Genomic DNA, 55,624 nt, shown 5'->3' with positions numbered 1-55,624 from the left:
CCTCCTTGGCGGCTTGGGTGCCTGTGTTCATGGCCACGGCCACGTCGGCCTGGGCCAGGGCGGGGGCGTCGTTGGTGCCGTCGCCCGTCATGGCCACCAGTTGGCCATTGGCCTGGTAGCTGCGGATGAGCTGCAGCTTGGCCTCGGGCGTGGCCTCGGCCAGAAAGTCGTCCACTCCCGCCTCGGCAGCAATCGCGGCGGCTGTCAGGCGGTTGTCGCCCGTCACCATCACGGTCTTGATGCCCATGCGGCGCAGCTCGGCAAAGCGCTCCTTGATGCCGCCCTTGACCACGTCTTTGAGCTCCACCACGCCCAGCACATGGGCGCCATCGGCCACCACCAGCGGCGTGCTGCCACGGCGCGATACATCGTCCACCGCCGTCTGCACGGCGGTGGGGAAGCGCCCGCCCAGGGCCTCCACATGCTTGCGGATGGCATCGGCCGCGCCCTTGCGCAGCAGGCGGGGGCCGGGCAAGTCGACGCCACTCATGCGCGTTTGCGCAGTGAAGGGTACAAACGCGGCCTGCAGACTGGCAAGGTCACGCTCGCGCAAGTTGAACTTCTGCTTGGCCAGCACCACGATGCTGCGGCCTTCGGGGGTTTCGTCGGCCAGCGATGCAAGCTGGGCGGCGTCGGCCAATGCGGCATCGGTCACGCCAGGGGCAGACACGAACTGGCTGGCCTGCCGGTTGCCCAGGGTGATGGTGCCGGTCTTGTCCAGCAGCAGCACGTCCACATCGCCCGCAGCCTCCACCGCGCGGCCCGAGGTGGCGATCACATTGGCCTGCATCATGCGGCTCATGCCCGCCACACCAATGGCGCTGAGCAGGCCCGCGATGGTGGTCGGAATCAGGCACACCAGCAGGGCCACCAGCACGACCAGGCTCACAGGCTCGCCCGCTCCGCTGGCCTGCACGCTGAACAGCGAGAACGGCAGCAGCGTGACCACCACACCCAGGAAGACGATGGTCAGCGCCACCAGCAGGATGGTCAGCGCGATCTCGTTGGGTGTCTTGTGGCGCTTGGCGTTCTCGACCATGGCGATCATGCGGTCCACAAAGGTCTCACCGGGGTTTACGGCCACGCGCACCACGATCCAGTCGGACAGCACGCGGGTGCCGCCCGTCACGGCCGAGAAGTCGCCGCCGGATTCGCGGATCACGGGGGCGGACTCGCCCGTGATGGCGCTCTCGTCCACCGATGCGACGCCGTCGATCACCTCGCCATCGGCAGGGATGATGTCACCGGCTTCCACCAGCACCACGTCGCCCTTGCGCAGGTTGGCGGCCTCCAGCGGCAGCCAGGTCATTTCGGTGCGTGGGGTGGTGCGGTCAAACTGGCCGTCTAGCTTTTTGGCCCAGGTCTGCTTTTTCAGGCCGCGCAGCGAGGCTGCCTGGGCCTTGCTGCGGCCTTCGGCCATGGCCTCGGCAAAGTTGGCGAACAGCACCGTGAACCACAGCCACAGCGCCACGGCTGCGGTGAAGCCCTCGGGCTTGCTGGCCGCTAGTGCGGTGGTGAAGGCGCTGCCTACGTACACCACAAACATCACCGGGTTGCGCCATTGCACGCGCGGGTCCAGCTTCTTGAAAGCCTCCAGCAGCGCAGGGCGTACCAGGGCGGGGTCGAACAGGGTCAATGTTTTGCGAGTCATCACAATCTCCCAGATATTTCTTTCACGGGGTGGAGCGGGCGTCATGGATGGGGTATTCGTTGATCGATAAATCGACCGAGATCGGTGTCAGGCAAGGCGCAAACCACAGCCATAGCACCGCTATGGCGAGGATTTGCAACGCCGCATGGCATCGATATTCGGGTGATTTACTCAACGAATGCCCGAGCCATGACGCCTAAGTGCTCAACCACCGGGCCCAGCGCGAGGGCGGGCACATAGTTCAGCAAGCCCACCAGCAGCACCACGCCCGCCAGCAGCGCCACAAACAGCGGGCCGTGGGTGGGCAAGGTGCCGTCGGTGGCAGTGGCGCGCTTCTTGGCGGCGAGGGACCCGGCCATGGCCAGCACCGGCACGATCACGCCAAAACGCCCCAGCCACATGGCCATGGCCAGCAGCACGTTGTAGAAGGGGGTGTTGGCCGACAGGCCCGCAAAGGCGCTGCCGTTGTTGTTGGCGGCAGAAGACAGCGCATACAGAACCTCGCTGAACCCATGCGCGCCTGGGTTGGCCAGGCCCGCGCGGCCCGCCTCGCTCATCACCGCCACGGCCGTGCCCAGCAGCACCAGCAGGGGCGTGACGAGGATGGCGATGGAGACGAGCTTCATCTCGTGCGTCTCGATCTTCTTGCCCAGGTACTCGGGCGTGCGGCCAATCATCAGCCCGGCAATGAACACGGCCATGATGGCGAACACCAGCATGCCGTACAGGCCCGAGCCCACGCCGCCAAACACCACCTCGCCCATCTGCATCAGCACCATCGGCACCATGCCGCCCAGGGGTGTAAAGCTGTCGTGCATGGCAATCACCGCGCCGCAGCTGGCAGCCGTGGTGATGACGGCGAACAGGGCCGAGGTGGCGATGCCGAAACGCGTTTCCTTGCCTTCCATGTTGCCGCCCGCCTGCAGGACGCTGGCGGCCTGGTCCACGCCCAGTGAGGCCAGCAGCGGGTTGCCCTGCTGCTCGAAGGCCGTAGCCGCCACTACGGCCACTACAAAGAGCAGGCTCATCGTGGCCAGAATCGTCCAGCCCTGGCGCTCATCGCCAACCATGCGGCCAAACACCAGGCACAGCGCGGTGGGGATCAGAAAGATCGCCAGCATCTGCAGCAGGTTGCTGGCGGCCGATGGGTTCTCGAACGGGTGGGCCGAGTTGGCGTTGAAGAAGCCGCCGCCGTTGGTGCCCAGCATCTTGATGGCCAGCTGTGAGGCCACGGGGCCCATGGCCAGCGTCTGGGTGGTTTGTGTGGCCGGTTCCGTCACAGGGGCACCCTGGGCGTCCAGCACCGGCTGGCCTGCGCTATCGAGCTTGGGGGCGTCGTAGTGCACAGGCTCCAGCGTCTGCACTTCGGTGTAAGGCGACAGGTTCTGGATCACGCCCTGGCCCGCAAACACCACGGCCAGCACCAGCGACAGCGGCAGCAGCACCCACAGCGTGGCGCGGGTCAGGTCAGCCCACACGTTGCCGATACTCTGCGCAGAATGCCTCGAAAAGCCACGCACCAGCGCCACCACGACGACAAGACCGGTGGCGGCAGACAGAAAGTTCTGCACCGTTAGCGCCAGCATCTGCGTGAGGTAGCTCATGGTGCTTTCACCGCCATAGCCTTGCCAGTTGGTGTTGGTGACAAAGCTGATGGCGGTGTTGAAGGCCGAGTCCGGCGACACGGCAGCCATGCCCTGCGGATTGAGCGGCAACACCGCCTGCCAGCGCTGCAGCGCATACACGGCCAGCACGCCCAGGCCGTTGAACACCAGCAGGCCCAGTGCGTAGCGCAGCCAGCCGGTCTCTTCGTCGGGCCGCACGCCAGCCAGCTTGAACAGCGGCCCTTCCAGCCGCCGCCCCAGGGCAAAGCGGCCCGCCATCACGGTGTCGATATAGCGCGCCAGCGGCCAAGCCAGCGCCAGCAGCAGTGCCATGAACACCGCCAGTTGCAGCCAGGCACCGGTGCTCATGAAAAGTCCTCCGGCCGCAGCAGCACGGCGATCAGATACACCAAGAGGCCCGCAGCCAGCATGGCCGCCAGAATCATCCAGCCGCTGGTCATGACCGCCCCCCTTGCGCCTGCTGTTGCAGCAGTGCGCAACCCTTGGCCAAGCCACAGGCGGCCAGCCAGAGCAGGCCTGCCGTCGCTAAAAATATCCAGTCCATAGCGTCCTCCTTGAGACATGGACCGATGCTAGGAATGCCCGCATCAAGATGGGCGCAAGAGTGCGGGGTGGAGTATCAAGATCGCATCAAGATGGCGGGCACGAGGGCCGGGCTATCAAACAGGTGTGTGGTAAATTGCTATTTAATTGATAGCTTGTGGCGCTTTATCTTCAAGCTCTAGAGGCTGTTTTTTTGGATTTTTCTTGTACGGTCCACGGACTGGCTGATCGTGGCGCATGCGTTGGGTGTCTCTGCTGCTGCGCGCCTTCCAGGGGACACCCGCTGAGGCTTTCCAGCAAGGGAGCAGGGTCATCGCAGTGCCTGCACGCCAGCCCGGAGCCAAGGCGCTCGCAAGCTGCGATCATCCCCATCCGACCTTTCGCTTCTTTCCCCCATGACCCAGGCCACTTCGCTCCGTCCCAGCGCTTCCAGTCCGATCGATTCGCTGGTCCCTCTGCTTTTTGTAGCGCTCTGGAGCACGGGCTTCATCGGCGCCAAGCTGGGGCTGCCGTATGTGGAGCCACTGACCTTTCTGGCGCTGCGGTTTGCCATTGTCATCGTGCTCATGCTGGCCGTCGTGGCGGTAGCGCGTGCACCTTGGCCGCCGTCGGGCTGGGCCTGGCTGCACATCGGGGTGTCGGGCCTGCTGGTGCACGGCGTGTACCTGGGCGGGGTGTTCATGGCCATCGGGCACGGGTTGCCATCGGGTATCACGGCGCTGGTGGTGGGGTTGCAGCCGCTGCTGACAGCCCTGGTGGCCGGGGCTTTGCTGAACGAGAAGGTACGGCCTGCCCAGTGGGCGGGCTTGGCGCTGGGCTTTACCGGCGTGGCGCTGGTGGTGGCCGGCAAGGTGGCTACCGTGCCCGCGGGCGCTCTGCTGGGCATGCTGTTGCCCGCTGTGGTCGCGCTGCTGGGCATCACGGCCGGCACGCTGTACCAGAAACGGTTTTGCCCCTCGTTCGACTTGCGCACGGGCTCGGTCATCCAGTACCTGCCCTGTGCTATCGCCATGGGCGTGGTCGCTTACGCCACCGAATCCATGGCCATATCGTGGACGGGCGAGTTTGTGTTTGCGCTGGGCTGGCTCGTGCTGGTGCTCTCGCTGGGGGCCGTGAGCCTCCTGAACCTGCTAATCCGCCGGGGCGGCGCAGTGAACGTGGCCAGCCTGTTCTACCTGACCCCGCCCACCACGGCGCTGATCGCCTGGGCGATGTTTGGTGAAACGCTCAGCGGCTGGGCGCTGGCCGGGATGGGGTTGGCGGCTGCGGGTGTGTGGCTGGCGCGGCAGACGAGGTGAGCGTGGTGTTCACCGCAGTGCTGCCACTTGGAAGCACGCCGGGTTGTGCTGCAATTTGAACTGCTATGTGCTGAATTTGCTGCTTTATTTATAGCTTGTTGCGCTTGATGGACGGGCTCAAGGGCCAGTTTTCTATAAAGTTACTCCCCATTGGGCGGCACGGCGTCCTTCAGGTTGCGGGATGCACCGCAACGATGTTCAGCGGCCCCGAGATGGAGAGACCACTGAGACCCAAAGAGGACTCCAGCGCGGACACATGGCCATCCGTTGCCCATACATCCACCAGTGTGTCTTTGGCTCCAAACTGGCAGGCAATGGTGGCGATACGGAACTTTTCCGTGCGGTCGAAGAGAAGTGGTGCAGGCCAGCGGACCCGAAACCAGTGTTTGCACTGGAACTCGATGCGCTTCCAGTCCAATGGGCGCTGGACGCTGTTGATGCAGGCCACCTGCTTGGTCAACAGCGTGGCCTCGGTCGGCTGCAGTGCGGACGCTGCAGCGATCAACAGTGCTTTCTCAAACGGTAGCAGCTGGTTGGTGGGCGTGGGCGCGACGATGGGCCGCAGAGACCCGGTCAGTGCTGCCATGGCAACGGCCTCAGAGCTTGCGCAATCGTTCCAGCGCAGCGCGCAGCGTCTCGTCCTTCTTGGCAAAGCAGAACCGGACCACGCGCTGGTCAAACCCATCGCCATAAAACGCCGACAGCGGAATCGCCGCTACGCCCACTTCGCGGGTGAGCCACTGGCAGAAGTCGGCTTCGTTCAGATCGCTGATCGCCGAAATATCCACGCACTGGAAGTAGCTGCCTGTGCTGGGCAGCAGCTTGAAGCGTGAGCCTGCCAAGCCCTCGCGGAAGAGGTCGCGCTTGGCCTGGTAGAACGCGGGCAGCTGCAGGTAGGGCGTGGGGTCCTGCAGGTAGGCGGCCAGCCCGTGCTGCATGGGCGTGTTGACTGTGAACACGTTGAACTGGTGCACCTTGCGGAATTCGGCCGTCAGCGCTGCGGGGGCCGCCACGGTGCCGACCTTCCAGCCGGTGACGTGGAAGGTCTTGCCAAAGCTCGACACGATGAAGGCGCGTGCCGCCAGGCCCGCAAAGCGCGCTGCGCTCTGGTGCTCGGCGCCGTCGAACACCATGTGCTCGTACACCTCGTCGCTGATGAGCAGGATGTCGGTGGGGGCGAGCAAATCTTCGAGCTGGCGCATTTCCTCGGCCGTCCAGATGGTGGCGCTGGGGTTGTGCGGGCTGTTGATGAGGATGGCGCGGGTGCGCGGTGTGATGGCGGCGCCGATCTTGCCGAAGTCAGGGCGGAAGGTGCCGGGCGTGAGCGGCACGCGCACCGCCTTGCCTCCCGCCAACTCGATGTTGGGCACATAGCTGTCGTAGCAGGGGTCGAGCACGATCACCTCATCACCCGGGTGCACGATGGCCAGGATGGCGGTGATGATGGCCTGCGTGGCGCCAGCGGTGATGGTGATTTCGGTATTGGGGTTGTAGGCACGGCCGTGCAGCGCCTCGATCTTGCGGGCCACGGCCTCGCGCAGCGCGGGGATGCCGGGCATGGGCGGGTACTGGTTGTGCCCGGCCTGCATGGCTGCGGTGACGGCGTTCACCAGCTCGGGTGCGCATTCAAAGTCGGGAAAGCCCTGGCCCAGGTTGACGGCTTTGTGCTCGGTGGCCAGGGCCGACATCACCGTGAAGATGGTGGTGCCGACATGGGGCAGCTTGCTGGGGAATGAAGGGGTGCTCATTGCGTAGTGTCAATCATTGGAAATCGGCGCAGCGGTTATCGACCTGAAGGCCGCGGAGCAGGCCAAGCCAGCGGACGCCGTGGAGCTGGCTTTGCCAGGCCACTGGCGGCGTCCCCCTGAAGGGGGAAGACGCAAAGCGGCTCAGGGGGTGTTTCAAAGTTCGTAGTCGTTGACATGGCCCGTCATCGCGCGGGCGATCAGCTCGCGGCTCAGGCGGTCGCTGAGCAGCTCGGCAAATTTGTAGACAAAGTTGCGCAGGTAGGCTCCGCGCTTGAAGGCCACGCGTGCCACGCTCTGGCCAAACAGGTGGCCCACCGGCCGCACGGCCAGGTCGCCCACCGGGTCGTCACGCATGGCCATCTCGGCCACGATGCCGATGCCCAGGCCCAGGCGCACATAGGTCTTGATCACGTCCGAGTCGATGGCTTCGAGCACGATGCGGGGCGTGAGCTTGCGCGCCGCAAAGGCGTGGTCGATCTTGCCGCGGCCCGTGAAGGAGGGGTGGTAGGTGATCAGGGCTTCATGGGCCAGGTCGTCCAGGCCGATGCGCTCCTTTTGCGCCAGCGGGTGGTCCGTGGGCACCACCAGCACGTGTTGCCATTCGTAGCAGGGCAGGGTGACCAGTTCAGGGTAGTCGGCCAGCGACTCGGTGGCCATGCCGATCTCGGCCACCTCGTCGATGATCATGCGGGCCACTTCGTGGGGCGTGGCCTGGTGCAGGCTCACGTTGACCTTGGGGTAGGCCTCGCGCAGCCGTGCCACGGGTACGGGCAGCACGTAACGGGCCTGGGTGTGGGTGGTGGCGATGCTGAGGGTGCCGCTGTCCTGGGCACTGAACTGTTCGCCGATGCGCTTGAGGTTGCCCACCTCGCGCATGATGACCTCGATGCTTTTGAGCACATGCTGGCCGGGTTCGGTGATGCGCTTGAGCCGTTTGCCGTGGCGGGCAAAGATGTCCACGCCCAGCTCTTCTTCCAGCTCGATGATGGCCTTGGAGACGCCGGGCTGGGAGGTGTGCAGGGCCTTGGCGGCTTCGGTCAGATTGAGGTTACGGCGTGCAGCCTCTTGAACGAAGCGGAATTGGTGCAGGTTCATATCTGATGAAGACTAAAGATTTTCATCATTATGCTGCATTCATCTAAAGAATAGGTGCTGCCACCGTATCAGCTGCTTTGCAGAACCCGCGTGGAGTGGTCGGTTGGGCTGGGTTGCTTGTTCAGGTGGCCGGGGCTTCACAGGCAATGTGTGCCATCAGAGCGGTCATGCGGGCGTCTTCCCCGATGGCTTGTTGCACATGAAAGGTGATACTGGGGTGTTGGGCGCGGAGCTCGCTTACCAATAGAGGCAGGTCCTCGCGGGCATGCTTGCCGGTGCCTAAAAACATGGGCACGACGGTGATGGCCGCCGCACCCTGGGCCACCAGGGTTTGCACGACCTGGGCGATGTTGGGCTCGCAAAGCTCCAAGTAGGCGCACGCCACAGGGCGGTGGGGCTGTTCGGCCTGGATGTGGGTGGCAACGGCCTCCAGAGGGGCGCGCCACAGAGGATCGCGAGAGCCGTGTGAGAAAAGCACGACGGCGGATGAGGAGTTTGTCATGGCAGCAGAAAAGATAAACCGCGTTAGCGCCTGAGCACCAGCCACCCAAAAGCGGCCAGAGAGAGCAATGAGTAAATGAGGCCGGGCGCTGCCGCAGTGAGCCAGGGCGACCAGTTTTGCAGGTTGCCCGCGTAGCCGAATACGTTGTTGAGCAGGAAGAAGCTGATGCCGGCCATCACCCCGCCAAACACATAGCCCGCAATACCGCCTGAGCGGAAGTGCAAATAGGCGAAGGGCAGGGCCAGCACCACCATGACCAGGCAGCTGAGGGGATAGAAGACTTTGCGCCAGAACTCGATTTCGTACCGCTGTGCCGATTGTCCGTTGCTGTCGAGGTGGCGGATGTACTGGAACAGGTCGAACGTGGCCATGCGGTCTGGCTTGAGCAGCGAGGCGGCCACCATGTCTGCGCTGATATGGGTGCTCCATTGCCACTCGGGCAGTTTCTGGTGTTCTACACGGGCTTCGGTGTCGCCGCGTTGGAAGAAAACGCTGCGTTGTACATCGCTCAGGTCCCAGGCGCCTGACTGGCTGGTGCTGACCTGCCCGGTAGCCGCGTGGGTTTGTGAGGCAATGCGGCCTTGTTCATCGAACTCAAAGATCCGCACATCGACCAAGCCACTGTCTGGCCCAATGGCGCGCACATTGACGGCGTAGGAGTGGTTGTCCTGCTTCTCCTTGAGCCAGGCCCCTGTGGCGCCTGCACTGAGCTTGCCCAGGTGGCGTACCTTGATCAGTTGGGCGGCCTTGTCGGTCAGTGGTGCCAGGTAGTCGCCGACAGCAAAGGTGACCAGTACAAAAAAACCGCCCAAGGTGAGCAGGGTGCGCAGGGCCAGCCAAGGGCCCATGCCGCTGGTGCGCATGATGGTGAACTCAGAGCTTTGCGCCAGGCGCGCCATCACAAAGATGGTGCCAATAAGCACCGTGATGGGCAGCAGCTCGTAGAGATGGCTGGGGATGCTGAGCGTCACGAACAGCAGGGCGTGCGACAGCTGGTAGCCGTTTTCCCCGGTGCGCCCAATCCAGCGCAGCTCGTCCACCAGGTCAAAGAAGAAGAACAGCGCCAAAAAGCCAATGGTCACGAAGGTGACCGCAAAAACAGCTTCGCGGTGAATGAGGCGGCGTAAGGTGTTCACGCAGGGCTCCTTGGTGCCCACAGGCGGCTAGGCGTCCACTGGTTGTGCCGGATGGCCAGCAGCAGCAGGCCTACGGCCAGCGTGCCACCGTGCAGCAGCACCATGAACCCGACCAGCCCCATGCGGCCGGAGCCAATCCAGCTTTGACCCAATGTCATGAGGTTGTAGTAGATGATGAAAGCAAAGAGCGCCAGCACCATGCTGGTGCTGCGCGCGGCTCGGGGGTTGGCGCTGGCCAGCGCCAGGCCAAGCACCACAAAATTGAGCGCGGCCAGCGCCAGGCCCGCGCGCCATCCCAGTTCTGCCAAGTTGGCGGGCACCGGCTGGGCTAACAAGGCGGGGGTGGAGCGGGTCTTGACGGAGAACTCCTCCACAGCGCCCGGCGGTGCAGAGCCAATGCGGGTGGAATATTCTTCAAATTCGCTGACTTTGAGGCCCGCCTTGTCTCGGGTGGATTCCAGTCGTTGGCCGTTGATCAAGATGGCGATACGGTCCTCGCCCTTGATTTCCATGCGTGCACTGTGTGCGCTGGTCACGGATTCCTTGTCGCCTACCGACGTGGCGATGAAGATGTTGTTGCCAGCCTGGGTGTCGGGTGCATCTTTGTCAATGAAGAACACCCGGCTGCCGTTGGCCGACTCCTGGAATTCGCCGGGGGCAATGCGGTCAATGTCGCTGCGTTGTTCGTAGCGGGTTTTCAGTTCCTGGATCTGGGTGTTGGACCAGGGCCAGACTGCCAGCGATAGCACGGCGATGACGGCCATGACGGGCCAGGCAAAGCGCAGCAGAGGTGGCAGAAGGCTGACCAACCCACGGCCACTGGCAAACCAGATGACCATCTCGCTCTCACGGTACATTCTGGAGAGTGTGCTGACCACCGCAACAAACAGGCTCAGGCTGAGAATGATGGGCAGTTGACCGAGCACGGTAAACCCCATCACGAGCATGACGTCAGAGGGATTGACGCTGCCCCGTGAGGCTTGTCCCAGGGTGCGGATCAGCATCATGGTCATGACCACGGTGACCAGCACCACCAGCGTCGCGCCGAAGCTGCGCGCCAGCTCCTTGCGAATAGATGAATCGAATAACATTGGCTCGAAGGAAAACACCGATTATGAACTTTGATCTGAAGAAACTGGATTTGGATGCCGCCGCAAGCGAAAAATGCGACTTGTTGGCTGTTTTGGTGACTGAGGAGTTCAAGGCTGGCAAGGACCCGTTGTCGGCCTTGGCAGGGCAAGCCATTAAGCAAGGTGACTTCAGTGCCAAGCTGGGCAAAGTGCTGCAGTGCTACAACGCGCCAGCAGCTGTTGCCCGGCGTGTGGTGTTGTTGGGCGCGGGTGATGGGTCTGCGCGTGCTGTCCGCCAAGCGGTGCTGTCGCTGTCTTCCTTGCTCAAGGGGCCTCAGGTCAAGCGCATGGCTGTGGTGTCTTCCGTTGCATTGTCCGGCCCCGCTGTCAGCTCCTTGGTCCAGGCCGTGGCTGAGGCCAGCTATGTTTACACCACCACCAAGTCCAAAGCAGAAGCGCGAGCCTTGGTGCGTTGCGTGGTGGGGGTCTTTGATGTCACCAAGGTCCGGTCAGAGTTTGATGAAGGAGTGGCATTGGTTGCCGGCGTTGAGTTTGCCCGTGAATGGGGCAACAGGCCCGCAAACCATGCCACGCCGACGATGTTGGCCGAGGCCGCCAAATCGCTGGCCAAGCAGCCTCGCGTCCAATGCAAGGTGCATGGCCCTGCCGAAGTGGCAAAGCTGGGCATGGGCGCTTTCATGGCCGTGGCCCAGGGGGCGGAGCAGCCCCTGCGGTTCATTGAATTGCACTACCGTGGTGCAGCCAAGGATGCCCCTGCGGTGGTGCTGGTGGGCAAAGGGATCACCTTCGACACCGGCGGCATCTCCATCAAGCCTGCAGGCGAGATGGACGAGATGAAGTTCGATATGTGTGGTGCTGCCAGTGTGCTGGGGGTATTCAAGGCCCTGGCTGAGCTGCAGCCCGCATTGAATGTGGTGGGCTTGATCCCGGCGTGCGAGAACATGCCCGATGGCCGTGCGGTAAAACCGGGCGATGTGGTGACCAGTATGAGCGGCCAGACCATCGAGATCTTGAACACCGACGCCGAAGGGCGCTTGGTGTTGTGTGACGCGCTGACGTACGCTGCGCGCTTCAAACCAGCGGCGCTGATTGACATTGCCACCCTGACTGGCGCCTGCGTGATTGCCCTGGGGGGCGTGCGCAGTGGCCTGTATTCCAACCGCGATGACCTGGCCCTGGCTTTGCAGCAGGCGGGTGACGCGTCGCTGGACCTGTGCTGGCGCATGCCTCTGGACGATGACTATGCCGATGGACTCAAGAGCAATTTTGCTGACATGGGCAATGTGGCTGGGCGGGCTGGTGGCTCTATTACGGCTGCCAAGTTCTTGCAAAAATTTGTAGGAGACATCCCCTGGGCGCATCTGGACATTGCGGGCACCGCATGGAAGGGGGGGGCGGCCAAGGGATCTACTGGGCGTCCTGTGGGTTTGTTGTTTCAGTACCTGCTGACGCAGGCCGCTGTAGCGGCTCAAGAAGGCGCAAAACCTGCAGCCAAACCCCGCGCCAAGCCTGTAAAGCGTGCATCGGCAGCCAGCTGAGCCAATGACAGAGATCGCCTTTCACTTCAATGCGCCAGACAAACTGGCCTATGCGTGCCGCTTTGCGCGCAAGGTCCAGCGAGCGGGAGCCCAACTGGTGATCTTGGCACCCAAACCTGTTTTGGTGGACCTGGATCGCATGCTTTGGTCGGTGTCGCCGCAGGACTTTGTTGCGCACTGCTTCGACGATGCCGATGAGGACCAGTTGGCGGTATCGCCAGTCGTGTTGTCTGCTGAGTTGGGTGCAACGCCGCACCAGGACGTGCTGCTCAATCTAGGCGCTCAAGTGCCTGCTGCGTTTGAGCGGTTTTCTCGGCTCATTGAGGTAGTGAGCTCCACCGATGAACAAGACAGGGGCCAGGCACGGCTGCGATGGAAGCACTATGCGGCGCGTGGCTACGCGATTGTTCGACACGATTTGGTGTTGAAGGGGGGGTGAAGAATGTCCACGGCACCTCCCAGAGTCCCACCGCGTTTTGTCCCGACACTCACCGAAGTGGTGCAAGCCCCATCAGGGCAAAGTGTCGCAGCCCCTACATCGGTGCCAAAGCCTGTGCCTGCTTCGGTGGCTCCCTCCACTCCAGGGGTTGAGGAGAAGGTTTCGGGCACCCCGTTGGTGAGGGGGGGAGCTACAGGTTCTTTTTCTGCTAAGGCGCTCCCTGCGCAGCCAAGCCCGGCTGCTCGGGGTATTTCGGGGGACGGAAAAGGGGGCTCTCTAGGCGCTGCGCGTTCTGCTCCGACGGCCCCGGCCCCGGTATCTGCTTCAGGAGTGAGGGCGGGTGCATTGGGCTCCTCCATGCCAGCGGTGGCTTCCCCGGCCCCCATGGCCTTTGCCAAAGAAGCCCGCGTTGACGTGCGTCCGCCCGCTAGATCGTTGCCTGAGGGAACTGAGGAGTACATGGTTCATCGGGTGATGCAGCGCGTGGATGTGGTGCTGGACCAGCGGTTGCGTGAAGCCATCGCCACGGTGGTGCAGGAGCAAACCAGATCGGTGCTGCCACGCTTGCGCGAAGAGATTGAGTCCGTGGTGCGCCATGCGGTCTATGAAGCCGTGGCCGACGAGCTGGCGAGCGCAGACCCTGACGCACCTCAAGGATGACAGGGTATTCCCCTGTGGTTTCCCCTGCATTTAATCGTGTTCCCTAATGAGCTGGCCTGTAAATTGCGATATGTTCCACTGCGTTGAGACACAAGAAAAATTCTCAGCGTTTATCTTTACTGGAGATTGATATGCAATTGAAGTTGAAACTGACCGTGGTTGCTGCTATCGCAGCTGTTGCCGGTGTGGCCTCTGCACAAGAGCAGGTGGTTAAGATCGGTCACGTGGCTCCTGTTTCTGGCGCGCAGGCTCACTACGGCAAGGACAACGAAAATGGCGCTCGCATGGCCATTGAAGAGTTGAACGCCCAAGGTGTCACCATCGGCGGTAAGAAGATCAAGTTTGAGCTTCAGGCGGAAGATGACGCTGCTGATCCAAAGCAAGGGACAGCCGCTGCACAAAAACTGTGCGATGCTAAGGTTGCTGGCGTTGTGGGTCATTTGAACTCCGGTACGACGATTCCCGCATCGAAGGTTTACAACGACTGCGGTATCCCCCACGTCACGGGCGCTGCGACCAACCCCAACCTGACAAAGCCAGGCTACAAGACCACCTTCCGTATCATCGCCAATGACAATGCGTTGGGTTCCGGTTTGGCTTTCTACGCTATCGACACCCTGAAGCTGAAGACCGTTGCGATCGTGGACGACCGTACTGCTTACGGCCAAGGTGTGGCTGATGTGTTCAAGAAGACAGCCGCAGCCAAGGGCATGAAGGTTGTGGATGAGCAGTTCACCACCGACAAGGCGACTGACTTCATGGCCATCCTGACCGCCATCAAGTCCAAGAACCCTGATGCTATCTTCTTCGGCGGTATGGACCCACAAGCCGGCCCCATGCTGCGCCAGATGGAGCAGTTGGGTATGGGTAATGTGAAGTACTTCGGCGGCGACGGCGTGTGCACCTCTGAAATTGCCAAGCTGGCAGCAGGCGCCAAGACTTTGGCCAACGTGATCTGTGCTGAAGGCGGTGCATCGCTGGACAAGATGCCTGGCGGCAAGGCCTGGAAGGCCAAGTACGATGCCAAGTACCCTAACCAATTCCAGGTTTACAGCCCTTACACCTACGATGCGACGTTCTTGCTGGTGGATGCCATGAAGCGTGCCAACTCGGTCGATCCTAAGGTCTACACCCCAGAATTGCTGAAGTCCAACTTCAAGGGCGTGACATCCACGATCCAGTTTGAGCCCAATGGCGAAATGAAGAACCCCGCCATCACCTTGTACGTGTACAAGGATGGCAAGAAGACACCTCTGAACTAAATCCGTTCAGTAGCTTCTGATGCGCAAAGGCCCCCTGCTTGGAGCAAGCAGGGGGCCTTTGTTTTTGATGACCCGAATGACGTCGAAAAGCCCTGGACCAGAGGGGCTGGTTCCTGCCCTTAGCGGCGCACTTGCAGTGACCCAGGGTTCACAATGTTGGTGGGCGTGCCTTTGATGAAGTTCACTACATTGTCAAAGGCTGCTCCGAAGTACAACTCATAGCTGTCCTGTTCCACGTACCCAATGTGGGGCGTGCAGATGCAGTTTTCCAGCCGCAAGAGAGCATGCCCTTGCAGGATGGGCTCGCTTTCGAAAACATCCACCGCCGCCATGCCGGGGCGTCCGCGATTGAGCGCAGCAATCAGTGCGTCGGGTTCCACCAACTCGGCTCGGGAGGTGTTGACCAGCAGTGCTGTTGGCTTCATGCAGGACAAATCTTCCAAAGAAACAATACTGCGTGTCTCTTCATTCAGCCGCAAGTGCAGGGAGATGACATCGCACTGGGAGAAGAACTCCTCGCGGGTGGTTGCAATCTGGTAGCCATCGCTCAGCGCCTGGGCTCTTGAGGCCTCTCTGCCCCAGATGCGCACATTCATGCCAAATGCTCGGCCATACCCCGCCACCAATTGCCCAATGCGTCCATAGCCCCAAATGCCCAGCGTTTTGCCCCTCAGCACTGTTCCAACGCCAAAGTTGGGGGGCATGGATGCGTTTTTGAGTCCTGACTGCTGCCAAGCGCCATGCTTGAGGTTGGCGATGTATTGAGGAAGGCGGCGAGAGGCCGCCATCACCAGCGCCCAGGTCAACTCGGCGGGGGCTACTGGAGAGCCCACACCTTCCGCCACTGCAATTCCGCGCTCCGTACAGGCAGCCACATCGATATGGCTGCCCACTTTGCCAGTTTGCGCAATCAGTTTGAGCCGAGGCAGTTTTTCAACCAACTGGCGGGTGATTTGCGTACGTTCGCGCACCAGCACGATGATGTCTGCATCACGCAGACGCACCGACAACTGGCCTAACCCCTTGATAGTGTTGGTGTAGACCTTGGCGGTGTAGGCGTCGAGCCGGGTGGCGCAATGGAGCTTGCGCACTGCGTCTTGGTAATCGTCCAGGATCACAATATTCATCCCGATATTGTGCCTTGCCCGCGCGGCCCTCAGGTGGCGTGGGCAACAAACGATGGCGCAGTTAAATGCAACGCGATGTGTGGTGTGGCAGTTTGATCTCTTGGATTAACCAAGGGCCTGTTTACGATCCCCTGCGAGATCTGAAACAGGCTCTCAGCTTTCAGGCCAAGGTTTCTCGCGCTGCAAGCCTGTCCAGTTCTGCACACACGTCGGCCATTCGGCCCGAGATAAACAACTTGTCGAAGCCGCTATTGCAGGACGAGTGCACAACCCGTAGCACTTGCCGCGCAGGGGGACGACGCAGTGCATGGGCGCTGTGGGGCAGTGGGCGATGCGCCAGCTTTGTCTCGGCTGCCACGCATGCACTTCGGGCTGGAGCATGGGCCTTGGGGTGGTCTGGGCGCTGAGCATGCGGTGCAGGCGTTTCAAGCACCAAGCCTTGGGCAAACTTGCACGGGTTGGCCTGCTCGCTGCCCAAGGCCGCGTTGCCAAGGGCTACCTCGTCGCCAAGTGGAACCTGGCCAAGTGCCCTGGGTGCGAGCCAGCGTGAAAGCACTTGCAGGGGCGAGGCGAACGAGGAGAGAGTCAAAGATCCAATTCCCATGTGAATACTCCGAAGATCGGTGGATGAACATAGGCAGGATTTCAAAAACACAGCGTTCCCCAGGGCTGACAAGGTGTGGCAACCTCGTCAAACGCCCGCCACCTGAGGGGCTGCGCATCTGGTGTTGGGTTTACATCAGCATCGTGTTTCTGATGAGGCCTACAGCCAATCCCTCGATTTCAAAGACTTCCCCAGGCCGTACGGTAATGACAGGGTAGTCGGGGTTTTCGGGCAAAAGCTCAACCCCCTTGGCGGTGCGCTTGAGCCGTTTGACGGTGACTTCGTCGCCCAGGCGGGCCACCACAATTTGGCCATTGCGTGCCTCTTTGGTGGCCTGCACTGCCAGCAGGTCGCCGTCCATGATGCCTGCGTCGCGCATGGACATGCCTCGCACCTTGAGGAGGTAATCTGGCTTGTGCTGAAAGAGGCTGTTTTCTACGCAGTAGGTTTGGTCCACATGTTCCTGCGCGAGAATGGGGGAGCCAGCAGCCACGCGGCCAATCAGCGGCAGGAAGAGTTGAGACACTTGCTGCAGCGGTGCCGCAAAGTGCTGCCCTCTGGCGGCATTGATGGCGCGAACCGTGTCGCTGCGCAGCCGGATGCCACGCGACGTGCCGCTGACCAACTCGATGACGCCTTTGCGTGCAAGGGCCTGCAGGTGTTCTTCTGCCGCGTTGGCCGACTTGAAACCCAGCTCTGTGGCGATCTCTGCACGGGTAGGGGGGGCCCCTGTGCGTGCGATGGCGGTCTGGATCAAGTCCAGAATCTGTTGTTGCCGGGCCGTGAGTTTGGGGTTGTCGAACATGACTGTGTCTGCGGCTTGCTGAGGGTTTAGGGCTACTGTTTTTTAATCCAGTACCTGTATTTTTCACCAGTTTTTTGGAGTGCGCAAGTGAGTACGCAAAAAATCGTCGTTTTGGGGACGGGCGGCACGATTGCCGGAAAGGCCGCGAGTGCGGAGGACAACGTAGGTTACAAAGCGGCGGAGGTGGGGGTCGCTGACTTGCTGCAAGGCGTGCCGGGGCTGGGCAAGGCGTTGCAAGGGCATGTTTTGGAGTCTGAGCAAATTGCCCAGATCGACAGCAAAGACATGGGGTGGGATGTGTGGCGTACGTTGGCAATGCGTTGCCAACAGTTGCTGTCAGACCCCGACGTGACGGGGGTGGTGATCACCCACGGCACCGATACGCTGGAAGAGACCGCGTGGTTTCTGAGCGCGGTGTTGGACGCCTCCAAGCCTGTCGTTCTGGTCAGTGCGATGCGCCCGGCCAGTTCGTTGACGCCCGATGGGCCTCAGAATTTGCTGGATGCCATCGCTGTGGCGACCCATCCCCGCGTGGGCGGCGTGCTGGCTGTGGCTGCGGGTGTTGTGCATGCTGCAGAGCATGTGCACAAGGCGTTTCCTTACCGCGTAGATGCCTTCACTTCAGGAGAGGCGGGGCCGTGCGGGTGGGTGGAGGAGGGGCAGGTGCGTTGGGCGCGGGAGCCCGGTGCAGGGTGTCGGGGAGCCCATGCTGTGTTGCTGCACAGGATGCCTCCCGCTGCCGACTGGCCCTGGGTGGAGGTGGTGTGCAGCGGGGCAGGCGCCAGCGGGCGTGCAGTGGATGCCTTGGTAAATGCCCGTGTGCAGGGCCTGGTGGTGGCCGCTACGGGCAATGGCTCCATCCACCATGCGCTGAAGGAGGCTTTGCTGCGCGCGCAGCAGCAGGGCGTTTGCGTGGTGACCGCTACCCGGTGTGGACAAGGGCACACGTTGGTGGGGCCCACAGGCGACTTTGCCGGAGCAGCGGGGCTGTCGCCCATCAAGGCGCGGATCCAACTGGTGTTGGACCTGATGTCACGCAATGGGGCGCAAGCTGTGTGATCTGGCACTGCAGCCCCCCGTTTAGGCAGGTCTGCGGACAGGGCTGCAGGGCATAGAAAAAACCCCTTGCTGCAGCGCTGCGGCAAGGGGTTTTATCTTGGCGGTTTACCGCCGGGATGGATCGGGACAGGTGCCCCTCAGAGATCAGTGGCTCAGCGCTTCAAATGCGCGGGCGGTGATCTCATCCACCGTGCCAGTGCCACTGATGGCGCGGTACTTGGGGGCCTGTGTGGGCTCTTGTTGTGCCCAGTTGCTGTAGTAGTCCACCAAGGGGCGTGTCTGGTCGCTGTAGACCTGCAGGCGCTTCTTGACGGTTTCTTCCTTGTCGTCGTCGCGCTGGATCAGGTCTTCACCCGTCACATCGTCCTTGCCTTCCACCTTGGGTGGGTTGAACTTGACGTGGTAGGTGCGGCCGCTGGCAGGGTGCGAGCGGCGACCGCTCATGCGTTCCACGATGGCTTCAAAAGGTACGTCGATTTCGAGCACGTAATCCAGCTTGACGCCAGCAGCCTTCATGGCATCGGCTTGGGGAATGGTGCGGGGAAATCCGTCGAACAGGAAACCCTTGGCGCAGTCGGGCTGGGCAATGCGCTCTTTGACCAGATTGATGATCAGCTCGTCGCTGACCAGTGCGCCAGCCTTCATCACAGCATCGGCTTGCAAACCCAGGGGCGTGCCGGCCTTGACGGCGGCGCGCAGCATGTCTCCGGTGGAGATTTGAGGAATGCCGTACTTCTGGCAGATGAAGGTGGCTTGCGTGCCCTTTCCGGCGCCAGGCGCGCCCAACAGAATCAGTCTCATGGAGGTCCTCAAGGTTAGAAATCGTGCGGCAGGGCTGGCGGGGGCGTGAAAGTCCGCCCGGGATGCCGTGCTCTCGTTGCGGGCAAGGATAGCATGTGACAGCTTGGTACAGCCTTACGCTGCCGCTGCTTTGGCGACTGTGTTTTCCCTGTGTACAGCCTGCTCAGTGACGGGGGTTGGCGGGGGCCAGCAAGGCGCGGACTTTTGCCAAATCTTCCGGTGTGTCCACCCCAGGGCCGGGCGCTGTAGCCGCAATGTGCACGGCGATGCGGTGCCCATGCCACAGCGCGCGCAGTTGCTCCAGGGCCTCCACGGCCTCGGTGGGGGCGACGGGCAATTGGGGAAACTGCCGCAGAAAGCCTGCACGGTAGCTGTAGATGCCTACATGGCGCAGCGGCGAAAAGCCTGTGGCGCTGTGGGCCACAGGGCTTTGGGTGGCGGCATCCCACCAAGCGGTGTTCGAATGGTCTCGCGACCACGGAATGGGCGCGCGGCTGAAATAATAGGCCAGGCCCTGGGCGTCCAGCACGACCTTGACCACGTTGGGGTTCAGGTAGTCTTCCCTCGATGCGATGGGGTGGGCTGCTGTGCCCATGCTGGCCTGGGCTTGTGCGGCCAGCAGGCCCGCCACGGCATTGATCAGGGCCGGGTCTATCAAAGGCTCATCGCCCTGCACATTGACGACGATGTCGTCTCCTTGCAAACCCAGTTGTTCGCAGGCCTGTGCCAGGCGGTCGCTGCCGCTGGCGTGGTGCTTATCGGTCAGCACGGCTTCGATGCCATGCTGTTGGCAGGCTTGCAGGATGAGGTCATCGTCTGCCGCCACCACCACGCGCTGGGCCTGGCTTTGCTGGGCGCGCTGGGCCACGCGCACCACCATGGGTGTCCCGGCTATGTCGGCCAGCGGCTTGTTGGGCAGCCGTGAAGACGCCAGCCGGGCCGGGATCAGCACGGTGAATGGCGTGGCGGCACCGATGGCTGCGGGGCTGGGTGAGTGGCCTGGCATCGCTGGCCCGTCGCTCATGCCTCCAGCTCCTCGTCGCTCAGTGTGCGGGCTTCGTTTTCCAGCAGTACCGGAATGCCGTCGCGCACGGGATAGGCCAAGCGGGCGCTGCGAGAAACCAGCTCTTGGGCCTCCCGGTCAAACGTCAGGGGGCCTTTGGTAACGGGGCATACCAGCAGTTCAAGCAGTTTGGGGTCCATGGCGGCGTGTTCAGTCTGAAAAAAGCAGCGCGCTCAGCGCGCGAAAGTGGCAGGGGATGATAGCGGCGAAGCCAGGCGGGCCAGGCGTTCTTTCAATTGGCGGAGAAAGCCCTCGTCCAGCGTGATCTGCAGAGGCACAGCCAGGGCGTCCGGGTGCTGCTTCCACAGTTTGACAGCGTCTTTTTCAGTGCAAACAAGCACCTCGCGCTGATCAGATAAGCGCTGCCAGCTATCAAAATCATAGTGGTCTGGCAGGGCTTCCTGGGCGGCCAATGTCAGCCCCGCAGATTGCAGCATGCCAAAGAACAGGCCCGGCTGGCCGATGGCGGCCACGGCGTGCACCGGCAGGCCCTGTAGTGCGCTCAACGGTATCTGGCGCCCGTCGGCCGCCACGGCGTAGCTGGCAAGGTGGCGTTGCAGTCCAAAAGTGCCGCCGGTGGCTGGTGCCTTGGCGAGGCTGGGTGGTGGTGTATCACCCGTGTACAGCACCCAGTCCACCCGCCGTGGCCAAGGCTCGCGCAGGGGGCCTGCGGGCAGCAAAAAGCCGTTGCCTGTGCCGTGGGGGTTGAAGACGCAAATTTCCAGATCGCGCTGCAGCGCCAAGTGCTGCAGGCCATCGTCGCAGACCAGCACGTCTACCTCGGGGTGCTGCGCCAGCAGGGTACGGGCAGCCAGGGTGCGCTTGCTGGCAACATATACCGGCACTCGGCACTGCTGTGCGATCAGCAAGGGCTCGTCCCCCACCTCGCTGGCCACCGAAGTGGGCAAAACCGCCAGGCAACCCTGGGTGGTGCGGCCATAGCCGCGAGAGACAACGCCAGGGCGCAGGCCCAGGCTTTGCAGGTGTTGGACCAGCGCCATCACCACCGGCGTTTTACCGGAGCCTCCGGCCACCACGTTGCCCACGACGATCACAGGCCGCCCTGGGTGCTCTGAGTGCAGCAGGCCGGTTTGGTACAGCGCGGCACGGATCGCCATGAGCGCGCGGTACAGCTGAGACACAGGCCACAGGGCCCAACTCAGCGCACTGCGTCGCTGCCACAGGGCGGGCCAGCCCTGGGTGCCACTGATTTTTTGGGGGGAAGAGTTTGGCTGCACACCCCCGGACCGCGAGGCCGAGGAAGGCGGCTGCGGCGTGGGGGTTGCCATGCCGCTCAGCGGTTGCTTGCGCGCGCGCCAGCGGTGGATTGGGTCGCGAAGGTGATTTGTGTCAGTCCCACGCGCCGGGCCGCTTCCATCACAGTCACCACCGACTGGTGGGGTGCCATGGCATCGGCGCTGATGATGACGACGCTGTCTTTGCCTGCGCTGGCGGCGCTGCGCAGGGCCTGGGCCACGGCGTCCACGCTCTTGCCCTCCACGCCGCCCTTGTTGACGGCGTAGCGGCCATCGGCTGCCACGGCAACGATGACCTCCTTAGGGTGGTCGCGTTGCTGCTCGGCATCGGCCACCGGCAGGGTGAGCTTGAGTTCGGTGAACTTGCTGTAAGTGGTGGTGAGCATCAAAAAGATGAGGATCACCAGCAGCACGTCGATGAACGGAATCAGGTTGATTTCCGGCTCATCCTTCGCTCGGGGTCGGAAGTTCATGGGCATACGCTGGGCCGCCTGTTTGCTTACTTGCGGTGGCGCAGGATGTGGCGCACAAACTGCTCAGACGCCAGCTCCAGGGTGAGCAGGTAGGCATCGACCCGGCCACGGAAGTAGCGCCAGAAGATCAGCGCCGGGATGGCCACGATCAGGCCAAACGCGGTGTTGTACAGGGCGATGGAAATACCTTGGGCCAGCTGGGCGGGGTTGCCGCCTCCCAGGGCGCCCGTGTTGCCGCCTTGCGAGCCAAAGATTTCGATCATGCCGATCACGGTGCCCAGGAGGCCCAGCAGCGGAGCGGCAGAGGCAATGGTGGCCAGCGCGCTCAGGTACTTCTCCAGGCGGTGGGCCACGGCCCGGCCACTGCCTTCCATAGTGGCGCGCAGGTCGGTCTCGCTGCACTGGGGATTGGCGTTGAGCGCGCGCAGGCCCGAGGCCAGCACCTCACCCAGGGCCGAGCTTTGGGCCAACTGGTTGACGACATCCGGGGTGGGCAGCGAGCGGGAGGACACGGTGATGGCCTCGTCCAGCAATTTGGGGGGGGCGATGCGGGCTGTTTTCAAGGAAACAAAACGCTCGCAAATCAAGGCCAGAGCCAGGACAGAACAGGCAATGAGGGGCCAAATGGGCCAGCCTGCGGCTTGTATGATGGACAGCAATTCTCTCTCCGCTCAGGTGAAGTCAGTCGGCAATTATGGCCCAGGCGGCTGGCGCTTTAAGGTCACAAACCGTTACGAGAAATCGCCACCCTCGGTGCGCAAACTTCGCCCACAAAATCTGTGGATAACTTTGTGGGTAAGCGGGTGGGTATCCCCGCCAAAGCGGCGCCAAATGGGCGTTGCAACAGATTGATGAAAAATTGCACAGCAAAAAATCCATATAAAACAATGACTTGTACGTGTTTGCGTCTTTTGCAGGGTGTTGGCTTGGCCGGGGTGTGTGGCGCTGGTGCGTCGCCCGCGCTGTGGAGTACTTGGGGTCACGCCGCTGCGCCAAGGCCCGTGGTGGCCCATGTTTGAGGCGTCCACCCCCGCAGCCACGCCGCGTGTGTGGGAAGTCGGCGCGCTGTGCCGCGCCATTGCTGATGCGCTGGAGGCGCGCTTCAACCCTGTCGCGGTGCGGGGCGAGATAACCGGCTTCTCGCGCGCATCCAGCGGGCATTGCTATTTCTCGATCAAGGACGCCGCGGGCCAGTTGCGTTGCGCCATGTTCCGCCGTGCGGCCGGGCTACTTGACTTTTCTCCCAGAGATGGTGAATTGGTCGAGGTGCGTGGACGCCTGGGGGTCTACGAGGCCCGGGGCGATTTGCAGTTCATTGTGGAGAGCATGCAGCGCGCAGGCCAGGGCGCGCTGTTTGAGCAGTTCTTGCGCCTCAAGGCCCAGCTCGAATCCGAAGGGCTGTTCGATGCACGGCGCAAGCGCCCCTTGCCTCTGCAGCCGCGCGGCATTGGCTTGGTCACCTCGCTGGGGGCTGCTGCCTTGCACGATGTGGTCACGGCGCTGCGCCGCCGGGTGCCGCACATCCCGGTGGCGTTGATCCCTGCGCAGGTTCAGGGCGCGGCGGCCCCGCAGTCCATGGTGGCTGCGCTGCGGCAGATGTACGCATGGGCCGAGGGCGCGGGCGCGCCTTGGGGCCCCGAGCCAGGGGGCACCGTCCCTATCGACGTCATCTTGCTGGTGCGCGGCGGCGGGTCGATGGAAGACCTGTGGGCCTTCAACGATGAGCAACTGGCGCGCACCCTGGTGCAAAGCCCTGTGCCCCTGGTCAGCGGCGTGGGGCATGAGACCGACTTCACCATTGCCGACTTCTGCGCCGACTTGCGGGCGCCCACGCCCACGGCTGCGGCCGAGCTGGTGGCGCAGCCGCGCGAGGTGTGGCTGGGCGCGCTGGACCTGCTGGCCGACCGCCTGGGCACCGCTGTGCAGCGCCAGCTGGACGCACGCCACCAGCGGCTGGACCAGGCCGCGCAGCGGCTGGGGCGCCCATCGGGCTTGGCCGCGCGAGAGCAACTGCGCCTGGCCCGCTGTGCACAGCGCATGCGCCACGGCATGCTATTGAATTTAGAGCGGCTAGCGCTTAAGCACAAAGCGCTAGAGGCCGATTTGCCTATCAAGGTGGCCCGCCAGATCACGCAACAGTCTGACCGACTGGAGCGCGCACGCAGGCAACTGGAGCTGCTGAACCCGCAACTGGTGCTGCAGCGCGGCTACGCCTTGCTGACCGACGGCGACGGCCATGCCGTGACCGGCGTGGGCCAGGCCCGCCCCGGTGATGCGCTGCGGGCCACGCTGGCCGATGGGGTGTTGGACCTGACGGTGGGGCAGCCGCGCTTGCTGTGATTGCCGCGTGCACCGTAAGTGCGCCGTGCTTGCTGTTGCGCAGTGTGGCGATGTATCGCCACTTCTCTGCACAAGGCTATTGATCTTCCTACAATGCCACGTCGCGTCAAATTGCGCGCCAGGTGGGCGGTGGCTTGCCAGCCAAGCTGCCACCTACCTTCCAGCATTGCAAACCACGAGGAAATACCACCATGGAACACACCCTTCCCCCGCTGCCTTACGCCATCGACGCACTGGCCCCCCACTACAGCCAGGAAACGCTGGAGTTTCACCATGGCAAGCACCACAACGCCTATGTGGTGAACCTGAACAACCTGCAAAAGGGCACTGAATTCGAGTCGCTGTCGCTCGAAGAAATCATCAAGAAGTCGTCCGGCGGCATCTACAACAATGCAGCCCAGATCTGGAACCACACCTTCTTCTGGAACTGCATGGCCCCAAGCGGTGGCGGCGAACCCACAGGCGCCCTGGCCGATGCCATCAACGCCAAGTTCGGCTCCTACGCTGCTTTCAAGGAAGCCTTCGTCAAGAGCGCCGTGGGCAACTTTGGTTCGGGCTGGACTTGGCTGGTGAAGAAGGCCGACGGCAGCGTCGACATCGTCAACACCGGCGCCGCTGGCACGCCCCTGACCACTGCCGACAAGGCCCTGCTCACGGTGGACGTGTGGGAACACGCCTACTACATCGACTACCGCAACATGCGTCCCAAGTTTGTGGAAACCTTCCTGGACAAGCTGGTCAACTGGAAGTTTGCCGAAGCCAACTTCGCTTGATGCCTGGTTTCACCAAAGCATAAAAAAACGGCCGTGAGGCCGTTTTTTTATGGGCGCAGGCTTTGCGGACTGCTTATTTCTTGGCGTTGAAGACGGCCGCGCTCACCAGTTTGCTACCCGGCTTGATGCCTTTTTGCGCAAACCAGCCTTGGTTCATCTCCAGCACATAGCGCACCGGCTTGGTCGAGCAGTGCGAGTCTTCCGTCTGCGGCTTCATGTCGGCCAGATTCACGATGGTGCCGTCGTCGGCCACAAAAGCCGCCGTCAGTGGCAGCAGCGTGTTTTTCATCCAAAAGCACTGCGTGGCCGGTTGCTCAAAGACAAACAACATGCCCTCATGCGCGGGCATTTCCTTGCGGTGCATCAGGCCGGTTTGCCGCTCCTGCGGGGCTGCTGCCACCTGGGCGTCAATGCGGTGCATGCCGGCGGTGATTTCCACCCGCTGCAGATTCATCTGGGGCTGGTTCTGGGCGGCAGCGGGGGCCGCGCAGGCGATGGCGAACAAGCTGGTGGCGAGCAGCCGGGCGGTAGAGGAAGAAAGGCTTGGCATCGAGGCAGGGGCTTTCAAGAAGAGTGGAGTGCGACAGGGCATCGCATGCTCGCATTTTGATCGAACTGGGTGGCAAGGCGGTGGCCGCCACGCGCCGCCTGCCAACACCGCCGCAGGCGCTGGGTTTGGATGCGCGCAAGCCGCGCGGGTTCCGCCAAGTCGCTTGGCCGAAGCGACGCAGAACAAGCCCTAAAATGAAAAATTCTGCCGCAACGGCACATCCCATTCCGCATTCCATCGACTCAACGGCTGAACCCGTTTCAGCCAACACGGAGACCTCTGCCCAATGACCACTTTCCAGCACATCCAGGTTCCTGCCCAGGGGCAGAAGATCACCGTCAACGCCGACATGTCGCTGAACGTGCCCGACCAGCCCATCATCCCCTTCATCGAAGGCGATGGCGTGGGCCGCGACATCACTCCCGTGATGATCAAGGTGGTGGATGCCGCTGTGGCCAAGACCTACGGCGGCCAGCGCAAGATCCAGTGGATGGAAGTGTTTGCGGGCGAGAAGGCCACCCGCATCTATGGCCCCGACGTGTGGCTGCCCGACGAAACCCTGCAGGCCGTGCGCGACTACGTCGTGTCCATCAAGGGCCCGCTCACCACGCCCGTGGGCGGCGGCATCCGCTCGCTGAACGTGGCCCTGCGCCAGGAGCTGGATTTGTACGTGTGCCTGCGCCCCGTGCAATATTTCAAGGGCGTGCCATCGCCGCTGAAAGAGCCTGAAAAAACCAACATGGTCATCTTCCGCGAGAACTCGGAAGACATCTACGCAGGCATTGAATTCCCCGCCGAATCTGACAAGGCCAAGAAGCTCATCCGGTTTTTGCAGGAAGAGCTGGGCGCCACCAAGATCCGCTTCCCCAACACCTCGGGCATCGGCATCAAGCCCGTCTCGCGCGAAGGCACTGAGCGCCTGGTGCGCAAGGCCATCCATTACGCCATTGACCACAACAAGCCCAACGTGACCATCGTGCACAAGGGCAACATCATGAAGTACACCGAAGGGGGCTTCCGCGACTGGGCCTATGCCCTGGCGCAAAAGGAGTTTGGTGCCGAGCTGATCGACGGTGGCCCATGGTGCAAGTTTGCCAACCCCAAGACGGGCAAAGAAATCACCATCAAGGACAGCATTGCTGACGCGTTTTTGCAGCAGATTTTGCTGCGCCCCGCCGAGTACTCGGTGGTGGCCACGCTCAACCTCAACGGCGACTACATCTCTGATGCGCTGGCCGCACAAGTGGGCGGCATCGGCATTGCGCCGGGCGCCAACATGTCCGACTCGGTGGCGTGCTTTGAAGCCACGCACGGCACCGCGCCCAAGTACGCAGGCAAGGACTATGTGAACCCCGGCTCCGAGATCCTATCGGCCGAGATGATGCTGCGCCACATGGGCTGGAAGGAAGCCGCCGACCTCATCCTGAAGTCGCTGGAAAAAGCCATTGCCAGCAAGAAGGTGACCTACGACTTTGCCCGCCTGATGGACGGCGCTACGCAGGTGAGCTGCTCGGGCTTTGGGCAGGTGATGATCGACCAGATGTGAGGGGCATGAGGGCTTTGGCAGAGCCCGTCGCCGCAGAACAGGCTTCACAGCAAAAGCCCCCTGCAGTCCATGACTGCAGGGGGCTTTTATTGTTTTCGCCCGATGAGGTACGCATTTCAGGTGGTTCTCACACCCTCTCCCCTTGTGGGAGAGGCCCGGGAAGAAGGGGGAAATGGGCGCAGCGCTCGTACTGGCCCCCTCTCCCCAACCCTCTCCCACGAGGGGAGAGGGGGCAATTCCCAGCGCAGCGATTGGGGCAAAGACCAATATTTCTCGCTGAGATATGCACCATATCAAGCGTTTTCGGCCTCTAGCGCTTGATGGATATGCGCAAGCAGCTATCTTCTTGATAGCGTTTATCTGCCAGCCGTTGCCCCCGCCTTCAACCCAATCCGCCGCGTCGCCACCGCAGCAGCCAGGTGCTCATCGTGCGTCACCAGCATCAGCGCGGCGCCGGTCTCCTGCGTGGCGCTCAGCAAGATCTGGATGGCCTCTTGCTGCGTGATCGGGTCCAGGCGCGAGGTGGGCTCGTCGGCAAACAGCAGGGCAGGTTGCGCCACCAGCACGCGGGCCAGGGCAATGCGCTGCAGCTCGCCGCCCGACACTTGCTCGGGCTTGCGCTCCAGCAGGCTCTCAGGCACGCGCAGTTGCTCCAGCCGCCGCTGCACCGCCTTCCAGTCACAGCGGTGCAGCCGGGCAGCATCCCGCAGCGACTGGGCCAGGCTGATGTGCGGCGCAAACGAGCCGACCGGGTCTTGGTATAGCTTTTGAAACGCATGCGGGCGCAGGCCGTTGCCGCGCGCCACGCTGCCCGTGTCGGGCCGCAGCAGGCCCAACAGCACATTGCCTAGCGTGCTTTTGCCCGTGCCGCTGGGGCCCTGCACGGCCACACGCTCGCCGCTGCGGATTTGCAGGTCCATGGGCGCAAACAGCTGCTGCGCGCCATAGGCTTTTGATATGCCCTGAGCCTGCACCACGCTGTCGCCCACCTGCGGCGGGGCAAATGGCAGCCAGCGGGCCGGGTCGGCGTCCATCAACTGGCGGGTGAAGGGGTGCGCGGGCTGCGCAGCCACCTCGTCGATGCGGCCTTGCTCCACCGCCTGCCCGTGCCGCAGCACGATGACCTGGCCGCCCAGCGCTTGCGCCACGGCCATGTCGTGGGTGATGGCCAGCAGGCAGCCGCCCGCCTGCAGCACGCCACGAAACAGCGCCACAGTGCGGTCGCGCCAATGGTTGTCCAGGCCCTTGGTGGGCTCGTCCACCATCAGCACCGGGGCGCCGCCCGCCAGGGTGATGGCGGCCACCGCCCGCTGGGCCATGCCGCCCGACAGTTGCCAGGGGTAGTGCCCTGTGGCCTGGCCCAGGCCCGCACGGGCCAGCTCTTGCTGCGCACGGGCTGCCGCATCGGCAGGCGGCTGTGCGTGCAGCAGGGCATAGACCTCGGCCAGTTGCGGCGCCACGCGTTGAAAGGGGTTGAGGGCCACCGACGGCTCCTGCGGCAGCAGGGCCAGCTTGCGGCCCCACAGGGCGCGGCGGCTGGCGGCGTCTTCAGCGCGGGTGGTCACGCCGTCGATGGTGATGGCGCCCGATGCCCGCAGCGCAGGCGGCAGGTTGCCCATGATGGCCTGGGCCAGCAGCGACTTGCCCGCGCCGCTTTCGCCCACCAGGCTCAGCGCCTCGCCTGCATGCAGCCTGAAAGAAATACCTTGCAGCAGGGCGCGGTCGCCCACATGGATGGCCAGGTTGTCCACCACCAGCAGGGCCGTGGTTGAAGCGGTGATTGAAGGGGTTGTCGGGCTCATGCGGCCTCCCGCTCAGGTTGGATCAGCATCATGGCGGCCACCAGCCACAGCAGCACGGCGGTGGGGGCAGCAATCAGCCACGGGGCTTCTTCGTAATAAGGCATGGCCTCGGTGATCATCAGGCCCAGCTCGGCCGTGGGGGCCTGCGCGCCCACGCCCACAAAGCCCAGTGCCGCCAGTGCCAGCACGGCCTGCGCGGTGGTAAAGGCCAGCAGCGTGCCCAGCGTGGGGGCCAGTGCGGGCAGCAGGTGGCGGCGCAGCACATAGGCCTGGCCAAAGCCCAGCAGGCGCGATGCCTGCACCGCGTCGCCCGCCAGCACAGGGCGGGCCATGGCCCGGCACACGCGAAAGTATTCGACCCACAGCGCAGTCGCCATACCTACGTACAGCGCCCACAACTGGCCGGGGGCCAGCGCCGCAATCAGCAGCACCAGCAGCAGGCCGGGTATGGCCAGCACCGCATCGGCCAGCATGACCAGCACCCGCTCGGTGCGCCCGCCGCGCCATGCCGCCAGCACGCCCAGCAGGGTGCCGGGCACGGCAGCGCTCAGGGCCGCCAGCACGGCCATGCCCAGCGATAGCTGCGTGGCATGCGCCAGCCGCGCCAGCCACGAGCGGCCCAGCACGTCGGTGCCCAGCCAGTGCTCGGCACCGGGCGTGGCCAATTGGTTGCGTAGGTTTTGCTCAATGGGGCTGGCGCCCACCAGCCAGGGGCCCAGCAGCGCCCACACGGCCAGCAGGCCGATCAGCACCAGGCCCGTGCGTTGCTGCCATGAAGCAGTGGGTCTTGCTGCGCCCATGGGGGCCATGGGCATGGTCGGTGCTGCTGCTGCAGCAGCCGCCTGCGCCGGGGTCGTCGTCATTGTGTGGTGCGCGGTCATGCGGACACTCCTCTTTGTTGGCGCGGGTCTAGCGCCACGCAGGCGGCATCCAACAGCAGGTTGAACACCACAAACAGCAGCGCCATGGCCAGCGCCGCGCCTTGCACCACCGGAATGTCGCGGCCAAAGATGGCATGGACCAGCGCGTGGCCAATGCCGGGCCAGGCAAACACGGTTTCCACCACCAGCGCGCCTTCCACCAAAAACAGCGTTTGCACGCCCAGGTAGGCCACCACCGGCACGGCCACCGCGCGCAGGCCGTGGCGCACCAGCGCCTGCATATCGCTCAGCCCCTTGGTGCGGGCAAACTCAAACGCGGGCGACTGCGCCACCTCTTGCATGGCGCTGCGGGTGACGCGGGCCAGCCCTGCGCCCAGGCCCAGGCCCAGCGCCAGGGCGGGCAGCACCAGGCTGGCGCTATCGTCGTCGCCCGCCACGGGCAAAAAGCCCCAGTGCACCGCCACCAGCAGCATTAGCAGCACCGACAGCAAAAACGGCGGCGTGCCGCGCAACGCCACGGCCAGCGCCCAACTGGCGCGGTCGGCCCAGCGGCCAGGGCGCAGGCCCGCCCACAGGCCCAGGGGCACGCCCACGGCCAGCGCCACCGCCAGCGCGGCGGCAGACAGGCGCAGCGTGGCGCCCAGGTGGTGGGCCACCTCCACCCACACCGGGCGCTGGGTGATGAGCGACTGGCCCAGGTTCAGCGTGGCCATGTCGCGCCACCAGCCCAGCAGGCCCTGCAGGGCGCTCTGGTTCAGGCCCAGCTCGGCGCGCACGGCGTCGGCCGCCGCGCCGCTGACCAAATCCAGCCCATAGCGGCTGGCGGCCACGCGCATGGCCAGGTCACCCGGCAGCGCGCGCACCATGAAAAAGCACAGCGTGCCGATGATGAGCGCCAGCGCCACCACCTGCAGGCCGCGCCGCCCCAGCATGTGCAGCCAGGGGTTGCGAGAAAGGGGGTTCATGTGTTGTTGCTCCAGTGCATGTCGGTCAGTCGGTAGCTGCGCTCCAGCGGGTCCAGCGACACGCCTTGCAGGCGCCGGTTCACGGCCACGTGCTGGCGGTACCAGGCGATGGGGATGACGGGCAGCTCGGCTTGCAGCGTTTGCGTGACGGTGGCGCGCAGCGCCTGGGCGCGGCGGGCGTCGGGCGCGCTGCGCATCAGCTCGGCCAGGGCTTGCACCACGGCGTCGCTGTGCCAGCCCATGGCGCCCCAGTCACCGCCTTGGGCAGAGAAGTCGCCCGCCAGCGTGCCAGCCGGGTCGGGCACATTGGTGTAGTTGCGTGCAGCCATGCCCAGCTGCAGCGTGCCGTCGCGGTGGCCCATGGGGATGTCCCCTGAGTTGCTGATGGCCACTTTGACGGCAAGACCCGCCAGCCGCCACTGCTCTTGCAGCGCGGTGGCAATAAGGGGCAGCTCGGGGCGGTCCATGAAGGTACGGATTTCCAGGGTGAGTGGCTGGCCGTCAGGCCCGCGCAGTCCGTCTGCATGGCGCTGCCAGCCCGCTTCGTGCAACAGGCGCTGTGCGGCCTCGCGGTCATGGCGCAGCGGGGGCAATGCCGGGTTGTGCCAGTCGGCCAGCACCGGCGGCAGCAACTGTGTGGCGGCCAAGGTTTCGTCACCCATCAGGGCCAGTGCAATGCCAGCGCGGTCTATGCACAGGCTCAGCGCCTGGCGCACGCGCACGTCTTGCAGGCTGGGCAGTTTGGCGTTGAGCTTGACGAGGACCGTGCGCGGCAGCGTCACCGAAGTGATACCCACCTTGGCGTGGCGCTTGAGCCGCCGCAGGCTGGCAGGGTCCAGCCCGTAGGCCAGATGGGCCTGGCCGCCTTCCACCATCAGCGCGCGGGTCTCGGCCCGGCTGGCGGCCATGTAGGCCACGCTGCGTATCGCAGGGGCGGGTGTAGAGCCGGGGTGGTCGTAGTCGTCAAACGCCTCGGTCTCCACCTGCTGGGGCGGCACCAGCTTGGCAATGCGGTACGGGCCGCTGCCGATGAGGCGTTGCACCTTGCCGTCCGCGCCATAGCTCTGGGGCGCCAGCACCAGCGTGCTGTAGTGCGCCAACTGGGCGGCCAGGGCGTTGTGCGGGCGGCTCAGGCGGATGTGCACGGTGGCATCTCCGTCGCTGGTGATGGCGGTGATGGGCGCGTTGCTGAGCAAGGCGGGCGCCTTTTGCGCACGCTGCAGGCTTTGCACCACGGCCTGCGCGGTCACCCGGTCGCCGTTGTGAAAGCGCGCCTGGGGCCGCAGCGTGAACTGCCACACCAGCCCATCGGCAGACACCTGCCAGCGCTGGGCCAGCGCAGGCTGCGGGCGGCCGTTGTCGCTGGCGCCCAGCAGGGTTTCGCACACCTGCAGGTTCAGCAGCATGAAGCCGCTGCTGGCGGGCGAGAGGCTGGTGAACTCCCACGGGCCCACGATTTGCAGCGTGGCCGGCGGCGGGGCAATGCCCTGCGCCTGCGCCCAAGGGGCCGCGCCTGCAGCCACGGACGCCGCAGCGGTTTGCAGTGCAGCACGGCGTGTGCAGCCTTGCTGTGAGGGGACGGGCTTGAAGCCGTGTTTCAAATAAATCTCCTGTGTTGTGTTGGAGGGGTGTTGAGCAGTGCGCTAAGGCTCGCTGGCATGACTTGCGTACCTCCCCGCCCGTTCGCCCTGAGCTTGTCGAAGGGCCTGCACAGCCAGTGCCCTGGCTTCGACAAGCTCAGCCCGAACGGTGGGAGGGTGGGCACGGTTTGGCGTGGCTTGCGCCCCCCCCACCCGTTCACCCTGAGCTTGTCGAAGGGTCCGCACACCCCGTGCCCTGGCCTCAACAGATTCAGCCTGAACGGATGATTGAGCGCGACAAGGCATGGCTTGGCCGCAGTGCGTCACAGGCATATCCAGCGTCAGAACTTGGCCTGCAGCCCCACGGTGACGGTGCGCAGTGCCCCAGGCGTCACCCACACGCGGCTGTACGAGCTGGTGTAGTGCACCTTGTCGAACAGGTTGTCCACGTCCAGCGTCAGGTTGATGGTGGGGCTCAGGCGCCAATAGGCCAGCAGCTTGGCCGTGGTGTAGCTGGGCAGGTCGAACGCGGCGGTGCCTGCATTGGCCTCGGCCTGCGTGCGGGCCTGGCCCAGGCGCTTGCCCATGTAGGTCACGCCGCCGCCCACGCCATAGCGCTGGCCGTTGGCCAAGGCGTCTTCGTACACGGCCAGCACGCTGCCGTTCACCTTGGGCACGTTCAGCAGCCGCCCGCCCACTTCCAGCGTGTTGTCGCGGGTGATTTCCACGTCGTTGAACACCAGGCTGGCGTTCAGGCGCCAGTTCGCGCTCAGGCGGCCGGCCACGTCCAGCTCCAGCCCCCGGCTGCGCACCTCGCCTGCGGCGGCCGAGAAGCCCGCGTTCAGTGGGTCGCTGGTCAGCACATTGCGCTTGGTGATGTCAAACAGCGCAGCCGTGGCGCCCAGGCGCTGGTCGGCGCTTTCCCACTTGGCACCCAGCTCGAAGGCGCGGACTTTTTCGGGGGTAAAGGCATTGCCAGCGGCATCGCTGCCCGTGTTGGGGCGGAAGGACTTGCCCGCGTTGGCATACACCGTCCACCCCGCGCTGGGCAGCCAGCTCACGCCCAGGCGCGGCGACACGGCCGAAGGAGTCTGCACGGTGGTCGTAGCGTTCAGGCGGTTTTGCAGGCTCTGGTCGTAGTTGTCGGCCCGCAGCCCGGCCATCACGCGCCACTGCTCGCCCAGCTTCAGGGTGTCTTGCACATACAGCGCGGTGTTGCGCTGCTTCTCACGCGTGTCGGTGTTGCGGCCCGGTGTGGGCTGCGCCTGGCCGTACACGGGGTTGAAGATGTCAATGGCGTAGGGCGCGCTGGCGCTGGGGTTGGCGCGCAGCATCAGCGAATCCATGTGAAAGCGGTAGCTTTCCAGCCCCACCAGCACCTCTTGCTCCAGCCCGCCCGCGCGCACCGTGCCTTGCAGCTCGGCCTGCAGCGCCACGTCGTCCGACTGGTAGTCGCGGTAGCGGCGCTGGCGCCGCAGGGTGCGGCCATCGGCCTGCAAAGCGCTGGCCTCGGTCGAAAAGCCCTTCAACCCCGTTTCGCGGTACGACAAGCCCGTGCGGCTGCGCCAGTCGGCATTCCACTCGTGCGACAACACCAGTTGGTGCGTCTGGTTGGTCACCGTCACATCGCCGTCAGCTGGCTCGCCCAAAAAGCGGCTCACAGGCACCGCGCCCAGTTGGTTGTTGACCGCCACCACGCCCCGGTCTAGCGGCGTGGCGTGGCGCAGGTATTCAGAGGTGTATTCGAGCACCGTGTTGGGTGACAGCTTCCACGTAAACGCCGGGGCCACCACCTGGCGCTGGGCGCTGACTTGGTCGCGAAAGCTGCCCTTGTCCTCCACCGCCACGTTCAGGCGGTAGGCCAGGTTGTCAGAGATGGGGCCCGTCGTGTCCAGCGCCGCACGGCCCAGGCTGTTGCTGCCTGCATAGGCTTCGACCGAATGCGCAGCCTTCCACAGCGGCTTTTTGCTCACGATGTTGAGCGTGCCGCCGGGCTCGCTGCTGCCATACAGCGCTGCGGCTGGGCCTTTCAAAAACTCAATGCGGTCCACCCCCGCCAAGTCACGCGGCGCGTTAAAGCCCCGGTTGGACGAAAAGCCGTTGAGCAGCGTTGCCATGCCCGTGTTCTCGTTGCCCGGCAGGCCGCGAATGGCAATGTTGTCCCAGAGCCCGCCGAAGTTGTTCTGGCGCGAGACCCCGCCCACATAGTCCAGCACATCATCGAGCCGCGTCGCGCCCAGGTCGTCCAGCGTCTGGCGCGACATCACGCGCACCGACTGCGGCAGCTCGCGCAGCGGCAGGCTGGTCTTGGCCCCCTCGGCCTCGTCGGCGTAATAGGTGCCCGAGGCACTGCGGCCTACCACGTCCACCGCAGACAGCGTGGGCGGGGTGATCACATCGCCGTCTGCGGCCCAGGCGGTGGGCAGCGATGCAAAAAAGGCAGCCACCGCCAAAGCCGTCAACGTGGGGCGCGGCAGCGAGGGTGGGGTAGAGGGGCGAGAAAAAGAAACCAAAGAAGAACGCATGGCAAACCAGTCCAAAAGCAATGAATGCGAAAGCCAGGGACAGCGGCGCACGTCGCCCATTCAGGACGCACACAGCCGCATGCCCGCACGCACCCCGGCGGGGTGAATGCATGGCGATCCACAAAAAAGGGGTTGTGCCGAATGGCACAAGCTGGCTAGGGAGGCTATGGACGAATCAAGCGGTGATTCGCTCAAAGGCTCCCTCAGGCCCGACGCGTGTCAGGCCCGCTGGGCTGGCGGTGGGTCTCTGGCTGCAAACGGCCAGCGCACCCGCTGGGCCGTGAAAGGGGCCGCGCCTTGCGGCAGTGCAATGCTGGGTTCGGTGAACGGTGGCGGCAGGCTGGCCGCTGCGTAGGTCAGCCCGGCATCCAGCGCATGGGTCAGGCACCAGGCGCAGGTCGCGTGCGTTTCTTCCTTGTCTTGCTCGCCGCTGGCTGTATCCGTGCGGGCTTCATCTGCGGCATCAGCCTCAACACCATTGGCCGCTGCCGTGGCCTTCTGCACGCTGCGCACCGCCTCGCGCATGTGCCGCGCCTCGTGCAGGGGCACACCTGCCAGGGCGTTGAACAACGCGGCCAGCAGAAGCAGGATGTGGAGTTGCAGGGCGGGGATGGTGCGGCGCAGCATGAGGGGATGCGAATCATACTCAAGTGCGAGGGCGAGGGCGAGGCTGATGCGTACCGCCTTTTCCAACAGGCGCAGACTTGGAGTCCCCGCGCATTCGCAGAGCTATAGTTTGGCAAATTGAGGGCCGCTGTGTTTCCTAGAATTTTTATATCTATGTTACTGGAGGGCTCATAGACAGCAAGTCAGAGCCATGAGCTATTTCCAGGGAATTAATTTTCGGAATAGCCCGGATGGTGGGTAGCTTATCCAGTGGTTTTTATTAATGCCGCACGCCAACCATAGAAAATTGCTTCATTAATCAAAAAATAAAGGAGATTTAAATTGAAAGAAAAAATACCACAAGAATCCTATAGAGTTTTGCTTGATGGCCGCTGGCGTCTTGAAGATTTGTATGAGTTCCCTCATGCATTCTCCCAGTGCTATTCTTTCGTTTATTGCCTCGATTCTGAATTGAACCCTCGTGACAGAGAGCGCATCAATACCGCACTAGTTGAATACCCATGGAGAGGTGGGTACAGCTACGTAAATATTTACACCGTACTTCAGAATCAAGTACCCCCCGAGGATCGGCCAACGATAAAATCTATTTCCTATGCTTCACCTGGATGGCTAGATCTTTTTTTAAACCCTGATGTGGCAATTCAGGTGGCGAAATCAGTAGGAATTTTAGGGGGTTCAGCAGTTGCGGCAGCAAAGGCATATGCAGCTTCAATGAGATTTATTACCCAAATTGCAGTCGATCGAAAGCGACAGCAACTGCATTTAATGCAGCTCAACCAAGCGCAGCACAAGGCTGTTATGTCTTTGTGTGAAGATATGGCCAAGTTCCTTGGGTTCAGAAGCGTTAAGGAATTGCACAAACACACAGGTAATCCCGAAGTCAGTCTGAAGCTTTTAGCTGCTCACTACCGTCGAACCAGCCAGCTCGTTGAACTCATAAATGAAGGCAAGGTTAAGTTACCGGAAAAAATCGATGACTCTCAAGTCAGTCGCTCTAGTAGTTGATTTGCAGGGTGCGTCATCATGACGGCAATCGAATCCGAGGGCGTTTTTCGGCGGGGGTGTGTCGATTACTTTGCTAAATCAGCGCTTAACCGGATCCTCGGTACGCTGCCTGCGGGATTTATTTTATTTTAGCCTCTCGGTGTTCTGATATCTCAGGCTGTTTAGCTACCAATGTTAGGTTTATCGTTTTATGTCCGAAGCTTGTTTCTCATATTTGTATCTGAATGGTGTGGCCACAGATCGCGAAATTAGGCTATCTGATCATATTCAATTAATTCCAGCTCAGACTGATTGCCATGCGGATCTTTTTTTGGGCGTCGGTAAAACAGACGTAGACATATCAATCATCTCACTGTTCCTTCCACATGTAAAAAGCCAGCTACGAGTGAAAGGCTCGGACGCTAGCGACTTGGCTATTAAGTCTTGGAATGCACTTTGGGATGGAGTTCTGCTTGGCGCTCTTGTTAATGGGGAGGTTGTGTGCAATCTTCATAGCGATCTCCCTGCAGAAAACATCACAAAGAATAGCGAAATCACGGTAACCAATTACCAACTTCGTGGCTTTCCAAAAATTCCCACACCAATTCTCTCGGAAATAGAAATAAAATGGATCGAATCTCACTATGAAGGCGCTTGGGCGCTGCTTAGCGACGATGCGTATCGAAATGCTGTTCATTGCCTAGCCTCCTACAGGTGGCATTCGATTCCTCGCGCGCAACTCGCCGTAATATGGTCTGGCATAGAGGGGTTATTCGGCATCGATAGCGAAATAGTTTTTCGCGTTAGCCTTTATGCAGCACTCTTTCTTGAGCCCACTTCGAAGGAAAGGCAACGCGAACTCTTCTCGAAGGTAAAAGACTTGTATAAGTCTCGGTCGCGGGCTGTGCATGGAGGGAAAATGAAAGACAACGCTAGGGAAGCTGTGCAAGAGTCCGCAGAAATTTTGGGTAGGCTTATCAAGAGATGTGCAGAGTTAAGGTCACTCCCAGATACTGGCGATTTGCTGCCTTGAAAAGCCTCCTCATTACGGTTTAAGCCTTAGTCTTTTCTGGCTAGCGTGGATTCAATATGCTAGTGCAACACCGTGCCTATGCGCATCTCTTTCCCGCATCGGTTAACTTATTCTCATGGCATGTGACAGATGCCGGGAAGTTCCACACGTACCGCCTAAATTGAAGCTGTTCTTGGCCGCTGCTCTCTTTAACTCATATCCCGAACCCCAAGTGTCTCCTTGTTTTTCATTAGTGGTTTTCTCCATTTCGGTCAGCCCAAAACAAACGCCTGCAAGTAGCTGGCGTTTTTCTATGCGGCAGGAGCGCTTAGTTAGCCTTCTGCACCATCCTAATAATGCTGGAAAAATCCAGCCCCCCATGCCCCCCCAGGCTGTGCACCGCATACAAATTGCGCGCCATGCCCCCCAGCGGCGTGGCAGCCTTCACCGCCATCGCGTTCTCCTGCGCCAGACCCAAATCCTTGAGCATCAGGTCCGTACCAAACCCCCCTGCGTAGCCCTTGCTGGCGGGCGCGGTTTCCATCACGCCGGGGTAGGGGTTGTACTTCTCCAGCGCCCAGTTGCCGCCCGAGCTGCGGCGCATGATTTCGCTGAGCACCTTGGGGTCTAGGCCGTTGGCTACGCCCAGGGCGATGGCTTCGCTGGTGCCCGCCATCAAGATGCCCAGCAGCATGTTGTTGCAGATCTTGGCCGTTTGGCCTGCGCCCACGCTGCCTGCGTGGAAGATGTTGGCGCCCATTTTTTCGAGCACGGGGCGGGCGCGTTCCAGGTCAGCCGCGTCGCCGCCCACCATGAAGGTGAGGGTGCCTGCGATGGCACCGCCAGTACCACCGGACACGGGCGCGTCGATAAAGGCCACGCCTTTGGCTTTGGCGGCTTCGGCCACTTTGCGGGATGTGGCGGCTGCGATGGTGGAGCAGTCGATGACCAGCGTGCCTGCGGGCAACTGGGCCAGCAGGTCGCCCGCGCCTAAAAAGAGGCCTTCCACATGCTGGCTGGCGGGCAGCATGCTGATGACCACCTCGGCCCCTTGCACGGCGGCTTTGGCGTCGGCGGCGATGGGCACGCCGTCTGCGGCCAGCTTGTCGCGGGCGGGTTGGGACAGGTCAAACGCGCGCACTTCGTGGCCTGCCTTGTGCAGGTTGTGTGCCATGGGGCCGCCCATGTTGCCCAGGCCGATGAATGCGATTTTCATGGTGTGTGTCTCCTTGGTGTGGTTGTGGTGGTGAAGCGGGTTGGTATGAAATTGATAGCTGCCTGCGCTGATGTATCAAGCGCTGGAGGGCAAAAAGGCTTGAAAAGTGACGGGCCACAGATAGGCCGTTGGGCTTGAGGCTGCACTGCGGCTGTTTGCAAGAACGTGCCCTGGCTTCGACGGGCTCAGCCCGAACGGTGCGGTGTGGTTCATGCGTGTTGGCTCTACGGGGTGCTGTGCCGGGTCGTCCCCGTTCGCCCTGAGCTTGTCGAAGGGCTTGCCAGCCTTGTGCCCTGGCTTCGACAGGCTCAGCCCGAACGGGTGGTGGCTCATCTGGGGCATTTCGTTGGTAAAGGGCATGGTGGGCGTACCGGTGAGGGGGCTGTGGGCCATCAGGTCAGTCGTCGGCCTCGAAGATGCTGTGCTTCTTCTGGCGGGTTTTGACGGCGGCGGTGCCCGAGGCTTTTTTGGCGGCGGGTGCCTTTGCCTTGCGCGGCGATGCCTTGGCCTGTGGGTTGTAGGCCAGGGCTTCGTCCAGCCAAAAGTGCCACTGCGCCCGCGTGGCGTAGCCGTTGGGCTCTACCCAAAAGTAGCCCTGCATGCCCCCGCCGGGCGAGAGTTCGCGGGTGTTCTGCATCTCTTGAAACTCGCCATGCCGCTCGGGCGGCAGGCGCACCAGCAGTTCGTCGCCCTTCACACCAATGCACAGCTTGCCGTCCACAAAGAAGCAGTAGCAGCCAAACATGGTGCGCTCGTCCACATCGCTGCGCTGCGCCAGGGCCGTGCGCAGGGCATCGATGAGGTGCAGGGTTTCGTCGCTGAGGGGGCGGGCGGGCATGGTGTGGATTTCACTGGGCTGCGGTGGGTTACTGCCTCTGCTGGCTATTACTCCCTCTCCCCTGGTGGGAGAGGGCCGGGGAGAGGGGGGACATGGTGGTAACGGGCGCGGCGCTGGTGCAGGCCCCCTCTCCCCAACCCTCTCCCGCGAGGGGAGAGGGGGTAATGCCCAATGCTGCTGCGGGTGCACAGGTTGGTGTTCCCATCGGAGGTATGTACCTATTCAAGATGAATTGGCTTCTAGCGATTGATAGATAAGCGCAGGCAGCTATCAAAATAGTAGTGGCTGCGCATCAGCGAATCGCCTCCGGCGCATCCCCCTCCAGCATGCGCCGCGCGATGATGACGCGCATGATTTCGTTCGTGCCTTCCAGAATCTGGTGCACGCGGGCGTCGCGCAGCAGGCGCTCTAGCGGGTATTCGCGGATGTAGCCGTAGCCGCCGTGCAGTTGCAGGGCTTCGTTCACCACGGTAAAGCCTGCATCGGTGGCAAAGCGCTTGGCCATGGCGCAGTAGGTGGATGCGTCGCGGGCGCCCGCGTCGAGCTTGGCTGCAGCCAGGCGCACCATCTGGCGGGCGGCGACCAGCTCGGTCGCCATGTCGGCCAGCTTGAACTGCAGTGCCTGAAAGCTGGCAATGGGTTTGCCAAACTGCTTGCGGTCTTGCATGTACTGCTGGGCAGCGTTCAGCGCGCCCTGGGCCGCGCCGACGGAGCAGGTGGCGATGTTGATGCGCCCGCCGTCCAGGCCCTTCATGGCGATCTTGAAGCCTTCGCCTTCTTGCCCCAGCAGGTGGTCGGCAGGGATGCGCACGTTGTCAAAGCTGATGGTGCGGGTGGGCTGGCTGTTCCAGCCCATCTTGTGTTCCTTTTTGCCGTAGGTGATGCCGGGCGTGTCTGCGGGCACGACAAAGGCGCTGATGCCGCTGGCGCCTGATTGCGCATCGCCTGTGCGTGCCATCAGGATCAGTACATCCGTAGCCCCTGCGCCGCTGATGAAGGCCTTGCTGCCGTTGATGATGTATTCGTGGCCCACCAACTCGGCGCGGGTCTTGAGCGATGCGGCGTCAGAGCCTGCGCCGGGCTCGGTCAGGCAGTAGCTGGCCAGCTTTTGCCCGGTGGTCAGCAGCGGGCCCCAGTGGTCGCGCACGGCGGGTGTGGCCCAGGTGCCCAGCATCCAGGTGGCCATGTTGTGGATGGTGATGAAGGCGGTGGTGCTGGGGTCGATGGCCGCCATTTCTTCAAACACCAGCGTGGCGTCGAGTCGGGGCAGGGCCAGGCCGCCTGCGGCTTCGGGCGCATACAGGCCGCAAAAGCCCAGCTCGCCCGCCTTGGCAATGGCTTCTCTGGGGAAGATGGCCTCGGCGTCCCACAACGCAGCGTGGGGGGCGAATTCGGCCAGGGCAAAGTCGCGGGCGGTTTGGGCAAAGGCGCGTTGTTCTTCGGTCAGCTCAAAGTCCATGGCGTTGTCTCTTGTGTTGTTGCGTGGCGCTGGGGTCAGATGGGGTCAGATGGGGTCAGATGGGGTCAGATGGGGTCAGATGGGGTCTACGGAAGCGCTGAGTGTGGCTTCGACAAGCTCAGCCCGAACGGGTGGAGGTGTGCGCGGCTTGGGCAGTGCCCCCGTTCGCCCTGAGCTTGTCGAAGGGCTCGCCGAAAGGCTTGCCCGCCTTGTGCCTTGGCTTCGACAGGCTCAGCCTGAACGGTGTAGGGTGGTGCTTGGCAAGTCATCACGGCTTGGCCGGGCTGTCGTTGCTCAGCCAGCGCATCAGGCCTTTGCGCCGCTCTTGCGTTTTGCGCGTGAGGCACTGGTGGTACAGGCGCGGGCCTTCGGGCTGGGTTTCGGTGGCTTGGGTCTCGCGCTTGCATTGCACCGTGCGCTCGCGCAGCCAGGCGGAATGTTCTTGTCGCAGTTGCGGGCGTTCGTGGGCAGACAGGGCTCGCATCACGTCTTCGTACAGGATTTGCAGGGTGGTGTCTGCCGCTTGAAACTCTTGCACCGCGCAGGCGTTGACCTCGACCACGGTGCCCGTGGGTTTGCAGGCGGCACCGGCCTGGGCATGGGCTTGGGGGCTGGTGAGCAGGGCTGCGCTGAGCAGCAGGGCGGTTGCAGGCCAGGGGGCCGCTTTGATCCATGTGTGATTGCATTGCATGGCCTTGTTTTAACACTGGCAACGCATGGTTTTGAGGGCCCTTCGACAAGCGCCGGCTGAACGGTGAATGAACACTACGTGCCATCCCCCCGACCGTTCGGGCTGAGCCTGTCGAAGCCTTACGCGGCGCTTCGACAGGCTCAGCGTGAACGGGTGGGTGTGCATCGACCGGGATGGTGCCCTGGCTTCGACAAGCTCAGCCCGAACGGATATTGCTGGTTCTACGTCCCCATGCCTCACTTCAAGCTGATCGTGGTGTTCACGCCCTGGCTCACAGTGCTGTCATCAAACCAGCGCGCCGTCACCGTCTTGGTCTGGGTGTAGAACATCACCACCTGCTTGCCATAGGGGCCCAGGTCGCCCAGCTTGGATGCGCGCGAGCCGGTGAACGAGAAGATGGGCACGGGCACAGGGATTGGCACGTTGATGCCCACCTGGCCCACGTCGATCTCTTCCTGAAACTTGCGCGCAGCCGCGCCGCTTTGCGTGAAGATGGCGGTGCCGTTGCCGTTGGGGTTGGCGTTGATGAACTCAATGGCTTCGTCCAGCGTGTCCGCCGCAGCCAGGCACAGCACGGGGCCAAAGATTTCCTGGTCGTAGATGGACATGCCGGGCTTCACGCCGCTGAAAATTGTTGGGCCCACAAAGTTGCCTTTTTCGTAGCCGGGCACGCTGGGGTTGCGGCCGTCCAGCTCCAGGGTAGCGCCGTCGGCAATGCCGCGCTCGATCAGGCTCACCACGCGGTCGCGGGCGGCGCACGAGATGACGGGGCCCACGTCGGTGCCCTTTTCGGTTCCGCCGCTCACCTTCAGCGTTTGGGCCTTGGCCACCAGGTCGGGAATCCACTTTTGCGATTCGCCCACCAAAATGACGACCGACAGGGCCATGCAGCGCTGGCCTGCGGCGCCAAAGGCGGCACCGGCCAGGGCGTTCAGGGTTTGTTCCTTGTTGGCATCGGGCACCACGATGGCGTGGTTCTTGGCGCCCATCATGCATTGCACGCGCTTACCGTTGAGGCTGGCGCGGTTGTAGACATGGGTGCCCACCTTGGTCGAGCCGACGAAGCTGATGGCCTTGATGTCGGGGTGGTCGCAAATGGCGTTTACGGCGTCTTCACCGCCATGCACCACGTTCAGCACGCCGGGCGGGATGCCCGCTTGCAGCGCCAGCTCGCACAGGCGCATGGTCACCATGGGGTCTTGCTCAGAGGGCTTGAGCACAAACGTGTTGCCCGTGGCAATGGCCATGGGGAACATCCACAGCGGAATCATGGCCGGGAAGTTGAACGGCGTGATGCCCGCGCACACGCCCAGGGGCTGCATCACGGTGTAGGTGTCCACGCCATTGGCCACGTTGTTGGCCAGCTCACCCAGTTGCAGGTTGCCAATGCTGGCAGCGTGCTCCACCACTTCCAGGCCGCGGAACACGTCGCCTTCGGCATCAGGCAGGGTCTTGCCTTGCTCGGCCGTCAGCAGCGCGGCCAGCTCGGCCATGTTTTCGCGGATGAGTTGCTGCAGCTTCAAGAAGATGCGGGCGCGGGTGCCGATGGGCGTCTTCTTCCAGGTCTTGAAAGCCTCTTTGCCCGAGGCCACGGCGGCGTTGATTTCTTCAGGCGTGGCAAACGGCACGCGGGCCAGCACCTCTTGCGTGGCGGGGTTCACCACGTTGCGCCACTGGGTGGTTTGGGATTCGACAAACTTGCCGCCAATGAGCAGCTTGACGGTGGGGGCCAGGACGGCGGTGGAAGTGGGGGCGTTCATGGTGTGTCTCCTCAAAGGGTGATCGCGTGGGGCGCTTTCCGGCTCCAGGCGTCCGGTTCTAAGCGCAACGGGTGCATCGTATCTGTGCAAAATTTGCAAGACAATACGAATGAATGCACTTTTGATCTGCAAATTTGCACATCGATGGCTCTGCAAACAGATGTACCTCGTGCGCTGTGCGTTGCATAACGCCTGCAGCCCGGTCAGCGCTGTGGGTGAAAGGACTGGGGATGGACTGGGACAACCTGCGCTATTTTTTGGAATTGGCCCGCCTGGGCACTTTGGCGGGCGCGGCGCGGCGCCTGTCGGTGGAGCACACCACCGTGTCCCGCCGTATCCAGGCCCTGGAAAAGCAGATGGGCGTGGCCCTGTTTGCCCGTGAGGCGGGCGGCCATCGGTTGACGGAAGCCGGGCGACAGCTGCTGCCAGCGGTGGAGTCGATGGAGTCGGCAGTGCTGGGGGCCGAGCGCGCGGCCCCGGCGTCGCACGAAGGCCCCTCGGGCTTGGTGCGGGTGGGGGCCACCGAGGGCTTTGGCACCTTGATTTTGGCGCCGCAGCTCGCACACCTCACCCGCAAGCACCCGCACCTGTCGATCGACCTGCTGGCTTTGCCGCGCATGCTGCATTTGTCGCGGCGTGAGGCGGACATCGTCATATCGCTGGAGCGGCCCACGCGCGGGTCGGTGATCGTGAGCCGCTTGTCGGACTACGCGCTGTACCTCTACGGCCAGCGCGAATACCTGGCACGCAAACCTTTGGTGTCGTGCCGCGAGGACCTGCGCCACCATGCGTTTGTGAGCTATGTGGACGACCTGCTGTTCACCAAAGAGTTGCAGTTTTTGGACGCGCTGTACCCGCCCGAGCGGTTTGCCTTTCGCAGCACCAGCATCACCGCGCAATACGAGGCGGTGCGCGCTGGCGCGGGGCTGGCGGTGCTGCCCGCGTTTTTGGCCGACCGCGACCCGGTGCTGGCGCGCGTGCTGCCTGAAGAGGCGCGATTCACCCGCACCTTTTGGATGAGCATGCCGTCTGAGTCCAAACACCTGGCCCGCATGCAGGTGACCTGGGCGTTTTTGCGAGAGACGGCTGCTGCAAGCAAGCCTCTTTTGCTACCGGGCGTTACACCCCGGGCGTGACGATGGGGTGCTCACGGGTGCACCCCATGTGTCTGTGCCTAGGAGCGGCAAACAAAACTCAGCGTAGCGGCCCTGGCTAGGCGTTGCGTCGCAGGCAGTACGCGAGGTACGACAAGACGGAACAACGACGCCAGGGGAGTTTTGTGAGCCGCTCTAAATCTTGCCCATCAGCAGCAGCACGATCAGGATCAGCACCACCAGCCCGATGCCTCCGCTGGGCCCGTAGCCCCATGCCCGGCTGTGGCCCCAGGTGGGCAATGCCCCCACCAGAATGAGGATGAGGACGATCAAAAGAATGAGGGAGAGTGACATAGCGGCCTGTGCGTAGTGTTGCGGTGAATGGATTGTTGGGGCCGACGCCAGTCGGGCTTGCAGGCGGTGCGCGCGCATGAGGGTCAGGGTTTTCCGACACTGGGGGTGCCCCCCAAATCCAAAAAGCCCTTGGGATGGCCGAGCCAAGCGCATACCATCACCGCTTTTCCATCCACGGCACTGCCGCTGCAGTGCCCAACGCTTTGTGCTGAAGAAACCCCACCTCATCAAATCCCCCGCAGACATTGCCATGGCCCGCGCCGCAGGGCGCATGGCGGCCGATGTGCTGCATATGATTGCCGAGCATGTGCGCCCCGGCGTGAGCACCGAGGCGCTGGACCGGCTGTGCCATGACTACATCGTCAATGTGCAAAAGGCGGTGCCTGCCAATGTGGGCTATCTGGGGTTTCCAAAGACGATCTGCACCTCGCTCAACCATGTGGTGTGCCACGGCATTCCGTCGCCAGGGCAGGTGTTGCGCGAGGGGGACATCCTGAACATCGATGTGGCCGTGATCAAGGACGGCTGGTATGGCGACACCAGCCGCATGTACCTGGTGGGCGCCGTGAGCCCGCTGGCGCGCCGCCTGGTGGACACCACGCTCGAAGCCATGCAGGCGGGCATTGCCCAGGTCAAGCCCGGCGCTACGCTGGGCGACGTGGGCCACGCCATCCAGACGGTGGCGCACCGCGAGCGCTTTAGCGTGGTGCGCGAATACTGCGGCCACGGCATTGGCAAGACCTACCACGAAGAGCCGCAGGTGCTGCACTACGGCCAGCGCGGCCAGGGGTTGGTGTTGGAGCCCGGCATGGTCTTCACCATCGAGCCCATGATCAACGCAGGCAAGCGCGACACCCAGGAGCTGGCCGACGGCTGGACCGTGGTGACGCGGGATCGATCGCTGTCTGCCCAGTGGGAGCACATGGTGGCGGTGACAGAAACGGGCCACGAGGTGCTGACGCCCTGGCCCTGAGGCGGCCCAGGCCGTCTACGCCTGTCCCTTCCAGCCCAATCATTCAAGCAGTTTGCCTCAGGAGAACACACATGGGATTGTTAGACGCCGTCATGGGCAACGCCTCCAAGATCGATGCGCAGCAGATCCAGCAGGAATTTGCCAAGGTGCTGGCACCGGGCGAGGTGGTGGAGCACGCCTACCAGCTCATTCGCGACTACTTTGTGTTCACCAACAAACGGCTGGTGCTGGTGGACAAGCAGGGCATGACGGGCAGCAAGGTGGAGTACCACTCGCTGCCGTACAAGAGCATCACCCATTTCAGCATTGAGACCGGGGGCACTTTCGATCTGGATGCAGAGTTGAAGATCTGGATCTCTGGCAGCGCCACCCCGTTCCAAAAGCAGTTCAACAAGCGGCTCAGCATTTACGAAGTGCAGGCGGTGCTGGCCAGCTATGTGCTGAAGTAGGGCGCAAAGCGCAGTGTTTTCGGGCCATTGCCTGGCCTTCCCTTGTGTACGCTCGGGGCATTGGGCGAAGCTGTGGCCTTGGCGATAACAAGGCACTGGCGTTGTCGCCCCACAGGAGCCCACCGCAATGTCCCCCCTTATTTCTGGCTTGGCCTCCGTGGCCTCCATGATTTTCAACGCATCGTCCAGCAACGCAGGCAAAGCGCCCGCTGCGCGACGGCCTGCCGATACCGCAGAGGCAGGCCCCGCTTCGGTGGTGCACCTGAGCTCACAGGCCCAGGCGTTGGCGGGGGCGGCGGGCAAGGCGCTGACGCAAAGTGCGCAGGCGGTTGCTACGGCCGCCACAGGGGCGGGAGCCGCTGCTACGGGGGGCGCGCAGGGCTCGGGCCAGGGTGGCTCTGTCTCTAAGCAAGATTTTCAGTCGCTGCTCACCCAGTTTGGGGCCACCGAGGCACAGAAAGAGCAACTGGCCACCGGTCTGGATGCCAACAAAGACGGGGCCATTTCACGCGATGAGTTTTTGCAGGGGCTGGCCAATACGCAGGGCTCCAAAGCGGGCAGTGAGCTATCGCAAGCATTGATGCAGGTGATGGACGGCGCAGGCAACGGCGGCGTTGCCAGCCCCGGCAATGGCAAAGGTGATGGGGCCGTGAGCGCCAAGGAATTTGCCGCGCTGACCACGGCGTTTGCTGCGCTGGAGAAGAAGGGCGTGAAAACCGTTTAGCCCCTCAACGCCCTTTGCTGCATGTGTGTGCTCTAAGAGCGGCTCACCAAACTCAGCGAAGCGGTTCTGGCTAGGCGCTGCGTCGCAGGCAGTACGCGTAGTACGACAAGACGCGGCAACGACGCCAGAAGAGTTTTGTGAGCCTCTCTAAACGGCGCTCTAACGATTGGGCTGCGGCACTGCCGCGTAGTTCATGGCAATGGCCTGCATGACCGCGCCGATCAAGGCCCCATCCCCCGCGCTTTGGGGGCGAACGCTCTGAACGATCTGGATCGCGTACTCCAGCTGTTCTTTGGCCAGGGCCGCCGCCATGGCGTTGCCTCGTTTTTCACTGGGCGACGCATCGCGAATTACCAGGCTCATCTCGGTTCCTTGAAGTGGTAGGCCTGAGTATGCGGGGTGCCAGGGCCGGCGCGCTGTGCTTTGGGGGCTTTCGGCGGGCTTTACCCAGAATAAAGAGGCGGCCCCTCGCGCAGACGGGGTCTGCGCGAGGGGCGCAACCGCCCGCACGGGTGACGGGCACACCGGGGTGGGCGGCCCGTTGGTGCTGAACTGCCCGTCAGTGAGCCCCGGCGGCATCGGCAGCGCCTGCGCCACCCGCCCTCGCAGGGCGCTTGGTAAGCCAGATCAGCGCGATCAGCAGCAGAAACAGCCCTGCCGAGCCCAGAAAGATGTCGTTGGCCGCCCGTGTGAACGCCTGCTGGTCAATCAGCCGGTTGATCTGTGCCAGCGCCTGCATCTGCGTGAGGCCCGAGGCCACCAGGCCGTCCAGCGTTTGTGCAAACACACCCTGGCCCTGCACCAAGCCTTCGGTCAAATGCGCGTGGTGCATGGCGGCGCGGCTCTCCCACAGCGTGGTGGCAATGGATGTGCCCATGGCCCCAGCGGTGATGCGCACAAAGTTCGACAATCCCGCCGCTGCCGGAATACGCTCTGGCGCAATGCCCGACAGCGTCAGCGTGGTCAGCGGGATGAAGAAGAACGCCATGGCTGCACCCTGCAGCAGGGTGGGGATCAGGATGTGGATGAAGTCCGTCTGCACCGTGAACTGAGAACGCATCCACAGCACCGAGCTGAACACGATGAACGCACCCGTGGCCATGCGGCGGGGGTCCCACTGGCCTACCTTTTTGCCGACCAGGGGTGTGAGCAAGATGGCGAACACGCCCACGGGCGCCAGCGCCATGCCTGCTGAGGTTGCCGTGTAGCCCATCCACTGCTGCAGCCACAGCGGCAGCAGCACCACGTTGCCGAAGAACAGGGCATAGGCCACCGACAGCGCCAGCGCACCAAAGGTGAAGTTGCGGCCCTTGAAGAGTCTCAAGTCCACCACGGGGTGCTTGTCCGTCAGCTCCCACACCAAAAAGACGGCAAACGCCACCACGGCAATCACCGCCATGGTGATGATCTCGCCCGAGGCGAACCAGTCCAGCTCCTTGCCCTTGTCGAGCATGAGCTGCAGCGCGCCCACCCACAGCACCAGCAGCGTCAGGCCCACGGTGTCGATGGGCAGCTTGCGGATGGGGGTCTCGCGCTTGTGGTAAATGCCCCAGGTCAGCAACCCGGCCAGCAGGCCCACGGGCACATTGATGTAGAAGATCCAGGGCCAGGAGACGTTGTCGGTGATCCACCCGCCCAAGAGCGGGCCGACCACGGGCGCGACCAGCGTAGTCACCCCCCACAGCGCCAGCGCCGTACCTGCCAGGGCGCGCGGGTAGCTGGCCAGCAGCAGGGTTTGGCTCAGCGGAATCATCGGCCCGGCCACCAGGCCTTGCAGCACGCGGAAGAAGACCAGCATCTCCAGCGACGACGCAAAACCGCACAGCCAGGAGGTGAGCACGAACAGCAGCACGCTCATGGTGAACAGGCGCACCGCGCCAAAGCGCTGCGTGAGCCAGCCCGTGAGCGGCACCGAGATGGCGTTGGCCACGCCAAAGCTGGTGATGACCCAGGTGCCCTGGCCGGGGCTCACGCCCAGGTCACCGGCAATGGCGGGGATGGAGACGTTGGCAATGGACGAATCCAGCACGTTCATGAACGTGGCCAGCGACAGCGACAGCGTGCCCAACAACAGGGCGGTGCCCTTGAGCGGTGGGTAGGCTACCGGCGCTCCTGGTGGTGTCCCAGGGGGGGCAGCCACTGCAGGGGCCTCCTTGGCGGGGGCCTGGTCTGCGTGGTCTGCGGTGGGGTTGGCAGCAGTCATGGCACGCCCCGCTTACTGCACCACAGGGGTTGGCACGGCGGGTTGTACAGACAATTGCACGGGGGCCGATGCGTGGTGGCTTGGCACTGCTGTGCCCTGGCTGGCGGCCTTGGCGATGCTGGCTGGAGCCGCTGCGACTGCCGCAGTGGCCTTGCGGCCCAGATTGGCGGCAATGATGTGGGCCACTTCGTTGTCCGCAGCCTTGAACTGCTCGTCAAACACGGTGGTGGCCGCCACGGGCGTGGTGCGCTGCGTGTCGGCCAGGCTCTTGCCGCTTTGGTCGGCGGTGTCCACTTTCACTTCCATCGACAGGCCCACCCGCAGCGGGTGCTCAGCCACTTCCTTGGGGTCCAGCGCAATGCGCACGGGCACGCGCTGCACCACCTTGATCCAGTTGCCCGTGGCGTTTTGCGCAGGCAGCAGCGCAAAGGCCGCGCCTGTGCCAGCACCCAGGCCGGTCACGGTGCCGTGGTAGACCACCTTGGTGCCGTACACGTCGGCCTCCAGCTCGGCGGTTTGGCCGATGCGCAGGGTTTGCAGCTGGCTTTCCTTGAAGTTCGCGTCCACCCACAGGTCGTTCAGCGGCACCAGCGTCATCAGCGGGGCGCCGGCCTGCACGCGCTGGCCCACTTGCACGCCGCGCTTGGCCACATGGCCATCCAGCGGTGCCACGAGTTGGGCGCGTTGCACGGCCAGGTAGGCCTCGCGCACGCGGGCAGCGGCGCGTTGCACATTGGGGTGCTGCTCGATGGACGTGCCTTCGGTCTGCGTCTGGCTGGCCACCAGTTGCTCTTGTGCGGCCACCACGGCGGCCTGGGCGGCGGCCACGGTGCTCTTGGCCGCAGTCAGTTGGGCGTTGGCGTGCTGGAATTCTTCCTTGCCCACCGCGCCGCTGGCCATCAGCGGGGCGCGGCGGGTCACGTCGTCCTGCATGCGGGCGGCGTCGGCCTGGGCGCGGGCCAGGTCGGCGCTGCGCAGGCTCACCTGGGCCTTGAGGGTGGAGTTGTTGGCAAACAGCGTGCGCACTTCGCGCACGGCCTGCGCCAGTTGGGCCTCGGCTTGCTCCAGCGCCACGCGGGCGTCGGCCGGGTCCAGCTTGACGAGCAACTGGCCCGCCTTCACAAAGTCGGTGTCGTCTGCACCGATGGACACCACCGTGCCGCCGATCTGCGGCGTGATTTGCACCACGTTGCCTGCGACGTAGGCGTTGTCAGTGGTTTCGATATGGCGGCCGTTGGCCCAGTGCCAGCCGCCCCAGCTGAGGGCGGCGATGGCCACAGCGGCGGCAATGAGGGTGAGGCCCCGGCGGCGGGCGGTGTTGGCTTCGTTGGCGGTGAGGGGTTCTCTGGCAGCGGTCATGGCAGTGGTCTTTCGGGAATGTGTTGTTGTATGGCTTTTGATCGGATCGGGCATTGCCAGCTACCTACGAAACTGGCGTGGCCGAGGCCAGTGCACCTGTGGAACTGGCTTTTCCAGGCCACCGGGTGCGTCCCCCTCCCGCGAAGCGAGAGAGGGGGGAAGACGCGAAGCGGCTCAGGGGGTGTCTCATCCCGCCGTGTCGTCCGTCCAGCCGCCGCCCAATGCCTTCATCAGCACCAGGCGCGTGTCCAGCTGGCGGGCCCGCAGGTCAACGGCCAGGCGGCGTTGGGCCAGCACCTGGCTTTCGGTGCTCAGTACCACCAGGTAGTTGCCCAGGCCCGCGCGGTAGCGGTCTTGCGCAAAACGGTAGGCTTTTTCAGCGCTGGCCACAGCGTCGTCTTGCAGTGCCTGCTGGCGGGTAAGCGATTGGATGGAAGCCACGGCATCGCCCGCTTCCTTCACGGCATCGAGCACGGCGCCGTTGTATTGGGCGATGGCGGCGTCCAGCTCGGCCTGGCGGCCACCCAATTGGGCGCGCAGGCGGCCACCGTCAAAAATGGGCAGGCGCAGCGCAGGTGTCACGCCCATCTGGCGCGAGCTGCCGTTGAACAGCTTGTCCAGCCCCAGCGCATTCAGGCCCACAAACGCGCCAATGTTGATGTTGGGATAGAACTCACTGCGCGCGCTGTTCACGCCCTGGGTGGCGGCCTCCACACGCCAGCGCGCGGCCACCACGTCGGGGCGGCGGCCCAGCAGGTCTGCGCCCAGGGTGTCGGGCACCGCAGTGGGTTGCAGCGCGGCGAGCCGGGGCGTCAGTGCAGGCAAGGCATCGGGTGCCTGGCCGGTCAGCACGGCCAACTGGCGGCGGCCCAGGGTGATTTGCTCTTCCAGTGCTTCGATCTGGGTGCGGGCGTCGGGCACGGCGCCCTGGGCCTGGGTCAGCTCGACCTGGCTGTCGAGGCCTGCGGCGGTGCGCTCTTGGGTGAGTTTGCGCTGTTCCTCACGCTGCTCCAGCGCACGCACGGCCACGTCGCGCTGGGCCACCAGCCGGGCCAGGGCCACGTAGCTGCGGCCCACCTGGGCGGCCAGGGTGTTGGCGGCAGCGGCCGCATCGGCCTGGGCGGCGCGGGCCTGGCCCAGCGCGGCTTGCAGTTCAGCGGCGTGCTGGCCAAAAAAGTCGGGTGACCAACTCAGCGATGCCTGCACGGTGCCGCTGTTGTAGGTGTTGCCTGCCACCGGCGCGGGCACCAAGCCGTTGGCGGTGTAGCGCTGGCGGGTGGCGTCCACGCCCAGCGTGGCCTGCGGGCCGTTGGCGGCTTCGCGCACCTGGCTCAGGGCTACGGCTTGCTCCAGACGGGCGCGGCTCACGGCCAGGCTGGGGCTGCCTTTTAAGGCCTGGTCGATCAAGGTGTTGAGCTGCGCGTCGCCCAGCGTGGTCCACCACTGGGCGGGAGCAACGGTGTCGGTGGTGGCCGCATTCAGGCCCAGGGCCGCTGGGGTGGTTTGCGCCAGTGGCGTGTGGCTGGGGCCAGGGCTCGCGCAGCCGACCAGGAAGATGGCTGCCGCCAGGGCCAATGCCGACACAGCGAAGTGGGCCAGCAGGGCTGAGCGGGTGGAGGGCAGGGCGTTTGTTGGGGTGTTCACGGGATTCTCCAGAATGGTTTTGAGATGTTGTGTGGAGGAAAACGGTGCGTATGGCGCAGGAGCTGGGGCTGTAAGCGTCAGTCGGCGTCTGCGTTGCGCTGTTGGCGCAGTGCTTCTCCGTTGGCCAGCATGCGGCGCAGCAGGCTCAGCAGCAGTTGCCACTCGCCGTGGCTGAAGTCGCTCAGGTGGCCGTTGAGCACATCGGCCAGCACCGGGGGCACCAGCGCGGCAATGCGCTGGCCTTCGGCTGTGAGCTTGAGCTGCACCACGCGCCGATCGACCGTGGAGCGCTCGCGCACCACCAAGCCCTTGGCTTCCATGCGGTCCAGCGACCGGGTCATGGAGGCCGGGTCGGTCTCCAGGTCACGCGCCAGGTTAGCCACGGTGGTTTGTTCGTAAAGCGACAGCTTGAACAGCGGCATCCATTGGGCATAGGTCAGCCCGTGTATGGCCAGCTGCGCATCGGCCTGGGTGCGGATGGACGACATCACCTTGCGCATCAGGTAGCCCACGCTGTTTTCAGGCTGAAGCTGATGGACTTGGTAGTGCTCGGCGCTGTAAAAGCCGGGCGCAGAAGCTGGGGCTCTGGTGGTGTCGGGGGCGGAAGTCATGGGGATGGAATTTAATTGACTAGACAATTATTGTTTTGTCATTCAATTAATTCCCGATCCCTGCTGAGGGCCTTTGGGGCGCGTCTTGTGGGTGGGGTTGAGCCCACGCTTGAAGGCTTTTGCTATTGATTTAATAGCTGCTTGCGCTTATCCATCAAGCGCTAGAGCCCAGAATGATTTGGTCTTTGTGTCAGGGGCGTGCGCGGCGGCGCTACCCCCCTGTCCGGCTGTCAGGCCAGGGCCGCTTCCTCCAGCAGCCGCTCGCGCACTTCCTGCGCTGCCTGGACCATGTGGCGCAAGGCGGCCTCGGTCTCGGGCCAGCCCCGGGTCTTGAGGCCGCAATCGGGGTTCACCCACAGGTGCTCCACGGGCACCACCTCCGCAGCCTTCTCCAGAAGCGCGGCCATCTCCTGTACGCCTGGCACCCGGGGCGAGTGGATGTCGTACACGCCGGGGCCGATCTCGTTGGGGTAGCGGAAATCACCGAACCCCTGCAGCAGTTCCATGTCTGAGCGGCTCGTTTCAATCGTGATCACATCGGCGTCCATGGCCGCGATGGCGGGCAGGATGTCGTTGAACTCGCTGTAGCACATGTGGGTGTGGATCTGCGTGTCGTTGCGCACGCCGCTGGCACTGATGCGGAAGGCGCGGGTGGCGCGCTCCAGGTAGCTCTTCCACCCCGCGCGGCGTAGCGGCAAGCCCTCGCGGATGGCGGGCTCGTCAATCTGGATGATGGCGATGCCTGCGGCCTCCAGGTCGCACACCTCGTCGCGGATGGCCCAGGCGATCTGGTCGGCCGTGGTGGCGCGGGGCTGGTCGTCGCGCACAAAGCTCCATTGCAAGATGGTGATGGGGCCGGTGAGCATGCCTTTCATGGGTTTGGCGGTGAGGCTCTGCGCGTATTGGGTCCAGGTCACCGTCATGGGCGTGGGGCGGGCCACGTCGCCGTAGATGATGGGCGGCTTCACGCAGCGCGAGCCATAGCTTTGCACCCAGCCGTTGGCGGTAAAGGCAAAGCCGTCGAGCTGCTCGCCAAAGTATTCGACCATGTCGTTGCGCTCGGCTTCGCCGTGCACCAGCACGTCAATGCCCAGGGCTTCCTGCTTGCGCACGGCCAGGGCAATTTCGGCCTGCATCTTCTGTTGGTAGTGCGCTGCGCCCAGCGCGCCGCGCTTGAAGGCGGCGCGTGCGGCGCGGATCTCGGCCGTCTGTGGGAACGAGCCGATGGTGGTGGTGGGCAGCAGCGGCAGCTTCAAACGCGCACGCTGGGCTTTTTGCCGGGCTGGGAAGGCGCTGGCGCGTTGGTCGGCGCCCGGCGCGGTGGCGGCAATGCGGGCGGCCACGGTGGCGCGGTGCACACGCGGGCTGGCACGGCGCGCGGCCAGGGCCGTGCGGGCGGCGTGCAGTTCGTCGTCCACCGCCGCCTCGCCTTGCGACAAGGCGGTGGAGAGCACGCGCAGCTCACCCAACTTTTCCACGGCAAATGCCAGCCAGGATTTCACCTCGGCGTCCAGCTGCGTCTCGGCCTGCAGGCTGAACGGCACATGCAGCAGCGAGCACGACGGCGCCAGCCACAGCTCGCCCTGGTGCTTGTCGGCCACAGGGCGCAGCTTTTGCAGCGCCGCATCCAGGTCGGTGCGCCAGATGTTGCGGCCATCCACGATACCCACCGACAGCACTTTGTGCGAGGGCAACCAGTCCGCCACGCCCACCAGTTCCTCCGCAGCCCGCACGGCATCCACATGCAGGCCCGCCACGGGCAACTGGCAGGCTAGGCGCAGGTTTTCTGCCAGGGGCGAGAAGTAGGTGGTCAGCAGCAGCTTGGGTGCGCTGCGGGCGAGTTGCCAGTAGCTGGGCTCGAAGGCATGGCGCCACACATCGGGCAGGTCCAGGCCCAGGATGGGCTCGTCGATCTGCACCCATTCCACGCCCTGCGTCTTGAGCCGCGCCAGCACGGCTTCGTACACGGGCCGCAGTTGCGCGAGCAGGCTGAAGCGGTCAAAACCTGCCGTTTTGGATTTACCCAGCCACAAAAAGCTCAGCGGCCCCAGCAGCACGGCCTTGACCCGGTGGCCCAGCGCCTGGGCTTCGGCCACTTCGGCAAACAGGCGCTCGCTGGCCAGCTGGAACTGGGTGTGGGCGCTGAACTCGGGCACGAGGTAGTGGTAGTTGGTGTCAAACCACTTGGTCATTTCCAGCGCGGGCTGGCCTGCGGTGGTGTGTGTGGGGGTGTGCGCTGCGTTGCAGCCCGCGCTGCAGCCTGCATGGGCTGAGGCGACTTTTGCCGATACGCCCCGCGCCATCGCAAAGTAGCGGGCCAGCTCGGGCGTGTGGCCATCAAAGCCAAAGCGGGCGGGCTCGCAGCCCAGCAGTTGGATGTGGTTGGCCACATGGTCGTACAGCGCAAAGTCGCCCACGGTCACAAATCCCAGGCCCGCATCGGCCTGCGCCTGCCAGTGCAACTGGCGCAGCTGGGCGGCGGTGGCCTGCAGCTCGGCCTCGGTGCTGTCGCCGCGCCAGAAGGATTCGAGTGCGAATTTCAACTCCCGCTGTGCGCCCATGCGCGGAAAGCCCAGGGTGTGCGTCAGCACGGTGCGGCGAGGGGATGGGGCGGTGAGCGACATGGTGATTTCCTTCTTCTGAATGGAGCAAAGCAATGAAGGCACCGATGGTCTCGCGGGCTCGTTTATTATTCAAACGAAAGTTTTTGCCGATCAACTTGAAAATTAATAATGAACCAGTCGATTCTGGAAGTGCGCCATCTGCGCACGCTGGTGGCCCTGCGCGACAGCGGCAGCCTGGTGCGGGCCGCGCAGCTGCTCAGCCTCACGCAGTCGGCGCTGTCGCACCAGATCAAGCTGCTGGAAGACCGCTACGGCCAGCCGCTG

At 63.5% G+C, this 55,624-nt stretch carries 53 protein-coding genes (2 of these 53 cut by a window edge); 16 read left to right on the top strand and 37 right to left on the bottom strand.

Annotated elements, in window-relative coordinates:
- The 3 genes from kdpB to kdpF all read right to left on the bottom strand — a co-directional run.
- A protein-coding gene (kdpB, locus tag C8C98_RS19740) for a potassium-transporting ATPase subunit KdpB (RefSeq protein ID WP_121455657.1) crosses the window boundary here: on the bottom strand, positions 1-1,651 show its 5' portion. The gene continues 416 nt to the left of window position 1, outside the view; the window shows 1,651 of its 2,067 coding nt (coding positions 1-1,651); it begins with the start codon at positions 1,649-1,651; its stop codon lies off the left edge, out of view.
- A gap of 167 nt (positions 1,652-1,818) precedes the next feature.
- On the bottom strand, positions 1,819-3,624 hold the full coding sequence (gene kdpA, locus C8C98_RS19735) for a potassium-transporting ATPase subunit KdpA (RefSeq protein ID WP_121455656.1): 1,806 nt from the start codon (positions 3,622-3,624) through the stop codon (positions 1,819-1,821).
- Positions 3,621-3,839 (bottom strand): K(+)-transporting ATPase subunit F, encoded by a 219-nt coding sequence (kdpF, locus tag C8C98_RS22135; protein WP_233574616.1) that lies wholly within the window; start codon positions 3,837-3,839, stop codon positions 3,621-3,623. The genes kdpA and kdpF overlap by 4 nt, the downstream gene beginning before the upstream one ends.
- 375 nt (positions 3,840-4,214) lie before the next feature.
- Here kdpF and C8C98_RS19725 point away from each other — a divergent pair, with 375 nt between their 5' ends.
- Entirely contained in the window at positions 4,215-5,117 is a 903-nt protein-coding gene (locus C8C98_RS19725; RefSeq protein WP_121455654.1) for a DMT family transporter, read from the top strand.
- 169 nt (positions 5,118-5,286) lie between these two features.
- Here the strand turns inward: C8C98_RS19725 and C8C98_RS19720 are convergent, their stop codons facing one another.
- From C8C98_RS19720 to lptF, 6 genes are all read right to left on the bottom strand, one after another.
- Positions 5,287-5,703, bottom strand: coding sequence for a hypothetical protein (locus C8C98_RS19720; protein WP_121455653.1), 417 nt, complete (start codon positions 5,701-5,703; stop codon positions 5,287-5,289).
- Positions 5,704-5,713: 10 nt separating this feature from the next.
- Positions 5,714-6,865, bottom strand: a complete 1,152-nt coding sequence (locus tag C8C98_RS19715) for a pyridoxal phosphate-dependent aminotransferase (protein WP_121455652.1) — start codon at positions 6,863-6,865, stop codon at positions 5,714-5,716.
- A gap of 153 nt (positions 6,866-7,018) precedes the next feature.
- A complete protein-coding gene (locus C8C98_RS19710; protein WP_121455651.1) occupies positions 7,019-7,960 on the bottom strand; it encodes a CysB family HTH-type transcriptional regulator in 942 nt (313 codons plus the stop codon).
- A 121-nt stretch (positions 7,961-8,081) separates the two neighbouring features.
- Positions 8,082-8,462 carry a sirohydrochlorin chelatase gene (locus C8C98_RS19705; RefSeq protein WP_121455650.1) on the bottom strand — a complete coding sequence of 127 codons (381 nt, stop codon included), beginning with the start codon at positions 8,460-8,462 and terminating at the stop codon, positions 8,082-8,084.
- A gap of 23 nt (positions 8,463-8,485) precedes the next feature.
- A complete protein-coding gene (gene lptG / locus C8C98_RS19700) occupies positions 8,486-9,598 on the bottom strand; it encodes an LPS export ABC transporter permease LptG (RefSeq protein WP_121456411.1) in 1,113 nt (370 codons plus the stop codon).
- Positions 9,595-10,689, bottom strand: a complete 1,095-nt coding sequence (gene lptF, locus C8C98_RS19695; RefSeq protein WP_099741268.1) for an LPS export ABC transporter permease LptF — start codon at positions 10,687-10,689, stop codon at positions 9,595-9,597. Before lptF ends, lptG begins: the two co-directional genes overlap by 4 nt.
- Positions 10,690-10,712: 23 nt before the next feature.
- Between lptF and C8C98_RS19690 the strand changes: the two genes are divergently transcribed.
- From C8C98_RS19690 to C8C98_RS19675, 4 genes are all read left to right on the top strand, one after another.
- Positions 10,713-12,227: a leucyl aminopeptidase gene (locus C8C98_RS19690; protein ID WP_121455649.1), complete on the top strand. Its 1,515-nt coding sequence runs from the start codon at positions 10,713-10,715 to the stop codon at positions 12,225-12,227.
- A gap of 4 nt (positions 12,228-12,231) precedes the next feature.
- Positions 12,232-12,666, top strand: a complete 435-nt coding sequence (locus C8C98_RS19685) for a DNA polymerase III subunit chi (protein WP_121455648.1) — start codon at positions 12,232-12,234, stop codon at positions 12,664-12,666.
- Positions 12,667-12,669: 3 nt separating this feature from the next.
- A complete protein-coding gene (locus tag C8C98_RS22245) occupies positions 12,670-13,326 on the top strand; it encodes a hypothetical protein (RefSeq protein WP_370450426.1) in 657 nt (218 codons plus the stop codon).
- 131 nt (positions 13,327-13,457) lie between these two features.
- Complete coding sequence (locus C8C98_RS19675) at positions 13,458-14,588, top strand: branched-chain amino acid ABC transporter substrate-binding protein (protein WP_099741266.1); 1,131 nt, start codon at positions 13,458-13,460, stop codon at positions 14,586-14,588.
- 119 nt (positions 14,589-14,707) lie between these two features.
- Here C8C98_RS19675 and C8C98_RS19670 read toward each other — a convergent pair whose 3' ends face one another.
- Entirely contained in the window at positions 14,708-15,715 is a 1,008-nt protein-coding gene (locus tag C8C98_RS19670; RefSeq protein WP_121455647.1) for a D-2-hydroxyacid dehydrogenase family protein, read from the bottom strand.
- A gap of 734 nt (positions 15,716-16,449) precedes the next feature.
- The gene (gene lexA / locus C8C98_RS19665) at positions 16,450-17,124 is read right to left on the bottom strand and encodes a transcriptional repressor LexA (RefSeq protein WP_121455646.1); all 675 of its coding nucleotides are present in this window, start codon (positions 17,122-17,124) and stop codon (positions 16,450-16,452) included.
- 87 nt (positions 17,125-17,211) lie between these two features.
- On the opposite strand from lexA, the gene C8C98_RS19660 reads away from it, so the two are divergent.
- Positions 17,212-18,183: an asparaginase gene (locus C8C98_RS19660; protein ID WP_233574615.1), complete on the top strand. Its 972-nt coding sequence runs from the start codon at positions 17,212-17,214 to the stop codon at positions 18,181-18,183.
- Between the two features lie 144 nt (positions 18,184-18,327).
- Here C8C98_RS19660 and adk read toward each other — a convergent pair whose 3' ends face one another.
- From adk to C8C98_RS19630, 6 genes are all read right to left on the bottom strand, one after another.
- Positions 18,328-18,984, bottom strand: coding sequence for an adenylate kinase (gene adk, locus C8C98_RS19655; protein WP_099655614.1), 657 nt, complete (start codon positions 18,982-18,984; stop codon positions 18,328-18,330).
- Positions 18,985-19,147: 163 nt separating this feature from the next.
- Entirely contained in the window at positions 19,148-19,960 is an 813-nt protein-coding gene (gene kdsB, locus C8C98_RS19650; RefSeq protein WP_121456408.1) for a 3-deoxy-manno-octulosonate cytidylyltransferase, read from the bottom strand.
- A gap of 44 nt (positions 19,961-20,004) precedes the next feature.
- Positions 20,005-20,187, bottom strand: coding sequence for a Trm112 family protein (locus C8C98_RS19645; RefSeq protein WP_121455645.1), 183 nt, complete (start codon positions 20,185-20,187; stop codon positions 20,005-20,007).
- A 33-nt stretch (positions 20,188-20,220) separates the two neighbouring features.
- A complete protein-coding gene (gene lpxK / locus C8C98_RS19640; protein ID WP_121455644.1) occupies positions 20,221-21,336 on the bottom strand; it encodes a tetraacyldisaccharide 4'-kinase in 1,116 nt (371 codons plus the stop codon).
- A gap of 5 nt (positions 21,337-21,341) precedes the next feature.
- Entirely contained in the window at positions 21,342-21,776 is a 435-nt protein-coding gene (locus tag C8C98_RS19635) for a biopolymer transporter ExbD (RefSeq protein WP_121455643.1), read from the bottom strand.
- A 26-nt stretch (positions 21,777-21,802) separates the two neighbouring features.
- Complete coding sequence (locus tag C8C98_RS19630) at positions 21,803-22,435, bottom strand: MotA/TolQ/ExbB proton channel family protein (RefSeq protein WP_099655610.1); 633 nt, start codon at positions 22,433-22,435, stop codon at positions 21,803-21,805.
- A 352-nt stretch (positions 22,436-22,787) separates the two neighbouring features.
- On the opposite strand from C8C98_RS19630, the gene xseA reads away from it, so the two are divergent.
- Both xseA and C8C98_RS19620 read left to right on the top strand, forming a co-directional pair.
- A complete protein-coding gene (gene xseA / locus C8C98_RS19625; protein WP_121455642.1) occupies positions 22,788-24,116 on the top strand; it encodes an exodeoxyribonuclease VII large subunit in 1,329 nt (442 codons plus the stop codon).
- A gap of 191 nt (positions 24,117-24,307) precedes the next feature.
- Positions 24,308-24,889 carry a superoxide dismutase gene (locus C8C98_RS19620; RefSeq protein ID WP_121455641.1) on the top strand — a complete coding sequence of 194 codons (582 nt, stop codon included), beginning with the start codon at positions 24,308-24,310 and terminating at the stop codon, positions 24,887-24,889.
- Between the two features lie 73 nt (positions 24,890-24,962).
- Here C8C98_RS19620 and C8C98_RS19615 read toward each other — a convergent pair whose 3' ends face one another.
- On the bottom strand, positions 24,963-25,439 hold the full coding sequence (locus C8C98_RS19615; RefSeq protein WP_121455640.1) for a DUF192 domain-containing protein: 477 nt from the start codon (positions 25,437-25,439) through the stop codon (positions 24,963-24,965).
- A 286-nt stretch (positions 25,440-25,725) separates the two neighbouring features.
- On the opposite strand from C8C98_RS19615, the gene icd reads away from it, so the two are divergent.
- The gene (icd, locus tag C8C98_RS19610) at positions 25,726-26,985 is read left to right on the top strand and encodes an NADP-dependent isocitrate dehydrogenase (protein WP_121455639.1); all 1,260 of its coding nucleotides are present in this window, start codon (positions 25,726-25,728) and stop codon (positions 26,983-26,985) included.
- 356 nt (positions 26,986-27,341) lie between these two features.
- On the opposite strand, the gene C8C98_RS19605 is transcribed toward icd, so the two are convergent.
- The 6 genes from C8C98_RS19605 to C8C98_RS19580 all read right to left on the bottom strand — a co-directional run bounded on the left by C8C98_RS19605 (position 27,342) and on the right by C8C98_RS19580 (position 35,365).
- Positions 27,342-28,787 (bottom strand): ABC transporter ATP-binding protein, encoded by a 1,446-nt coding sequence (locus tag C8C98_RS19605; RefSeq protein WP_121455638.1) that lies wholly within the window; start codon positions 28,785-28,787, stop codon positions 27,342-27,344.
- Complete coding sequence (locus C8C98_RS19600) at positions 28,784-29,668, bottom strand: ABC transporter permease (RefSeq protein WP_121455637.1); 885 nt, start codon at positions 29,666-29,668, stop codon at positions 28,784-28,786. Before C8C98_RS19600 ends, C8C98_RS19605 begins: the two co-directional genes overlap by 4 nt.
- Positions 29,665-30,633, bottom strand: coding sequence for an ABC transporter permease (locus C8C98_RS19595; RefSeq protein WP_121455636.1), 969 nt, complete (start codon positions 30,631-30,633; stop codon positions 29,665-29,667). The genes C8C98_RS19600 and C8C98_RS19595 overlap by 4 nt, the downstream gene beginning before the upstream one ends.
- Positions 30,630-32,234: an ABC transporter substrate-binding protein gene (locus tag C8C98_RS19590; protein ID WP_233574614.1), complete on the bottom strand. Its 1,605-nt coding sequence runs from the start codon at positions 32,232-32,234 to the stop codon at positions 30,630-30,632. Before C8C98_RS19590 ends, C8C98_RS19595 begins: the two co-directional genes overlap by 4 nt.
- A gap of 320 nt (positions 32,235-32,554) precedes the next feature.
- The gene (locus C8C98_RS19585) at positions 32,555-34,738 is read right to left on the bottom strand and encodes a TonB-dependent siderophore receptor (protein WP_121456406.1); all 2,184 of its coding nucleotides are present in this window, start codon (positions 34,736-34,738) and stop codon (positions 32,555-32,557) included.
- 219 nt (positions 34,739-34,957) lie between these two features.
- Positions 34,958-35,365: a DUF2946 family protein gene (locus C8C98_RS19580; protein ID WP_121455635.1), complete on the bottom strand. Its 408-nt coding sequence runs from the start codon at positions 35,363-35,365 to the stop codon at positions 34,958-34,960.
- 321 nt (positions 35,366-35,686) lie between these two features.
- On the opposite strand from C8C98_RS19580, the gene C8C98_RS21690 reads away from it, so the two are divergent.
- Both C8C98_RS21690 and C8C98_RS21685 read left to right on the top strand, forming a co-directional pair.
- Positions 35,687-36,370 (top strand): hypothetical protein, encoded by a 684-nt coding sequence (locus C8C98_RS21690; protein WP_147436433.1) that lies wholly within the window; start codon positions 35,687-35,689, stop codon positions 36,368-36,370.
- Between the two features lie 190 nt (positions 36,371-36,560).
- Positions 36,561-37,382 carry a HEPN domain-containing protein gene (locus tag C8C98_RS21685; RefSeq protein ID WP_147436431.1) on the top strand — a complete coding sequence of 274 codons (822 nt, stop codon included), beginning with the start codon at positions 36,561-36,563 and terminating at the stop codon, positions 37,380-37,382.
- A gap of 307 nt (positions 37,383-37,689) precedes the next feature.
- Here C8C98_RS21685 and mmsB read toward each other — a convergent pair whose 3' ends face one another.
- From mmsB to C8C98_RS19550, 6 genes are all read right to left on the bottom strand, one after another.
- Entirely contained in the window at positions 37,690-38,649 is a 960-nt protein-coding gene (mmsB, locus tag C8C98_RS19575) for a 3-hydroxyisobutyrate dehydrogenase (RefSeq protein WP_255423200.1), read from the bottom strand.
- Between the two features lie 3 nt (positions 38,650-38,652).
- The gene (locus C8C98_RS19570) at positions 38,653-38,937 is read right to left on the bottom strand and encodes a hypothetical protein (RefSeq protein WP_147436429.1); all 285 of its coding nucleotides are present in this window, start codon (positions 38,935-38,937) and stop codon (positions 38,653-38,655) included.
- 37 nt (positions 38,938-38,974) lie between these two features.
- Complete coding sequence (locus tag C8C98_RS19565; protein ID WP_121455632.1) at positions 38,975-39,415, bottom strand: TfoX/Sxy family protein; 441 nt, start codon at positions 39,413-39,415, stop codon at positions 38,975-38,977.
- 292 nt (positions 39,416-39,707) lie between these two features.
- Positions 39,708-40,874, bottom strand: a complete 1,167-nt coding sequence (locus tag C8C98_RS19560) for an acyl-CoA dehydrogenase family protein (protein WP_121455631.1) — start codon at positions 40,872-40,874, stop codon at positions 39,708-39,710.
- A 268-nt stretch (positions 40,875-41,142) separates the two neighbouring features.
- On the bottom strand, positions 41,143-41,565 hold the full coding sequence (locus C8C98_RS19555; protein ID WP_121455630.1) for a lysozyme inhibitor LprI family protein: 423 nt from the start codon (positions 41,563-41,565) through the stop codon (positions 41,143-41,145).
- A gap of 236 nt (positions 41,566-41,801) precedes the next feature.
- Complete coding sequence (locus C8C98_RS19550; RefSeq protein ID WP_121455629.1) at positions 41,802-43,325, bottom strand: CoA-acylating methylmalonate-semialdehyde dehydrogenase; 1,524 nt, start codon at positions 43,323-43,325, stop codon at positions 41,802-41,804.
- 230 nt (positions 43,326-43,555) lie between these two features.
- Between C8C98_RS19550 and C8C98_RS19545 the strand changes: the two genes are divergently transcribed.
- Entirely contained in the window at positions 43,556-44,461 is a 906-nt protein-coding gene (locus C8C98_RS19545) for a LysR family transcriptional regulator (RefSeq protein ID WP_121455628.1), read from the top strand.
- A gap of 153 nt (positions 44,462-44,614) precedes the next feature.
- Here the strand turns inward: C8C98_RS19545 and C8C98_RS19540 are convergent, their stop codons facing one another.
- Positions 44,615-44,773, bottom strand: coding sequence for a DUF3309 family protein (locus C8C98_RS19540; RefSeq protein ID WP_121455627.1), 159 nt, complete (start codon positions 44,771-44,773; stop codon positions 44,615-44,617).
- A gap of 205 nt (positions 44,774-44,978) precedes the next feature.
- Here C8C98_RS19540 and map point away from each other — a divergent pair, with 205 nt between their 5' ends.
- From map to C8C98_RS19525, 3 genes are all read left to right on the top strand, one after another.
- Entirely contained in the window at positions 44,979-45,746 is a 768-nt protein-coding gene (map, locus tag C8C98_RS19535) for a type I methionyl aminopeptidase (protein WP_370450425.1), read from the top strand.
- Positions 45,747-45,817: 71 nt separating this feature from the next.
- Positions 45,818-46,195, top strand: coding sequence for a PH domain-containing protein (locus C8C98_RS19530; protein WP_099655591.1), 378 nt, complete (start codon positions 45,818-45,820; stop codon positions 46,193-46,195).
- A gap of 127 nt (positions 46,196-46,322) precedes the next feature.
- On the top strand, positions 46,323-46,919 hold the full coding sequence (locus C8C98_RS19525) for an EF-hand domain-containing protein (protein ID WP_121455625.1): 597 nt from the start codon (positions 46,323-46,325) through the stop codon (positions 46,917-46,919).
- Between the two features lie 159 nt (positions 46,920-47,078).
- Here the strand turns inward: C8C98_RS19525 and C8C98_RS19520 are convergent, their stop codons facing one another.
- The 6 genes from C8C98_RS19520 to metE all read right to left on the bottom strand — a co-directional run bounded on the left by C8C98_RS19520 (position 47,079) and on the right by metE (position 55,360).
- Positions 47,079-47,282, bottom strand: coding sequence for a hypothetical protein (locus tag C8C98_RS19520; protein WP_121455624.1), 204 nt, complete (start codon positions 47,280-47,282; stop codon positions 47,079-47,081).
- 196 nt (positions 47,283-47,478) lie between these two features.
- The gene (locus C8C98_RS19515; RefSeq protein ID WP_255423185.1) at positions 47,479-49,122 is read right to left on the bottom strand and encodes a DHA2 family efflux MFS transporter permease subunit; all 1,644 of its coding nucleotides are present in this window, start codon (positions 49,120-49,122) and stop codon (positions 47,479-47,481) included.
- A 12-nt stretch (positions 49,123-49,134) separates the two neighbouring features.
- Positions 49,135-50,481 carry an HlyD family efflux transporter periplasmic adaptor subunit gene (locus C8C98_RS19510; protein ID WP_121455623.1) on the bottom strand — a complete coding sequence of 449 codons (1,347 nt, stop codon included), beginning with the start codon at positions 50,479-50,481 and terminating at the stop codon, positions 49,135-49,137.
- 186 nt (positions 50,482-50,667) lie between these two features.
- On the bottom strand, positions 50,668-52,125 hold the full coding sequence (locus tag C8C98_RS19505; protein ID WP_233574613.1) for an efflux transporter outer membrane subunit: 1,458 nt from the start codon (positions 52,123-52,125) through the stop codon (positions 50,668-50,670).
- A gap of 77 nt (positions 52,126-52,202) precedes the next feature.
- On the bottom strand, positions 52,203-52,736 hold the full coding sequence (locus tag C8C98_RS19500) for a MarR family winged helix-turn-helix transcriptional regulator (protein ID WP_121455622.1): 534 nt from the start codon (positions 52,734-52,736) through the stop codon (positions 52,203-52,205).
- 230 nt (positions 52,737-52,966) lie between these two features.
- Entirely contained in the window at positions 52,967-55,360 is a 2,394-nt protein-coding gene (gene metE / locus C8C98_RS19495; protein WP_121455621.1) for a 5-methyltetrahydropteroyltriglutamate--homocysteine S-methyltransferase, read from the bottom strand.
- A 108-nt stretch (positions 55,361-55,468) separates the two neighbouring features.
- Between metE and C8C98_RS19490 the strand changes: the two genes are divergently transcribed.
- A protein-coding gene (locus C8C98_RS19490; protein WP_121455620.1) for a LysR family transcriptional regulator crosses the window boundary here: on the top strand, positions 55,469-55,624 show its 5' portion. 783 nt of this gene lie beyond the right edge of the window; only the first 156 of its 939 coding nucleotides appear in the window; its start codon is at positions 55,469-55,471; its stop codon lies off the right edge, out of view.

The sequence above is a fragment of the Acidovorax sp. 106 genome (assembly GCF_003663825.1).
Classification (GTDB): Bacteria; Pseudomonadota; Gammaproteobacteria; order Burkholderiales; family Burkholderiaceae_C; genus Acidovorax.
This window is presented reverse-complemented; position numbering and strand designations above follow the sequence as displayed.

What these genes read in the sequence shown, in the direction of transcription:
- kdpA (WP_121455656.1), bottom strand. Translation starts at nt 3,624, where the DNA reads ATGAGCACCGGTGCCTGGCTGCAACTGGCGGTGTTCATGGCACTGCTG.
- kdpF (WP_233574616.1), bottom strand. Translation starts at nt 3,839, where the DNA reads ATGTCTCAAGGAGGACGCTATGGACTGGATATTTTTAGCGACGGCAGG.
- C8C98_RS19725 (WP_121455654.1), top strand. Translation starts at nt 4,215, where the DNA reads ATGACCCAGGCCACTTCGCTCCGTCCCAGCGCTTCCAGTCCGATCGAT.
- C8C98_RS19720 (WP_121455653.1), bottom strand. Translation starts at nt 5,703, where the DNA reads ATGGCAGCACTGACCGGGTCTCTGCGGCCCATCGTCGCGCCCACGCCC.
- C8C98_RS19715 (WP_121455652.1), bottom strand. Translation starts at nt 6,865, where the DNA reads ATGAGCACCCCTTCATTCCCCAGCAAGCTGCCCCATGTCGGCACCACC.
- C8C98_RS19710 (WP_121455651.1), bottom strand. Translation starts at nt 7,960, where the DNA reads ATGAACCTGCACCAATTCCGCTTCGTTCAAGAGGCTGCACGCCGTAAC.
- C8C98_RS19705 (WP_121455650.1), bottom strand. Translation starts at nt 8,462, where the DNA reads ATGACAAACTCCTCATCCGCCGTCGTGCTTTTCTCACACGGCTCTCGC.
- lptF (WP_099741268.1), bottom strand. Translation starts at nt 10,689, where the DNA reads ATGTTATTCGATTCATCTATTCGCAAGGAGCTGGCGCGCAGCTTCGGC.
- C8C98_RS19690 (WP_121455649.1), top strand. Translation starts at nt 10,713, where the DNA reads ATGAACTTTGATCTGAAGAAACTGGATTTGGATGCCGCCGCAAGCGAA.
- C8C98_RS19685 (WP_121455648.1), top strand. Translation starts at nt 12,232, where the DNA reads ATGACAGAGATCGCCTTTCACTTCAATGCGCCAGACAAACTGGCCTAT.
- C8C98_RS22245 (WP_370450426.1), top strand. Translation starts at nt 12,670, where the DNA reads ATGTCCACGGCACCTCCCAGAGTCCCACCGCGTTTTGTCCCGACACTC.
- C8C98_RS19675 (WP_099741266.1), top strand. Translation starts at nt 13,458, where the DNA reads ATGCAATTGAAGTTGAAACTGACCGTGGTTGCTGCTATCGCAGCTGTT.
- C8C98_RS19670 (WP_121455647.1), bottom strand. Translation starts at nt 15,715, where the DNA reads ATGAATATTGTGATCCTGGACGATTACCAAGACGCAGTGCGCAAGCTC.
- lexA (WP_121455646.1), bottom strand. Translation starts at nt 17,124, where the DNA reads ATGTTCGACAACCCCAAACTCACGGCCCGGCAACAACAGATTCTGGAC.
- adk (WP_099655614.1), bottom strand. Translation starts at nt 18,984, where the DNA reads ATGAGACTGATTCTGTTGGGCGCGCCTGGCGCCGGAAAGGGCACGCAA.
- C8C98_RS19645 (WP_121455645.1), bottom strand. Translation starts at nt 20,187, where the DNA reads ATGGACCCCAAACTGCTTGAACTGCTGGTATGCCCCGTTACCAAAGGC.
- lpxK (WP_121455644.1), bottom strand. Translation starts at nt 21,336, where the DNA reads ATGGCAACCCCCACGCCGCAGCCGCCTTCCTCGGCCTCGCGGTCCGGG.
- C8C98_RS19635 (WP_121455643.1), bottom strand. Translation starts at nt 21,776, where the DNA reads ATGAACTTCCGACCCCGAGCGAAGGATGAGCCGGAAATCAACCTGATT.
- xseA (WP_121455642.1), top strand. Translation starts at nt 22,788, where the DNA reads ATGTTTGAGGCGTCCACCCCCGCAGCCACGCCGCGTGTGTGGGAAGTC.
- C8C98_RS19620 (WP_121455641.1), top strand. Translation starts at nt 24,308, where the DNA reads ATGGAACACACCCTTCCCCCGCTGCCTTACGCCATCGACGCACTGGCC.
- C8C98_RS19615 (WP_121455640.1), bottom strand. Translation starts at nt 25,439, where the DNA reads ATGCCAAGCCTTTCTTCCTCTACCGCCCGGCTGCTCGCCACCAGCTTG.
- icd (WP_121455639.1), top strand. Translation starts at nt 25,726, where the DNA reads ATGACCACTTTCCAGCACATCCAGGTTCCTGCCCAGGGGCAGAAGATC.
- C8C98_RS19605 (WP_121455638.1), bottom strand. Translation starts at nt 28,787, where the DNA reads ATGAGCCCGACAACCCCTTCAATCACCGCTTCAACCACGGCCCTGCTG.
- C8C98_RS19600 (WP_121455637.1), bottom strand. Translation starts at nt 29,668, where the DNA reads ATGACCGCGCACCACACAATGACGACGACCCCGGCGCAGGCGGCTGCT.
- C8C98_RS19595 (WP_121455636.1), bottom strand. Translation starts at nt 30,633, where the DNA reads ATGAACCCCCTTTCTCGCAACCCCTGGCTGCACATGCTGGGGCGGCGC.
- C8C98_RS19585 (WP_121456406.1), bottom strand. Translation starts at nt 34,738, where the DNA reads ATGCGTTCTTCTTTGGTTTCTTTTTCTCGCCCCTCTACCCCACCCTCG.
- C8C98_RS19580 (WP_121455635.1), bottom strand. Translation starts at nt 35,365, where the DNA reads ATGCTGCGCCGCACCATCCCCGCCCTGCAACTCCACATCCTGCTTCTG.
- C8C98_RS21685 (WP_147436431.1), top strand. Translation starts at nt 36,561, where the DNA reads ATGTCCGAAGCTTGTTTCTCATATTTGTATCTGAATGGTGTGGCCACA.
- C8C98_RS19570 (WP_147436429.1), bottom strand. Translation starts at nt 38,937, where the DNA reads ATGCCCTTTACCAACGAAATGCCCCAGATGAGCCACCACCCGTTCGGG.
- C8C98_RS19565 (WP_121455632.1), bottom strand. Translation starts at nt 39,415, where the DNA reads ATGCCCGCCCGCCCCCTCAGCGACGAAACCCTGCACCTCATCGATGCC.
- C8C98_RS19560 (WP_121455631.1), bottom strand. Translation starts at nt 40,874, where the DNA reads ATGGACTTTGAGCTGACCGAAGAACAACGCGCCTTTGCCCAAACCGCC.
- C8C98_RS19555 (WP_121455630.1), bottom strand. Translation starts at nt 41,565, where the DNA reads ATGCAATGCAATCACACATGGATCAAAGCGGCCCCCTGGCCTGCAACC.
- C8C98_RS19550 (WP_121455629.1), bottom strand. Translation starts at nt 43,325, where the DNA reads ATGAACGCCCCCACTTCCACCGCCGTCCTGGCCCCCACCGTCAAGCTG.
- C8C98_RS19545 (WP_121455628.1), top strand. Translation starts at nt 43,556, where the DNA reads ATGGACTGGGACAACCTGCGCTATTTTTTGGAATTGGCCCGCCTGGGC.
- C8C98_RS19540 (WP_121455627.1), bottom strand. Translation starts at nt 44,773, where the DNA reads ATGTCACTCTCCCTCATTCTTTTGATCGTCCTCATCCTCATTCTGGTG.
- C8C98_RS19530 (WP_099655591.1), top strand. Translation starts at nt 45,818, where the DNA reads ATGGGATTGTTAGACGCCGTCATGGGCAACGCCTCCAAGATCGATGCG.
- C8C98_RS19525 (WP_121455625.1), top strand. Translation starts at nt 46,323, where the DNA reads ATGTCCCCCCTTATTTCTGGCTTGGCCTCCGTGGCCTCCATGATTTTC.
- C8C98_RS19520 (WP_121455624.1), bottom strand. Translation starts at nt 47,282, where the DNA reads ATGAGCCTGGTAATTCGCGATGCGTCGCCCAGTGAAAAACGAGGCAAC.
- C8C98_RS19515 (WP_255423185.1), bottom strand. Translation starts at nt 49,122, where the DNA reads ATGACTGCTGCCAACCCCACCGCAGACCACGCAGACCAGGCCCCCGCC.
- C8C98_RS19510 (WP_121455623.1), bottom strand. Translation starts at nt 50,481, where the DNA reads ATGACCGCTGCCAGAGAACCCCTCACCGCCAACGAAGCCAACACCGCC.
- C8C98_RS19500 (WP_121455622.1), bottom strand. Translation starts at nt 52,736, where the DNA reads ATGACTTCCGCCCCCGACACCACCAGAGCCCCAGCTTCTGCGCCCGGC.
- metE (WP_121455621.1), bottom strand. Translation starts at nt 55,360, where the DNA reads ATGTCGCTCACCGCCCCATCCCCTCGCCGCACCGTGCTGACGCACACC.